Annotated in this window: 45 protein-coding genes (2 of these 45 running past the window's edge); 17 read left to right on the plus strand and 28 right to left on the minus strand. The window is 58.0% G+C overall.

The window, feature by feature from the left end; all coding sequences use genetic code 11:
• From ldtD to cmoM, 5 genes are all read right to left on the minus strand, one after another.
• On the minus strand, positions 1-1,137 hold the 5' portion of the coding sequence (ldtD, locus tag C1N84_RS12005) for a L,D-transpeptidase (protein WP_264441454.1). 666 nt of this gene lie to the left of the window's left edge; the window shows 1,137 of its 1,803 coding nt (coding positions 1-1,137); it begins with the start codon at positions 1,135-1,137; its stop codon lies beyond the left edge, outside the window.
• A 156-nt stretch (positions 1,138-1,293) separates the two neighbouring features.
• Positions 1,294-5,760: a chromosome partition protein MukB gene (mukB, locus tag C1N84_RS12010; protein ID WP_222985468.1), complete on the minus strand. Its 4,467-nt coding sequence runs from the start codon at positions 5,758-5,760 to the stop codon at positions 1,294-1,296.
• Positions 5,757-6,485, minus strand: a complete 729-nt coding sequence (mukE, locus tag C1N84_RS12015) for a chromosome partition protein MukE (RefSeq protein ID WP_031279857.1) — start codon at positions 6,483-6,485, stop codon at positions 5,757-5,759. Before mukE ends, mukB begins: the two co-directional genes overlap by 4 nt.
• Entirely contained in the window at positions 6,466-7,788 is a 1,323-nt protein-coding gene (gene mukF, locus C1N84_RS12020; protein ID WP_058757757.1) for a chromosome partition protein MukF, read from the minus strand. Before mukF ends, mukE begins: the two co-directional genes overlap by 20 nt.
• An 11-nt stretch (positions 7,789-7,799) precedes the next feature.
• Complete coding sequence (gene cmoM / locus C1N84_RS12025; RefSeq protein ID WP_058769552.1) at positions 7,800-8,570, minus strand: tRNA uridine 5-oxyacetic acid(34) methyltransferase CmoM; 771 nt, start codon at positions 8,568-8,570, stop codon at positions 7,800-7,802.
• 124 nt (positions 8,571-8,694) lie between these two features.
• Here cmoM and elyC point away from each other — a divergent pair, with 124 nt between their 5' ends.
• Complete coding sequence (gene elyC, locus C1N84_RS12030; RefSeq protein WP_021508338.1) at positions 8,695-9,480, plus strand: envelope biogenesis factor ElyC; 786 nt, start codon at positions 8,695-8,697, stop codon at positions 9,478-9,480.
• Here the strand turns inward: elyC and C1N84_RS12035 are convergent.
• The 12 genes from C1N84_RS12035 to serC form a co-directional block, all read right to left on the minus strand.
• Positions 9,460-10,353, minus strand: coding sequence for a YcbJ family phosphotransferase (locus C1N84_RS12035; protein ID WP_264441456.1), 894 nt, complete (start codon positions 10,351-10,353; stop codon positions 9,460-9,462). The genes elyC and C1N84_RS12035 overlap by 21 nt on opposite strands.
• A 109-nt stretch (positions 10,354-10,462) precedes the next feature.
• On the minus strand, positions 10,463-11,212 hold the full coding sequence (gene kdsB / locus C1N84_RS12040; RefSeq protein ID WP_058757760.1) for a 3-deoxy-manno-octulosonate cytidylyltransferase: 750 nt from the start codon (positions 11,210-11,212) through the stop codon (positions 10,463-10,465).
• Positions 11,209-11,391 carry a Trm112 family protein gene (locus C1N84_RS12045; protein WP_010618270.1) on the minus strand — a complete coding sequence of 61 codons (183 nt, stop codon included), beginning with the start codon at positions 11,389-11,391 and terminating at the stop codon, positions 11,209-11,211. The genes kdsB and C1N84_RS12045 overlap by 4 nt, the downstream gene beginning before the upstream one ends.
• A 78-nt stretch (positions 11,392-11,469) precedes the next feature.
• Complete coding sequence (locus C1N84_RS12050) at positions 11,470-12,687, minus strand: winged helix-turn-helix domain-containing protein (protein ID WP_264441458.1); 1,218 nt, start codon at positions 12,685-12,687, stop codon at positions 11,470-11,472.
• A 20-nt stretch (positions 12,688-12,707) separates the two neighbouring features.
• Positions 12,708-13,709: a tetraacyldisaccharide 4'-kinase gene (lpxK, locus tag C1N84_RS12055; RefSeq protein WP_264441459.1), complete on the minus strand. Its 1,002-nt coding sequence runs from the start codon at positions 13,707-13,709 to the stop codon at positions 12,708-12,710.
• Positions 13,706-15,454: a lipid A ABC transporter ATP-binding protein/permease MsbA gene (gene msbA, locus C1N84_RS12060; protein ID WP_021508343.1), complete on the minus strand. Its 1,749-nt coding sequence runs from the start codon at positions 15,452-15,454 to the stop codon at positions 13,706-13,708. Before msbA ends, lpxK begins: the two co-directional genes overlap by 4 nt.
• A 34-nt stretch (positions 15,455-15,488) precedes the next feature.
• Positions 15,489-17,717, minus strand: coding sequence for a DNA internalization-related competence protein ComEC/Rec2 (locus C1N84_RS12065; protein WP_264441460.1), 2,229 nt, complete (start codon positions 17,715-17,717; stop codon positions 15,489-15,491).
• A 232-nt stretch (positions 17,718-17,949) separates the two neighbouring features.
• Positions 17,950-18,234 carry an integration host factor subunit beta gene (gene ihfB / locus C1N84_RS12070; protein ID WP_010618275.1) on the minus strand — a complete coding sequence of 95 codons (285 nt, stop codon included), beginning with the start codon at positions 18,232-18,234 and terminating at the stop codon, positions 17,950-17,952.
• A gap of 86 nt (positions 18,235-18,320) precedes the next feature.
• Positions 18,321-19,994, minus strand: coding sequence for a 30S ribosomal protein S1 (rpsA, locus tag C1N84_RS12075; RefSeq protein ID WP_021508345.1), 1,674 nt, complete (start codon positions 19,992-19,994; stop codon positions 18,321-18,323).
• A 122-nt stretch (positions 19,995-20,116) separates the two neighbouring features.
• Complete coding sequence (gene cmk / locus C1N84_RS12080; RefSeq protein ID WP_394541632.1) at positions 20,117-20,797, minus strand: (d)CMP kinase; 681 nt, start codon at positions 20,795-20,797, stop codon at positions 20,117-20,119.
• Between the two features lie 198 nt (positions 20,798-20,995).
• Positions 20,996-22,282, minus strand: coding sequence for a 3-phosphoshikimate 1-carboxyvinyltransferase (aroA, locus tag C1N84_RS12085; protein ID WP_058769547.1), 1,287 nt, complete (start codon positions 22,280-22,282; stop codon positions 20,996-20,998).
• Between the two features lie 85 nt (positions 22,283-22,367).
• Entirely contained in the window at positions 22,368-23,453 is a 1,086-nt protein-coding gene (gene serC / locus C1N84_RS12090; RefSeq protein ID WP_021508348.1) for a 3-phosphoserine/phosphohydroxythreonine transaminase, read from the minus strand.
• A 311-nt stretch (positions 23,454-23,764) separates the two neighbouring features.
• Between serC and ycaO the strand changes: the two genes are divergently transcribed.
• The 4 genes from ycaO to pflA all read left to right on the plus strand — a co-directional run bounded on the left by ycaO (position 23,765) and on the right by pflA (position 29,997).
• Positions 23,765-25,528 carry a 30S ribosomal protein S12 methylthiotransferase accessory factor YcaO gene (ycaO, locus tag C1N84_RS12095; RefSeq protein ID WP_264441464.1) on the plus strand — a complete coding sequence of 588 codons (1,764 nt, stop codon included), beginning with the start codon at positions 23,765-23,767 and terminating at the stop codon, positions 25,526-25,528.
• A gap of 352 nt (positions 25,529-25,880) precedes the next feature.
• Positions 25,881-26,741: a formate transporter FocA gene (focA, locus tag C1N84_RS12100; RefSeq protein ID WP_021508350.1), complete on the plus strand. Its 861-nt coding sequence runs from the start codon at positions 25,881-25,883 to the stop codon at positions 26,739-26,741.
• A gap of 69 nt (positions 26,742-26,810) precedes the next feature.
• Positions 26,811-29,093: a formate C-acetyltransferase gene (pflB, locus tag C1N84_RS12105; protein ID WP_264441465.1), complete on the plus strand. Its 2,283-nt coding sequence runs from the start codon at positions 26,811-26,813 to the stop codon at positions 29,091-29,093.
• A gap of 163 nt (positions 29,094-29,256) precedes the next feature.
• Positions 29,257-29,997, plus strand: a complete 741-nt coding sequence (gene pflA / locus C1N84_RS12110) for a pyruvate formate lyase 1-activating protein (RefSeq protein WP_159378305.1) — start codon at positions 29,257-29,259, stop codon at positions 29,995-29,997.
• Positions 29,998-30,095: 98 nt separating this feature from the next.
• Here pflA and C1N84_RS12115 read toward each other — a convergent pair whose 3' ends face one another.
• The 6 genes from C1N84_RS12115 to lrp form a co-directional block, all read right to left on the minus strand.
• Complete coding sequence (locus C1N84_RS12115) at positions 30,096-31,247, minus strand: MFS transporter (protein WP_058769542.1); 1,152 nt, start codon at positions 31,245-31,247, stop codon at positions 30,096-30,098.
• Positions 31,248-31,560: 313 nt separating this feature from the next.
• Positions 31,561-32,853 carry a serine--tRNA ligase gene (gene serS, locus C1N84_RS12120; protein ID WP_058757768.1) on the minus strand — a complete coding sequence of 431 codons (1,293 nt, stop codon included), beginning with the start codon at positions 32,851-32,853 and terminating at the stop codon, positions 31,561-31,563.
• Positions 32,854-32,950: 97 nt separating this feature from the next.
• The gene (locus tag C1N84_RS12125) at positions 32,951-34,297 is read right to left on the minus strand and encodes a replication-associated recombination protein A (RefSeq protein ID WP_021508355.1); all 1,347 of its coding nucleotides are present in this window, start codon (positions 34,295-34,297) and stop codon (positions 32,951-32,953) included.
• A gap of 7 nt (positions 34,298-34,304) precedes the next feature.
• Entirely contained in the window at positions 34,305-34,916 is a 612-nt protein-coding gene (gene lolA, locus C1N84_RS12130; RefSeq protein ID WP_010618286.1) for an outer membrane lipoprotein chaperone LolA, read from the minus strand.
• Between the two features lie 173 nt (positions 34,917-35,089).
• Positions 35,090-38,509, minus strand: a complete 3,420-nt coding sequence (locus tag C1N84_RS12135) for a DNA translocase FtsK 4TM domain-containing protein (protein ID WP_264441466.1) — start codon at positions 38,507-38,509, stop codon at positions 35,090-35,092.
• Positions 38,510-38,628: 119 nt separating this feature from the next.
• Entirely contained in the window at positions 38,629-39,123 is a 495-nt protein-coding gene (gene lrp, locus C1N84_RS12140) for a leucine-responsive transcriptional regulator Lrp (RefSeq protein ID WP_006118610.1), read from the minus strand.
• 521 nt (positions 39,124-39,644) lie between these two features.
• Here lrp and trxB point away from each other — a divergent pair.
• The 5 genes from trxB to infA all read left to right on the plus strand — a co-directional run bounded on the left by trxB (position 39,645) and on the right by infA (position 45,548).
• Positions 39,645-40,610, plus strand: a complete 966-nt coding sequence (trxB, locus tag C1N84_RS12145; RefSeq protein ID WP_058775366.1) for a thioredoxin-disulfide reductase — start codon at positions 39,645-39,647, stop codon at positions 40,608-40,610.
• Positions 40,611-40,755: 145 nt separating this feature from the next.
• Positions 40,756-42,528 carry a heme ABC transporter permease/ATP-binding protein CydD gene (cydD, locus tag C1N84_RS12150; protein WP_264441467.1) on the plus strand — a complete coding sequence of 591 codons (1,773 nt, stop codon included), beginning with the start codon at positions 40,756-40,758 and terminating at the stop codon, positions 42,526-42,528.
• Positions 42,528-44,258: a heme ABC transporter ATP-binding protein/permease CydC gene (gene cydC / locus C1N84_RS12155; protein ID WP_264441468.1), complete on the plus strand. Its 1,731-nt coding sequence runs from the start codon at positions 42,528-42,530 to the stop codon at positions 44,256-44,258. The genes cydD and cydC overlap by 1 nt, the downstream gene beginning before the upstream one ends.
• Before the next feature lie 32 nt (positions 44,259-44,290).
• Positions 44,291-44,983 (plus strand): leucyl/phenylalanyl-tRNA--protein transferase, encoded by a 693-nt coding sequence (aat, locus tag C1N84_RS12160; RefSeq protein WP_031279861.1) that lies wholly within the window; start codon positions 44,291-44,293, stop codon positions 44,981-44,983.
• Positions 44,984-45,329: 346 nt separating this feature from the next.
• Positions 45,330-45,548: a translation initiation factor IF-1 gene (infA, locus tag C1N84_RS12165; protein WP_002211347.1), complete on the plus strand. Its 219-nt coding sequence runs from the start codon at positions 45,330-45,332 to the stop codon at positions 45,546-45,548.
• A gap of 93 nt (positions 45,549-45,641) precedes the next feature.
• Here infA and clpA read toward each other — a convergent pair whose 3' ends face one another.
• Both clpA and clpS read right to left on the minus strand, forming a co-directional pair.
• Positions 45,642-47,921 (minus strand): ATP-dependent Clp protease ATP-binding subunit ClpA, encoded by a 2,280-nt coding sequence (gene clpA / locus C1N84_RS12170; RefSeq protein ID WP_021508362.1) that lies wholly within the window; start codon positions 47,919-47,921, stop codon positions 45,642-45,644.
• Positions 47,922-47,976: 55 nt separating this feature from the next.
• Positions 47,977-48,297: an ATP-dependent Clp protease adapter ClpS gene (gene clpS, locus C1N84_RS12175; protein WP_021508363.1), complete on the minus strand. Its 321-nt coding sequence runs from the start codon at positions 48,295-48,297 to the stop codon at positions 47,977-47,979.
• A 323-nt stretch (positions 48,298-48,620) separates the two neighbouring features.
• Here clpS and cspD point away from each other — a divergent pair, with 323 nt between their 5' ends.
• Positions 48,621-48,842, plus strand: a complete 222-nt coding sequence (gene cspD / locus C1N84_RS12180) for a cold shock-like protein CspD (protein ID WP_058757774.1) — start codon at positions 48,621-48,623, stop codon at positions 48,840-48,842.
• A 90-nt stretch (positions 48,843-48,932) separates the two neighbouring features.
• Here the strand turns inward: cspD and C1N84_RS12185 are convergent, their stop codons facing one another.
• Complete coding sequence (locus C1N84_RS12185) at positions 48,933-50,573, minus strand: ATP-dependent nuclease (protein ID WP_264441470.1); 1,641 nt, start codon at positions 50,571-50,573, stop codon at positions 48,933-48,935.
• Positions 50,574-50,707: 134 nt separating this feature from the next.
• Here C1N84_RS12185 and C1N84_RS12190 point away from each other — a divergent pair, with 134 nt between their 5' ends.
• The 3 genes from C1N84_RS12190 to ltaE all read left to right on the plus strand — a co-directional run bounded on the left by C1N84_RS12190 (position 50,708) and on the right by ltaE (position 54,509).
• Positions 50,708-51,607 carry a lysine exporter LysO family protein gene (locus C1N84_RS12190; protein WP_058775361.1) on the plus strand — a complete coding sequence of 300 codons (900 nt, stop codon included), beginning with the start codon at positions 50,708-50,710 and terminating at the stop codon, positions 51,605-51,607.
• Positions 51,608-51,716: 109 nt separating this feature from the next.
• Positions 51,717-53,438 carry a ubiquinone-dependent pyruvate dehydrogenase gene (gene poxB, locus C1N84_RS12195; protein ID WP_394541633.1) on the plus strand — a complete coding sequence of 574 codons (1,722 nt, stop codon included), beginning with the start codon at positions 51,717-51,719 and terminating at the stop codon, positions 53,436-53,438.
• Positions 53,439-53,507: 69 nt separating this feature from the next.
• Positions 53,508-54,509 (plus strand): low-specificity L-threonine aldolase, encoded by a 1,002-nt coding sequence (gene ltaE / locus C1N84_RS12200; RefSeq protein ID WP_059008976.1) that lies wholly within the window; start codon positions 53,508-53,510, stop codon positions 54,507-54,509.
• A 15-nt stretch (positions 54,510-54,524) separates the two neighbouring features.
• Here the strand turns inward: ltaE and C1N84_RS12205 are convergent, their stop codons facing one another.
• Entirely contained in the window at positions 54,525-55,349 is an 825-nt protein-coding gene (locus tag C1N84_RS12205; protein ID WP_264441472.1) for an N-acetylmuramoyl-L-alanine amidase, read from the minus strand.
• Positions 55,349-55,669, minus strand: coding sequence for a heavy metal-binding domain-containing protein (locus tag C1N84_RS12210; protein ID WP_058757780.1), 321 nt, complete (start codon positions 55,667-55,669; stop codon positions 55,349-55,351). Before C1N84_RS12210 ends, C1N84_RS12205 begins: the two co-directional genes overlap by 1 nt.
• A 108-nt stretch (positions 55,670-55,777) precedes the next feature.
• On the opposite strand from C1N84_RS12210, the gene C1N84_RS12215 reads away from it, so the two are divergent.
• From C1N84_RS12215 to artJ, 3 genes are all read left to right on the plus strand, one after another.
• A complete protein-coding gene (locus C1N84_RS12215) occupies positions 55,778-56,317 on the plus strand; it encodes a lipoprotein (RefSeq protein WP_021508370.1) in 540 nt (179 codons plus the stop codon).
• A 239-nt stretch (positions 56,318-56,556) separates the two neighbouring features.
• Positions 56,557-57,285, plus strand: coding sequence for an arginine ABC transporter ATP-binding protein ArtP (artP, locus tag C1N84_RS12220; RefSeq protein ID WP_058775358.1), 729 nt, complete (start codon positions 56,557-56,559; stop codon positions 57,283-57,285).
• Positions 57,286-57,300: 15 nt separating this feature from the next.
• Positions 57,301-57,671 carry the 5' portion of an arginine ABC transporter substrate-binding protein gene (artJ, locus tag C1N84_RS12225; protein WP_021508372.1) on the plus strand. 361 nt of this gene lie beyond the right edge of the window, so only the first 371 of its 732 coding nucleotides appear in the window; it begins with the start codon at positions 57,301-57,303; its stop codon lies off the right edge, out of view.

Genomic DNA, 57,671 nt, shown 5'->3' on the forward strand with positions numbered 1-57,671 from the left:
AATGGTATTGCCGTTGTTGTAGTAGGTCAGGGAATAGTTGGGAATATTCACCATGATGCCGTTGTGCATGTCATCCGGCAGCAGACGCAGACGCTGGATATTCAGCGCCAGCAGCGCTGCACGCATCTGTGGGGAAACATTCAGCCACTCGCGGGTGCGCGGGCCTATGGCACCGTCGTCTGCCAGTCCCTGCCAGTGCTGGAAGCGTTTTACCCCCTCCACCAGCGTGTTGTCGTAGACATTATTGCTGGCAGCCGGGGCCACCGTGCTGATGTTGCCGCTAGCCTGCGGTACCTGCGCCGGCAGATCGCTGACGCTGGTGGCCGACGGGCTGACGGCCACGGGCTGATCGCTCTGGCTCACCGGCTGCGGCGCCGTCGGGACGGCATCGTCGGCTGGCGTGGGCGTCGCGCTGTGCGTGCCGGTCAGCATCCCGGTGCGCTGCAGAATCTCACGCAGCGCCGGCACATCATCGCTGATCTGACCCGGGCGCAGCGTGCCCTTATCGCGCAGCTGCGGCCACGGCCGGTTATCGGTCAGCAATGCTTTTAACGCGCTGTGCATCGGTGCGTACTGCGGATGCTGCGGTTGCAGCGACACCACAAAGGCGCGGCTGCCGCCGCCGTTCACCGCGTTTTGCCACTGATTGATGGCGGAGAGTGACGGCATGGTCAGTTTGTACGGCACATTGCTGTACAGCCAGGTTTCGCCCTGGGTCGGTACGTTAGCGACAAACTGCAGATAGCCAAGCATAGCGTCGCTCAGCACCACGTCCCGCGCGAAGCCTTTAATATCCGGATTGGTGAGCAACTCTACCCAGCGGGTAAACTGCGGCTGTACGCCGGAGAGCGCCACTTCTGCCAGCTGCTGCTGGAAAGCCTGCACGGCGTTGCGATCCTGCCACAGCGGTGCCATATTGCGTGCCGCATAGATGCCGGCGAGGCCGGGCAGATAAAAGGGTCGTTCGCTGGGGCTAAATGCCTGCTGAATTTGCTGCTGGCTGGCAGCCACTGACTGCGTGCTGTGCGGCAGCGCGCTGACGTCTGCCGCCTGGCTGATAGCCAGCGGTGCCGCCATCAGTGACAAACTGAGTGCTATTGCAGCACGATTAACTCTGCTCTTCTTGTTCAGCAACATCCCTGCCCCCTTCTTACCAAAGACACAGCATCCTGAAAACGCCGTGTACCGCCTGTACTCTTATGGTTGAGTATAAAATAAAAAACGGCATCCGCCTCGCAGGGCCGATGCCGTTTACAGATTAACCGCAGCCTGAATTTTTAACCAGATTTGCTGCTAGCTATTTTCAGTGGCCACGCCTGCGCCGGGATTTTCCTGTTTCACCGGCGTCGGATCGGCGGAGAAACCGCGCAGTCCGACCACGTGCACATGCTCCGTATTGTTAAAGACTTTACGTACCAGCTTATAAGTGGTGCCTTTTTCCGGACTGATATTCTCCGGCGCGGCAATCACCAGCTGCATTTCCAGACGCTCGCACAGTTCGAACAGCGTGGCGATGGAGCGCGCATCAAGACGCGCGGCTTCATCGAGGAACAGCAGGCGGCACGGTGAAATATCTTTACCACGCAGACGCCGTGACTCCTCTTCCCAGCTCTGCACCACCATCACCAGAATCGACATACCGGTACCGATCGCTTCACCGGTCGACAGCGCCCCGCTTTCGGCGCGCAGCCAGCCGTCTGAGCCGCGGTTCACTTCCACTTCCATCTCAAGGTAGTTGCGGTAGTCGAGCAGCTCTTCACCGATGGTCTGCGCCGTGCGCTGGCCCATATCAATCTGCGGATTGAGACGCTGATACAGCTTCGCCAGCGCTTCCGAGAACGTGAGGCGATTGCTGGTAAACAGATCCTGATGCTGTTCATGCTCTTCCGACAGCGTATCCAGCAGCATGGCGTGCGTTTCGCGTACGTTGACGTTCAGCCGCACGCTGCGCACCTGGCCAAAGCTCACCGCCTGCAGGCCCTGGTTCAACTGACGGATGCGGTTCTGCTCGCGCTGAATGGTTTTGCGGATGATATTGGCCGCACTGCGCGAGCTGATCGCCAGCGTCTGCTCACGCGCCGTCAGCTCTTCGGTCAGGCGGTTCAGCTCAATCTCCATCTGCTCGATGGCTTCAACCGGATCGTCGGTACGAATAATGTCCTGACGGATACGTTCACGCAGATGCTGATAGACGGCGATAAAGAACTGAATCTTGCGCTCCGGCCGTTTTGGATCTTCCGACATGCGCAGCACATCGCGCAGGTGTTCATTATCCGCAACCGCCAGGCGCAGTGCACCGAGGGCTTTATCCGACATCGAGCGCAGCTCGTCGCCGCTCAGGTAAGCCAGTTCGCGGCGATGCAGACGGCGCTCGACGCCGTTCTCTTTCACCAGACGCAGTACGGTGCACCAGCCCGCTTTGGCGCTGACAACCTGCTCACGCATCAGATGATAATCGCGCTCCAGCTTGCGCAGTTTCTTCTGCAGGCTATCCATTTCGGCTTCGCAGAAGGTGAGCTGTTTCTCCAGCTGATTGCGACGCGCACGGTTGTGGCTGAGCGCCGTGTAGAGTTCGTCACGCCGGCTGCGCGCGCGCTCCTCGGCGCTGGCATCGGCGTGCACGCCAATATCCTGCATCTCCTGCTGCAACTCTTTCAGCATGTCGCGCTTGGCGTCGTACGAACTCTTCAGCGATGCCAGCACCTGGGAATACTGCGTCAGCTGCGCCTGATGTTCGCGCAGGCGTTCGCGCGCGCGGCTGCGTTCGCCTTCTGCCTGCTCCAGACGCTGGCGCAGTTTTTCGTTGAGATCGCTGTTACCGGTCAGCATGCCAGCCGAATCTTCATAGCTGAAGTGCGCGCGGCGCTGCACCACTTCGGTCAGGGCAAATGCCTGCTGACGCGCTTCGCGCTGCTGCTGCTGCGCCTGCTGATAATCACGCGTCAGCTGTTCGTGCTGCTGCGGATCGCTCTGCAGCACCGCCACCAGCGGCTCCAGTTTGCTGAGTTTCGCGCCGTGCTGATGCAGGAAGCGCGCGGCTTCCTGGGCTTCTTCCACCCGCTCACGAATCTCTTCGCAGCGGTCGGCCAGCGAGTCGTCAAGCAACAGGTTAACGCGCGGCAGCAGGCGGTTGAGCTGCGCCACACCCTCTTTTGCCTGCTCGAACTGGGCACGCTGCTGCTGATTGTCATTCTCGTGCTGCGCCAGCGCACGCTCCAGCTCGCCACGACGGCTGTTGAGCTGACGCATCTGCGCTTCCGGATCTTCGTCGAAGGCCACCGCCAGGTGGCTGCCGATAAAGCGGCTAAACGACTGATGCAGACGCTGGGTTTTCTGCACGTCAAACGACAGCGTGGCGAAACGTTCGGCCAGCTGGTCGCGCTCATTGTTCAACAGCTCCAGCTGATTTTCCCGCGCCGCGCGACCAAACAGCGGCACTTTCGGGAAGCGCGAATAACGCCACTGGCGCTCCGCCACTTTGACAACGACCGCATTTTCCAGCTCGTCGACGCTAAAGACGCTGTCATCAAACGACTGCGGATCGCCTTCGATCAGATAGAGATCTTCCGGACACTCTTCCAGGCCGTCGAGCATCTCGCGCACCAGCGACAGGTCCGGTACCACAATGGCGTGACGCGATGGGCCATACAGCGCGGAGAAGTACGGCGCATCATCCAGCGTCACGTCATCGTAAATTTCTGACAGCAGCACGCCGCCAAACCGCTCCGCCAGCTGAGTCAGGCGCGCATCTTCCGCGCCGCCCGGCTGGCTGAGTCGCGCAATCTGCTGCTCAACTTCACGCTTGCGCGCCGCCACTTCATCACGCTCAACGGTGGTTTCACGCTCGCGCTCCAGCAGCTGCTGCATATATTCGGTGATCTGCTGGCTGCTGCTCAGCGTCTGGCCGGTCTGCTCGCTCAGCTGGGTGAGAATCTCCTGCGCCGCCAGCCAGTGCGGTGCCCGCGCGGTCAGCGCAGTGATGCGCTCGCGCAGCTGCTCCAGCTCCTGGCGCATCAGCATGCGGCGTTCACCGGCGTCGGCCACGCTTTCGTTCAGCTGCTCTATCTGCGCTTCCAGTTCACGCTGCAGGCCTTCCAGCGCGTCAGCGTCATACTGCTGGCCCTGACGTTTACAGAAGTCGGCTAGCAGACGTTCGGCGTCATGCTGCTCGCGCAGGCGGGTTTCCAGTTCGTTGAGACGCAGACGCAGCGAAGAGAGCTGTTCGGCATGATGGCGCTGATTAGCGGCATCGCGCAGCAATTCGCGCCCGACCTGCCACGCATCCTGCCGGCTGACCTCACCGGCAATGCTGGTGACCAGCGCCAGCGCCTGTTCAAACTGGCTGTGCGCCGCTTCCGCCACGCTCAGCTTCTGCTCCAGGCGCAGCAGCCGTTCGGTGGCTTCTTCTTCGCGCGCCTGGAAGGTTTCCTGCCACTCTGCGGCGTTGTCGATGGTGAGGTCCGGCAGCTGGCACTGCGCCCGCGCTTTTTCCAGCGCCTGCAGCGCCTGCTGATACTGAATGGCGCGGGTTTGCTGCACATCAAGCGCCTGCTGAAAATCGGCCAGCTGGCTTTTCAGCTCGTCGACTTCAATTTCCGCCGCTTCAGCGCGCGCTTCGTTCTCTTCCTGCACCTCACGCGCTTCGGCCACCACTTCATTCTGCTCTTCGAGGCGATAAGTCAGCTCTTCCAGATCGGCGTCGTAACGCGCGATCTTCTCCTGCTGACGCATCGCTGTCTGGACCAGATTAAGGTGATCGCTCGCCGCCTGATAATCAGCTTCCAGATCGCTCTCTGCGCCGTTGTGCTCAGAGAGTTCGCGCGCCATTTCGATGTGACGATACTGTTCTGACGCCAGCTGATTGCGGCTGGTGAACAGCTCGTTACGCAGCTGCAGCGCACCGTCGAGATGGATGCGACGCTCGTTGGCGTGGCGCATATAGTCGGCAGAAACGTAGCTTGTGGCTTCAGAGATCAGATGCTTAAACAGATCGCGGTCCGACTGCGTGACGCGAATCGCTTCCAGCGTCATGCGGTTTTCGCGCAGCGCCGCTTCCATATCCTGGAACGCTTTACGCACGCCGCCGTTTTCCGGCAGCAGGTAATCGCGCAGCGAGCGGGTAATGGCGCTGGAGATACCGCCATACAGCGAAGCTTCGATCAGACGATAGAATTTGCTGCGATCGCCAGCGGTGCGCAGACGACGCGGCACCACGCCGAGCTCAAACATCATGGCGTGGTAGTCCGTGACCGAGCTGAACTGGCGGAACTGCACACCCTCCTGCGCTTCCACCCGCTCCTTCACTTCTGCCAGCGGCAGCACGCGCGCCTGACGGCTGCCGAGAATTTCGGTCAGCATATCGGTTGGCAGCGTATCGGTCGGCAGGCCGTGAATACTGAACGGCTTGATGTCGACTTTCTTATCGCGTCCGGCCACCTGCTGCAGGCGCACGCCAGCCACCACGCGCTGATGGCGCGAGTTGACCACGTCCAGCACCGCATAGCAGACGCCCGCGCGCAGTTTGCCGTGCAGGCCCTTGTCGCGCGAGCCGGATGTGGCACCGGCTTCAGTGGTGTTACGGAAATGCAGCAGGGTTAAGTCCGGAATCAGTGCCGTAACAAACGCCGCCATGGTGGTCGATTTACCGGCACCGTTACCGCCGGACAGCGTGGTGACCAGCTCATCCAGATCAAAGGTGCGGGCAAAGAAACCGTTCCAGTTGATCAGCGTGAGCGATCGAAATTTACCGCGTTCAATCATGCCTGTTCATCCTCCGCGCGCTCGCTCGCGTCGTGTTCGCTGTCATTTTCTGCCTCGTCGCTCTCACTGGCGACCGGTGCGTTCTCCAGCGTCATCGCTTCACCGTCACGAATCAGGCGCAGCTGCGCTTCACGTGCGTCGTCACCACTGCGCACATCCGCACCAAAGCGGAAAACGGACTCCATAATGCGGAACTTGCTGCTGTCGTTGCCCATAAACCACACCATGCCGAGACGGCGCAGACGGCTGAGCGACGCACGCATCTTCTCCTGCAGTTTGGCGCGATCCAGGTCCGACCCGGTGGAGCGCTGGTTAACCAGCTTCAGCAACCTGCTTTCATCCGCCAGCGACAGCAGCTCGTCGTACAGCTCCTGCTGGGTGAAAATGCCCTCGTTGGCCAGCCGCTCCGGGCTCAGGTAGAGATAGCAGAGAATTTTACCCACCATCATGTCGAGCTCGGACAGCACCGAGCGCGGGATCAGCGTGGTTGAGCGCGGACGCAGATAGAAAAACCCTTCCGGTGCGCGGATCAGCTCAACGTTGTAGCGCGCATAAAACTCTTCTAAGAACGGCTGGTAATCCATCAGAAAAGCGTGATTATCCAGCTCTTCAATACCAATGTGGCGGCCGGCGCGTAACTGGCTATCAAGCGCGGGAAAAATCGGGTTTGCCAGTGCCAGCGCCAGTTTGACCGGCATCACTTGTTCAATATTTGTCGATGACATGTGCCTGCACCTTGGCTCCGTAATCATTGATGGTCTGCCATTCCGCAGGCAGACCGGCTAAATCGGCTTCGGCCACGCCGAGTCGCACCGCCTGATCGATGACGATGCGCGCGAGGTCGAAGTGGCGCGCGCGCGGGTACTGTGCCAGATAGTCGCGCATCACCGTGGCGAGATGCAGCGGCTTCTGCTGCTGCTTGTAAATCTGCAGCGCTTCTTCAATCATCGCCGCCAGCTGCTCGCGGATTTCGTTAAACTCTTCGTACTCCATCTCCGGTGGCAGCTCGCCCATCACTTCGTCGTTGCGCAGCGTCATCTCTTCATCGCGCATGTCATACAGACGGTCGGCGTTGGCGTAGGTCAGCGCCCACGGCTGATCGAAATAGTTCTGCACCGACTGGCGTAAACGCTGCGCGAACACGCGGTTTTTATCCATGTCGATGGCGGTACGAATAAATTTGTGCACGTGGCGGTCGTAACCGATCCACAGATCGATGGCCTGCTGGCCCCAGCTGATAATGCGATCGAGCTTGTTTTGCAGGTCAAACACCAGCTTGTCGACGAAGCCCAGATCCGGGCTGCTCAGCGTGGCGTCCTGAATCCGCAGCAGGTTAGCCTGCAGCTTGTCGCCTGCCGCTTCCAGCGTATCCTGCAGTTCGCGCAGCGTGCCGGAGGTCTCCGACAGCAGCAGCTCACAGCTGGAGATGGCCGCGCGCCAGTCTTTATTCAGCAGATCGGCGATATCGCTTTTCACCGCCTGCTGCTGTTCGTCCATCAGGCGCTGCGTCATGTCGATGCTGTCGAAGATTTCCGCGACCGAATATTTCAGCGGCGCAAAGACGTTGCGATGCCAGTGAAACTCGTCGCCATCTTCCTCGGCGGCGTCGGCGGCGCGCTTCAGCTCCTGCGCGACAATCGACAGCTGCATCGACAGGCGCAGCGTGGAAAATTCGCGCTGGCGGATATAATAGTCGGTGATGCCGATCGCCAGTGGCGTCAGACGATAGATGGCGTGACCTTCGGTCAGCTCGCTGGTAAAACGGTTAAGCAGGCGCTGACGCACCATGTCGTTGATGGCGTTGTTGGCACGGACCTGAACGGTTTCATGGGTTTGTTCAAACGCTTTGCTGACGTGACGAAAGGCGTCAATCAGCTCACCTTCACTCATCTCGCCGTCCATGCGCTCCCCGTTGAGGGTGGCGATGGCCAGCAAAAACGCCAGACGTTCTACCGGCAGCGCAAGGGAAAAGTCATTCTTGCGCGCCCATGCCACCAGTTCGGGGACCGTCTGGGAAAATTCGCTCATAGTTGATCCTTCTACCTGGGTTTGCGCGCAGTCACGTGGATATAGCGCCCTAAGCTCAAAAAGGGCTCCTGACGACAGTAGCGCCGTTCCATCTCAATAATTTCCTCAACGCTCTTCCCGGCGCCGGGCTGCGGCTTCATGTAGTCACTGAACACGCGGATACCGGCACGCTGCTCGGTGATAAATCCGCACTGCGTCAGCCAGCGCTGTACATCGTCAGGATCGCGGGGGAAATCCGGCGACAGCGTGCGTTTTTTGCGCTTGTTCATGTTGGCGCGCAGATAGCCGAAATTGCCGAGCGTCAGGGTGCGGAACGTCAGGCCGTGCGCGTTATAAAACATCAGCGACAGCACACCACCGGGTTTCAGCGTATGCCACAGCGCCTGCAGCACCGCCAGCGGATCCGCCACCCACTCAAGCACAGCGTGAAACAATACCAGATCCACCGGCTTATCCAAATGTTCGCCAACCTGCTGCGCGCTAATTTGTTTGAATTGCATGTTGTGGCTCACACCTGCGCTGTGCGCATGGGCGGCGGCCAGCTTAAGCATCTCGCCCGACAGGTCGCACAGCAATACCTGATGCCCCTGCGCAGCCAGACCGCTGGAGATCTGACCGACACCACCACCGGCATCCAGCACCGTCAGCGGGCCAGCGGGCAGCGTCGGCAGAATGGCGTTCAGCTCGTCCCAGATGATCGCCTGACGCACCTGGCCTTTACGGGTGCCATAAATATTTTGCGAGAATTTATCCGCCAGATCGTCAAAGTTACGATCCTGCATGGTGATGGCTCCGCTTTGATGCATTCAACTTGTGCTATTTTGTCACAGGCTCGACAAGAATGAACCTTTCATGCCGCAGTAACTGTCTGGCTGCTGTTTTTTCGGACAAAAGGAGACGTTTTCGATGTTTTTTGCCTTAAAAAAATGGATTGGCGCGATGCTACTGCCTTTGCCATTGCTGTTAACGCTTATGGCGGCAGGACTTTTACTGCTCTGGTTCAGCCGCTGGCAAAAAAGCGGCAAAATCCTTATCTCATTGAGCTGGCTGATGCTGTTACTGTTGAGTCTGCAACCGGTGGCCGATCGGCTGCTGGCCCCGCTGGAAAACCAGTATGCCACGTGGAATGGCAGCGAGCCGGTGGACTATATCGTGGTGCTGGGCGGGGGTTACACCTATAACCGGCAGTGGGCACCAAGCTCCAACCTGCTGAACAACAGCCTGCCGCGCGTGACCGAAGGCGTTCGCCAGTGGCGACGCTATCCTCAGGCCAAAATGATCTTCACCGGTGCCGCTGCGGGCTACAATCCGCGCAGTAACGCCAGCGTTGCCGCCGACGTGGCGCGCAGCCTTGGCGTGCCCGACGATGCCATCATCGTGCTGGATCAGCCGCATGACACCGGCGAAGAAGCGCTGGCGGTGAAGCAGACCATCGGGCAGCATCCGTTTCTGCTGGTGACGTCTGCCAACCATCTGCCACGCGCCATGCACTTTTTCCAGAGCGCCGGCCTGAATCCGCTACCGGCACCGGCTAACCAGCTGGCGATCACCTCACCGATCAGCGTCTGGGATCGCACGCTGCCCTCGCCGCTGTGGCTCAGCCATAGCCAGCGCGCGGTGTACGAAACGCTGGGGCTGATCTGGCAGCGGCTGCGCGGCAGTGGCGAACCTTCAGCCGAGCCAGGGGAGTAGCTGAGCGCGGGCATGGTCAAAGCGCGGCCGGTCAAACTGGCCGCTGCTGATCAGCGTGTCAACGCAATCCCACAGCTGATAGAGCCAGCGGCGCCAGACGAAACCTTCATCCACCGGCGCACGCTGTAAATAGTGCTGCAGCAGCGATGCTTCAGCACCGTTTTCCGCCAGGCGCATCAGCTCAAACTCACGCGGTGCCCACAAAATGGTGCCCGGCTGGGTCATCGCCACCAGCTGATCGCTGTGCGGGTCTTTCAGCATACTGGCGAGACGCAGATTGCCGTGCATTAGCACGCACGGGTCGTCAAAGCCGGCAAACAGCTGCGCCAGCTGTTCGCGACTGCGAAACAGAATCTGACGATCGGCGTGGGTAAATCCGGGGGGCGACAGATAGCCCAGCGTGGACCACAGCACCTCCACCCGCTGGCGATACCATGCCGGCCAGCGATTTTCCTGCACGCTGTCAACGCTGCCGACCAGGCCATGGCTGTCAATGCGGTGCCACGCCAGCAGCCCTTCGACAATCTGCTCACACAGCTGCTCCCAGCGCGCTGCCGTGCGCGCTGGCGCTTCGGCCGATACGCCATTTAAGCGCGCCAGCAGCAGCATTTCATGCGCCGGCGGTTGCTGACTCAAAACCAAGCCATACACCGTGGGCAGCGTAATCAGCCCTTCATGCGCCAGCATGGTGAGTTTTTTCGCTTCGAGCGCGGCGCGTCCCTGATGACGAAAATATTTGGCCACCAGCGGCATCGGCTTGCCGTGGTCATCATAGAGGGCGTAAAGCCGCGATTGTGCCTGTTCGCTGATGGTTTCCAGCCGGCTGACGCCTTCGCCCAGCACCAGTGCCAGTTCTGCACGGAGTTGTTCCATGGAAGAGTCCTCCGGAGTTAACTCATTGCACCATCCTGGAGGTCATGACGGCGCAAAACTTAGCGCCAGATCAAACTTTGCGGCCAGCCGGGTCGCTGGCCGCTGACGATTATGCCTGCATCGCTTCACGCACGCGCAGCAGATCGTCCGGCGTATCCACACCGACGCTCGGCACGGTGGCCGCTACCGCCACGTGGATCTTTTCGCCGTACCACAGCACGCGCAGCTGCTCCAGCAACTCGATCTGCTCCAGCGCACAGGGTTGCCATGCCACATAGCGACGGATGAAACCGGCGCGATAGGCATAGATACCGATGTGGCGCAGCAGCGTGTCGCCAATCTGCTCACGCGACTGCGCGTAACGTTCGCGATCCCACGGAATGGTCGCACGTGAAAAATAGAGTGCATAGCCGCTGGCATCGGTGACCACTTTTACCGCGTTGGGATTGAACGCCTCTTCTGCCTCGTGAATCGGTACCGCCAGCGTGGCCATGCCGGCATCCGCCTGGGCCAGATTGTCCGCGACCTGACGCACAATCTCCGCCGGAATCATCGGCTCGTCGCCCTGCACGTTCACGATGATGGTATCGTCAGCAAACTGATACTTTTCAATCACCTCGGCCAGGCGCTCGGTACCAGATTGGTGGTCGGCGCGCGTCATGCAGACTTCCCCGCCGGCAGCGGTCACTGCCGCCGCCACGTCAGGATGATCGGTGGCCACAATCACCCGCTCGGCGCCGGACTCGCGTGCACGCTCCATCACGTGCACCACCATCGGTTTACCGTGAATATCCAGCAGCGGTTTGCCCGGCAGGCGCGTGGAGGCGTAGCGTGCCGGAATAATCGCCACGAAACTCATGGATGAATCTCTTCAACGGACAGGGTGCGCGCTTCTACTTCCAGCAATACCGGAATACCGTCACGCACCGGGAACGCCAGGCCGTCGGGTTTGCAGATCAACTCCTGCTGCTCTTTGTTGTAATACAGTTTTCCGTTGCAGACCGGACAGGCCACAATCTCAAGTAAACGGTGATCCATACTTTTCTCCTTTCAGGACCGATACGTCAGAGGATTAGCATACCATAGCGCAATCAGGGACGGCGCGCCGCCATCGGCTTATATGCTGACGTGCCAGTGCGTGGACCAGGCTGCCCGCAGCGCATCAGGCGCGTTTTCCAGCACCACTTCGCTGGCGCCCTGCCAGGCGGCGAAGCGGTTAATGGCTTTATGCACATCGGCGAGAAACTGCTGGCTCACGCGCACGCCGGGCTCCAGCCAGAAGACCCGCAGAATCAGGCGCTGCGCCTGGCGATCCATTTTGGCATCGACGCGCCCTTTCAGTGCGCCGCGGTGCAGCAGCGGCAGGACAAAATAGCCGTATTTGCGTTTGTGCTCTGGCGTGTAGCACTCGATGCGGTAGTCAAAATTAAACAACTCAAGCGCGCGGCGGCGATCCCATACCACTGGATCAAACGGTGACAGCAGCGCGCTGTGTGTGGCGCCCTGCGGCTGCGCCAACTGCGGCAGCAGCGTATGGTGCAGCCACATCTCGCCCAGTTGCTCAACCTCAACGCGCTGAATCACTCCCTGCTCAGCGGCCTGCGCCAGCCAGAGTGCAATGGGCGCGCGTTTCAGCCGGTAGTAATCGGCCAGCCAGCTGGCGCGGAAAATGCCGAGGCTGCGCGCGCTGTGATCCAGCATCTGCATCACCGCCTCGTTCTCGCTCAGCGCATGCTGCTCGTCGCGCCAGTGCGGCATCACCCGGCTACGCAGATCGTAGACGCGCTGGAAGTTACGGCGCTCGACAACCATCAGCTCACCGGCGCTAAACAGGTTCTCCAGATGTCGCTTGTGCGGCTTCCACGCCCACCAGCCGGGTTTGGTGTGCTTGTCACTGGCAAAATCAGCGGCGCGAACCGGACCGGTGGCGGCGATATGTTGCAGCAGATCGGCGATCTCCTGCTGATGCTGATCCACCCATTGCTGATTGTATTTCCAGCCCAGGCGCTGCGGAGCCAGCATGCGGTGACGCAGCAGCGGATAATCTTCAAAAGGGATAAAACAGGCTTCATGCGCCCAGTATTCAAACAGCGCGCCCGCCGCCAGCGTTTGCTCCAGCCACTCAGCAGGAAAAGCGCCCAGGCGGCTGAACAGCACCAGATACGGACTGCGCGCGACCACATTAATGGTATCGATTTGCAGCAGCGACATCTGCCGCACACAGGCGTGAATATCGGCAAAACGCGCCTGACGGCGCGGCGGGCGTAGCAGGCCCTGGGCAGAGAGGTGCAGATTGCGGGCGGTTTGCAGAGAGAGGGAATGCGTGCTGGTCATTACGTCGTCCCTTTGAATGGTTAGCGCGACCGGGCGTCGCGCGCAGCCGTACAGAGTTGCGTCAGATCGGCCAGCAATGCGGCCAGCGGCGCGCCCGCCAGATGCGCATCCACCGGCAGATACCACCAGTTAGCGCGGGCAAAATGGCGGCATTTGACCGCGTCTTTTTCCGTCATCAGCAGGCACTGTGCATCCTGAGTCAGGCTGCGTAACTCTTCTTCGCTATAAGCGTGGTGATCGGCAAAGGCTATCTCTGCCACCGGCTGCACGCCCTGCTGCTGCAGCGTAGTGAAGAAACGCGGCGGATGACCGATGCCGGCCATCGCGACAATTGGCGGCAGCTGCGTCAGCGCAGTCTGTTCGCCGGTCAGCAGATTGACCGCCAGACCCGGCTGCAGCGTCATGGCGATCTCGCCAGCCTGTGCGCTGCCCCCATTGACCACCACGGCATCTACCTGCGCCAGCCGCGATGCGCGTTCACGCATCGGCCCGGCCGGTAACCACCAGCCGTTGCCAAAGCGACGCACGCCATCCACCACCACGATTTCGCGATCGCGCTCTAGCGCATAGTGCTGCAGGCCATCATCCGTCACAATCACATCCAGCGGATGCGCCGCCAGCAGGGCCTCGATTGCCAGCCGGCGCTGCGGTGCTACTGCGACCGGCACCTGAGTGCGCTGGGCGATCAGCACCGGTTCATCACCAGCCTGTTCCGTCGCGCTATCCTGATTGACCAGCAGCGGATAGCGTTCCGCCTTACCGCCGTAACCGCGCGACACCACACCCGGACGCAGCCCCTGCTGTTGCAGCGCCTGCACCAGCCAAATCACCAGCGGTGTTTTACCGTTGCCGCCTGCGGTCAGGTTGCCAACGACAATGACCGGACAGGGCGCGCGCCAGCGGGTACGCCAGCCGCGCTGATAGCTCAGGCGAATCAGCCAGGTGATAGCGCCATACAGCAGACTCAGCGGCCACAACAGCAGCCACAGCGGCGAGCGTCCGCTCCAGATACGTTCAATCATTGACCGAACTGCAGTTTGTGCAGCTGCGCATAAGCGCCCTTCTGCGCCAGCAGCACCTCATGGGTACCGCGTTCCACGATTCGCCCATCCTCGACCACCACGATTTCGTCGGCCTTTTCAATGGTGGAGAGACGGTGCGCAATCACCAGCGACGTGCGGTTCTTCTGCAGCTCGTCCAGCGCCGACTGGATGGCGCGTTCGGATTCGGTATCCAGCGCCGAAGTGGCTTCATCGAGAATCAAAATCGGGCAGTCACGCAGCAGCGCACGGGCAATGGCGATACGCTGACGCTGGCCACCAGACAGCAGCACGCCGTTTTCGCCAATGACCGTATCGAGACCGTTATCCATCTTGTTGATGAAGTCCATGGCGTGCGCCATGGTCGCCGCCTGCTCGATTTGCTCGCGGGTGTATTCACCGTTGCGCGCATAAGCGATGTTATTGGCGATGGTGTCGTTGAACAGATGGACATTCTGCGAGACCAGCGCCACCTGATTACGCAGCGAGCGCAGGGTGTATTCCCGCAGGTCGTGGCCATCCAGCAGAATCTCGCCCTCGTTAATATCGTAAAAACGCGTCAGCAGGCTGGCCATGGTGGATTTACCCGAGCCGGAACGGCCCACCAGCGCCACGGTTTTACCCGCGGGCAGCGTGAGATTAATATCACGCAGCGCCGGAATGTCGCGGCCCGGATAGGTAAAGGTCACGTTGCGGAATTCAACGTCCCCTTTCGCACGCGTGATTTCGCGCTTGCCATTGTCGATCTCCTGCTCGCTATCCAGAATAGTGAATAGCGTCTGACAGGCCGCCATGCCGCGCTGGAACTGGGCATTGACGTTGGTCAGCGATTTCAGCGGGCGCATCAGGGCGATCATCGACGAGAACACCACGGTGATGGTACCGGCAGTCAGGGTATCCATCACGCTCGGGAAGCTGGCAGCATACAGCACAAACGCCAGCGCCAGCGACGCGATCAGCTGGATTACCGGATCGGAAATCGAAGAGGCCGAAACCAGTTTCATGCCCTGCTGGCGCATTTTATTGCTCACCTGCGAGAAACGCTCAGCTTCTACTTCCTGTCCGCCAAAAATCAGTACTTCTTTGTGCCCTTTCAGCATCTGCTCAGCACTGGTGGTTACCTGCCCCATGGTGTTCTGCATATTTTTGCTGATGCTGCGGAAGCGTTTGGATACGGTGCGGATGGCAAAAGAGACCAGCGGCGCCAGCAGGATCAGAATCAGTGACAGCTGCCAGCTGTAGTAGAACATCATGATGAACAGGCCAATGATCGATGCGCCTTCGCGTACCACCGTCACCAGCGCGCTGGAGGAGGAAGAGGCCACCTGTTCAGAATCGTAGGTAATCCGCGACAGCAGCGTACCGGTAGACTGCTGGTCAAAGAATGCAACCGGCATGCCCATCATGTGGCCGAACAGGCGACGGCGCATGTTCATCACCACATTGCCGGAGACCCATGAGATGCAGTAACTGGAGATATAACTGGTTACGCCGCGGATCAGCATCAGGCCGATGACCGCCAGCGGCATCCACAGCAGAACGGATTTGTCGGCTTTGCCGAAACCATCATCCAGTAAAGGTTTCAACAGGGAGAGCATTAGGGTGTCGCCTGCCGCATTGAGTATCAGCGCCACGGCGGACACAATCAGGCCAGCCTTGTGCGGTGCAATCATCGGCCAGAGTCGGCGAAATGTCTGCCACGTTGAGAGGTCTTTGTCTTGATGCATTATTTATTCACGCTGTTTGAAATAGCCGCTCATTCTACCTGGAATCGCGTTTGACGCCAAACCACTGATGATACCAGCGGGGGATTATTTGCTCTCTTAACCCCTTAATCTGCCAGCGACCCTGCCGTATCGCGATGTGAATCTGGCCTGATTGCGCAGTGTCATACCAGCGATAGCCCTGCTCGCGGTAACGCTGGACCACGGCGATGGCGGGCATACGCCAGGCGTTATAGCGCGCCAGCGAAGCCAGCGCCGCCTGCCCGGCAACACTCCGTAACAGTAAAGGGCCGGAGGAGCTCCGGCTGCCATGATGGGGCACCTGGATAACCGTAGATTGTAAGCCGCCCTTTTCCAGGGCGACCAGCTTGCGCTCCGCCTCCAGCTCAATGTCCCCGGTCAGTAACAGGCTAAACTGACCATCATCCACGCGCACTACGCAGGAGTCGTTATTTTGCCCGGCGGTCTGCGCGTGCGGCGGCCATAGCGCGTGGAAGTGCAAACGCCCCCACTGCCACTGCTGGCCGCGATAGCACGGCAGATGCCCGGGCTCGCCGAGCGCGCTGCGAACCCGCAGACCAGGCTGCGCCTGTTGCAGCGCGGCTAATCCACCACGGTGATCGAGATGCTTGTGGCTCAGGATCACCCCTTGCAGTTGGCGCCCGGTGTAGTGCAGCCAGGGTAACAGAATGCGCCCGCCTGCATTGTCCTCTGCCCAGCCGGGTCCGCTGTCATACAGCATCACCTCATCTCCCTGGCTGATCGCCACCGCCAGACCATGTCCGACATCGATCATGTCAATCTGCCAGTCGTCCTGCTGGGCATTACTGCGCCAGAACCACAGCGAGAGCAACAGCGCGCAGCAGGGCATCAGCGCCTTCGCGAGCAAGCCGCTACGCCACAGCGCCAGCCCGGCCCAGAGCAGCAGCACCGCCGGCAGCGTATCGCTCCAGCGCCACCAGCCGGCGGGCAGCCACGCCAGCCCATGCATCACCAGGCTGACCGACAGATCGGCCAGCTGCCATAGCGGAACAGCGATTGCAGGCAGCGGCAACAGCATCGCCAGCAGAATCAGCGGCACGGTAATCAGCGACACCACCGGCACCGCCAGCAGGTTGGCCACTAGCGCGCTCAGGCTGAGCCCGTGGAACAGAAAGATCTGCAGCGGCGCCATCAGAATCATCATGCCCAATTGCAGGTGCAGCAGTCGCAGCATGAGCCAGCGACGCGACTGGCGGAAACGTGGCGGCAGAGGAAACCACTGAAACCACAGTATCAGCATCGCCACGGCCAGCGCCGACAGCCAGAAGCTTTCTGACAGCACCGTCAGCGGATCAAGCCATAACAAACTCCCCACGCAGAGCGCCCACACCTGCCAGTTGCTCAGCTGCCAGCCAGATATACGCGTCGCCAGCCACAGTGTTAACGCCAGCATCGCGCGCTGTGCCGGCGGATGACTGCCGGAGATCCAGCAATAAGCTGCCGCTGTTAACCCGCTGATCAGCAGCGGCATCAGATAGCCGATTTGCCTGGCAGGTAACACTAACTGGATGACGCGCGCCAGTAGCCAGCCTACGCTGGCCGCCAGCGCGATATGCATGCCGGAGATGGCCATCAGGTGCGCGGTACCGGTTTCGCGCAGCAAGGCTCGCTGGGCCGGGGTCATCGCATCACGCACGCCAAAGGCCAGTGCCTGTACTATCGCGGGCTGCGTTAACCCGCTGAAACGCGCCAGATGATGATCGATAAAACGCGTCCGCCAGCTGCAGCGCAGAGACTCAGCCTGCTGGCTGACAATACGCCCCTGCAGCGCGCTGTGGTTAGCAATGGCAAAACGCTGCAGATCAAATTCGCCCTCGTTGAGCCGGGCGTGCACCGCACGTAGCCGCAGCTGCATCTGCCAGCGCTGTCCGGCACACCAGGCGACCTCATCGCTGACATTACGCAGCGTGACAAACAACGGTGGAAAGACGTAGCGGTCACCTGCCCGGATTACCTGCGCCGTGAGCTGGTTCTTCGCGGGATTCACTGCAGTTATCTGAAGCGTGGCCGCCACCGGTGCCACGGTCAGTTGCTCAAGGTTATCGACCGTCTGACGCGCCTCGATCAGTGCCCAGCTCAACAGCAGCAAGCCCAGTCCGGCGTAGCGCAAAAACATTACTGACGTACACGCCAGCAACAGTGCGCTTATTAATAGCAGCACAATAGTGCTGTAAGCGGGGATGTGCGGCAGCATACCCAGCGGCAGCGCCGCGAGGAGCATCATTCTGGCTACCACTGTTATTGTCACGCGCACGCCCTCTTCTGTCATTGCCGCGCATTGTGCGCGCTGGCAGAGGCAAAAGCATGCGGCTAAATGTCGATTTCAGAGAGGCATTACGCGCAGTTTATGGTGGTTGCAGGAAATAAACAGCAATATGGAAGCAGGATCGCAAGCCTGAACGCGAGGCAAAAAAAAACGACACCTGCAGGTGTCGTTTTTATCGTTCGGTAACGGCTTAGCCGTAGATATTTGCACGGTCACGCAATTCTTTGCCTGGCTTGAAGTGGGGAACGTATTTACCTTCCAGTTCCACTTTGTCACCCGTTTTCGGGTTACGACCAGTGCGCGGTGCGCGGTAGTGCAAAGAAAAGCTGCCGAATCCCCGGATTTCAATGCGCTCGCCCTGGGCCAGCGTAGTGGCCATGTGCTCGAGCATCTCTTTGACCGCATCCTCAACGACTTTCGCCGGGATATGAGTATGCTGGCCAGCAAGTCTTTCAATCAGTTCTGACTTGGTCATGTAACCTCCGGTTAATCCCTGTTTGGAAAGGTATGACAGCTTTTACCGAAACCGGACGATTTTCACCGTCCGGTGCTTCGGGTCGATTACTCGCCTTTAGCCGCTTTGAACGCTTCAGCCATTGCGTTAGAGAAGTTGCCATCTTCCTGTTTGGTGTTAACAGTGTTGATAGCTTCTTTCTCGTCAGCCTGGTCTTTAGCACGAACAGACAGGCTCACAACGCGGTTCTTACGGTCAACGCCGGTGAATTTCGCTTCAACGTCGTCACCTACGCTCAGAACCTGAGTGGCGTCTTCGATGCGGTCCAGAGAAGCTTCAGAAGCGCGCAGGTAACCTTCTACGCCGTCAGCTAATTCTACTGTAGCACCTTTAGCGTCAACTGCAGTGACTTTACCCGTCACGATTGCGCCTTTCTTGTTCAGGGTGATGTAGTTGTTGAATGGATCTTCAGCCAGCTGCTTCACGCCCAGAGAAATACGCTCACGCTCTGCGTCAACCTGCAGTACAACGGCAGCGATTTCGTCGCCTTTCTTGTACTCACGAACGGCTTCTTCGCCAGTCGCGTTCCAGGAGATGTCAGACAGGTGAACCAGACCGTCGATGCCACCGTCCAGGCCGATGAAGATACCGAAGTCAGTGATTGACTTGATTTTACCTTCAACGCGATCGCCTTTGTTGTGGGTCTCTGCGAACTGCTGCCATGGGTTAGATTTGCACTGTTTCAGACCCAGGGAGATACGACGACGCTCTTCGTCGATGTCCAGAACCATAACTTCAACCACGTCACCTACGTTGACAACTTTAGATGGGTGGATGTTTTTGTTGGTCCAGTCCATTTCAGACACGTGCACCAGGCCTTCAACGCCTTCTTCGATTTCAACGAAGCAGCCGTAGTCAGTCAGGTTGGTCACGCGACCGGTCAGTTTGGTACCTTCCGGATAACGCTTAGCGATAGCAACCCATGGATCTTCGCCCAGCTGTTTCAGGCCCAGAGATACACGAGTACGCTCGCGGTCGAACTTCAGCACTTTAACAGTGATTTCGTCGCCCACGTTGACGATTTCGCTTGGATGCTTAACGCGCTTCCACGCCATATCGGTGATGTGCAGCAGGCCGTCAACGCCACCCAGGTCAACGAATGCGCCGTAGTCAGTGAGGTTCTTAACGATACCTTTGACTTCCATGCCTTCCTGCAGGTTTTCCAGCAGCTGATCGCGCTCAGCGCTGTTTTCAGATTCGATAACCGCGCGGCGAGAAACCACGACGTTGTTACGCTTCTGATCAAGCTTGATTACTTTGAATTCAAGCTCTTTGCCTTCCAGGTGCAGAGTGTCGCGGACCGGACGAACGTCAACCAGTGAACCTGGCAGGAACGCACGAATACCGTTCAGCTCAACTGTGAAGCCACCTTTAACTTTGCCGTTGATAACACCGGTAACAGTTTCAGCGTCTTCGTAAGCTTTTTCCAGCGTGATCCAAGCTTCGTGACGTTTAGCTTTCTCACGGGACAGCAGGGTTTCACCGAAGCCGTCTTCTACTGCATCCAGAGCAACGTCAACTTCGTCGCCCACCTGGATTTCCAGTTCGCCGGCTGCGTTCTTGAACTGTTCTGCAGGGATAGCAGATTCAGATTTCAGACCCGCATCAACCAGCACGACGTCTTTGTCGATAGCAACAACGACGCCACGAACGATGGAACCCGGACGGGTTTCGATTTCTTTCAGGGACTCTTCAAAGAGTTGAGCAAAAGATTCAGTCATATTGATAATCTTAGGATTCTTCAATTTAACGTCCACCTGACGTCATTGTCGGATGGGGTTGTTTCACATGCCCTGCACCGCTTCCCTGGCACAGGGTTACTACAATTCGGTCGCCGAAAAGATTAAATGCCCAGCTTCTGGCGGGCATAATCTAGTGCCTTTTCAATCACTTGCTCAATAGTCATGCTGGTTGAATCCAGCACCAGAGCATCAGCGGCTGGCACTAAAGGCGCGATGGCGCGGTTACGATCGCGGTCGTCACGTTCCTTTATCTCGGATAAAAGGCGATCAAAGTTAACACTAAAGCCCTTTTCCTGCAACTGTAGCATACGGCGATGCGCACGCTCTTCGGAGCTGGCATCGAGGAAAATTTTAACGGGCGCGTCCGGGAAAACTACGGTGCCCATATCACGTCCATCGGCGATTAAACCCGGCTCCTCGCGGAAAGCACGCTGTCGGCGCAGCAAGGCTTCACGCACGCGTGGAAATGCCGCCACGCGCGACGCCGTGTTGCTCACTTCCTGGGTGCGGATTTCGCCGGTGACATCCTCACCTTCCAGCACTACCTGCATTTCACCGTCTACCGACAGAAAACGCACGTCAAGGTGCGCCGCCATAGGCAGCAGCGCTTCTTCCGACTCGATATCCACCTGATGATGCAGCGCGGCCAGAGCCAGTACGCGATAAATAGCCCCTGAATCCAGCAGGTGCCACTGCAACGACTCCGCCATCGCTTTACATAAAGTCCCTTTACCCGCGCCGCTTGGGCCATCAATGGTAATTACCGGGGCGATTGCCGTCATTGTTCTCTCCTGTTGCTGCGTGCTGATGATCAGCCTTCTTGGCTGTCTGGATTGCGCGGCATTATACGCTGCCCGCGTCCGCTTGGTTACCCTTTAGCGTAGACAGCGCCAGAAATTTCGACAGTTTCAGAACAATTTCCCGCCAGTGAGGCCAGCAGAGGGTTCAGAAGCCCGGCACAGCGGTACCGGGCTGGCGGATTAGGATGCGTGGCTGATTTTTGCCAGCTGCTGGAAGTAATCCGGGAAGGTTTTCGCCGTACAGCCGGGATCGAGAATGGTTACCGGCGTGTCGGACAGCGCAACCAGCGAGAAACACATCGCCATACGGTGATCGTTGTACGTGCCGATATCGGCGTGCTGTAACTGCGCAGGCGGTGTGACGCGAATAAAATCGTGCCCCTCTTCCACTTCCGCACCAACTTTACGCAACTCGGTGGCCATGGCCGCCAGGCGATCGGTCTCCTTTACGCGCCAGTTATAGATGTTGCGCATCAGCGTGGTGCCTTCAGCAAACAGCGCGGTGGTAGCGATTGTCATTGCCGCATCCGGAATATGGTTCATGTCCATATCAATGGCGTTCAGCGCACCGCGCGTGCAGGCAATATAGTCATCGCCCCACTCAATCACTGCTCCCATCTTCTCCAGCACATCGGCAAAACGGATGTCGCCCTGCACACTGTTGCGGCCAATGCCGGTAACCCGGACCGTACCGCCGCGAATTGCCGCAGCGGCAAGGAAATAGGACGCTGACGACGCATCGCCTTCCACCAGATAATCACCCGGCGACTGATACTGCTGCTGACCTTTCACCACAAAGCGCTGATAGTGCTGATTATCAACGTCCACGCCAAAGCAACGCATCAGGTGCAGGGTGATATCAATGTAGGGTTTGGAAACCAGCTCGCCTTTGATGGTGATCGTGGTGTCGTTCTGTGCCAGCGGCGCGGTCATCAGCAGCGCCGTCAGGAACTGGCTGGAAACGCTGCCATCGACACTGACTTCGCCGCCGGTAAATCCGCCGTTCAGACGCAGCGGCGGATAGTCGGTTTGTTCGAGGTAATCAATGCGCGCGCCGCCCTGCCGTAACGCATCGACCAGATGGCCGATCGGACGCTCTTTCATGCGCGGTTCGCCGGTCAGCACCACCGACTGCTCGCCGAGGCACAGTGCGGCCGCCAGCGGACGCATCGCGGTTCCGGCATTGCCCAGGAACAATTCCAGCGGCTGTTCGGCACGCAGCGGTCCACCGTTGCCGACCACTTCACACACGGTGCGATCGGCTGACAGGGTATAGCTGACGCCCAGCGCCTGCAGCGCATTCAGCATGTGTTTAACATCATCGCTGTCAAGCAGGTTGGTCAGGCGCGTGGTGCCGTTCGCCAGCGCGGCCAGTAACAGGGCGCGGTTTGATACGCTTTTTGAGCCCGGTAAGTTTACCGTGCCGTCAACGCGGGCAATCGGCTGTAAAGTCAGGGAGTCCTGCATGTGAAACCAAATCTCCAGAAATACGAGACCCCGTCCAGTGACAGGGTCTGATGCCAGCCGGGCAGGCTGGCACTAAAGTAGATAATTAACCGTGACGACGTTCGAAGTCGACCATGAATTCGGTCAGCGCTTTAACGCCTTCCAGCGGCATCGCATTGTAGATCGAGGCACGCATACCGCCAACCACACGGTGCCCCTTCAGCGCATGCAGGCCCGCCTTCAGTGATTCTTCAAGGAACACCTTATCCAGCGCAGCATCGGCCAGCTGGAAAGGCACGTTCATCCGGGAACGGTTTTCACTGGCGACGTCGTTACGGTAGAAGCTGCTGCTATCAATCACGCCGTACAGCAGATCGGCTTTCGCCTGATTAACCTTGTCCATCTCTGCTACACCGCCCTTCTCTTTCAGCCATTTGAACACCAGGCCGGAGAGATACCAGGCAAACGTCGGCGGCGTGTTAAACATCGAATCGTTTTCGGCCAGCACTTTGTAGTCGAGAATGGAGGGCACCCAGCGCTGCGCTTTGCCCAGCAGGTCATCACGCACCACCACCAGCGTCAGGCCAGCGGGACCGATGTTTTTCTGCGCGCCGGCATAAATCACGCCGTAGCGGCTGATGTCGAGTGGGCGGGACAGGATGGTCGAAGAGAGATCGGCCACCACCACTTTATCGCCGAAGTCTGGCTCTTCATCGATGGCAATACCGTCGATGGTTTCATTCGGGCAGAAATGCACATAAGCAGCATCATCGCTGAGCTGCCATTCACGCATCGGTAACAGTGCGCGTTTACCCTCACGGGTGGTTTTGATGTCAATGGCGTTCGGCGAGCAGAATTTTTCTGCTTCTTTAATAGCACTGTGCGCCCAGTAGCCGCCGTCGATGTAATCCGCGCGGCTGGCATCGCCCAGCAGGTTGCCCGGGATTGCCGCGAACTGCGCACGCGCGCCGCCATGGCAGAATAATACTTTGTAGTTGGCCGGGATTTTCAGCAGATCGCGAAAATCCTGCTCCGCCGCTTCCGCGACTTCAATAAACTCTTTGCTGCGGTGACTGATTTCCATCACCGAGGTGCCTAAGCCATGCCAGTTTGTCAGTTCTTGTTCTGCACGACGAAGCACTTCCACCGGCAGCATTGCCGGTCCGGAGCTAAAATTATAAACCTGCGCCATTTCCCCTCACCATTGTCATATCGAACGGTTATGAATACCCCATCGGTTTTATCATTGCCTCCGGATGGCTGCAATCATTTATCCGGCAGCGATCACATTTCCAGATCCCGCTCCACCGCAGCTTATGTCACAAATGTAATAAGCCACGGAATTTTGTGAGGCAGCGCGGTGAAGTAAAATCAGACAGCTGCCAGAGCGCGAAAAAGCCGTAACAATGCGTTGAGAAATTTGGCGGAGCAATAGCGAAGCAGGCGCAAAACCCGTATTATTGCGCGCTTTACGCCCAACCATCGACTTGAGAGAGCGCCACCATGACGCAAACGTTTATTCCAGGTAAAGACGCCGCACTGGAAGACTCCATCGCACGCTTCCAGCAGAAACTGCAGGATCTGGGTTTCAACATTGAAGAAGCTTCCTGGCTGAACCCGGTGCCGCACGTCTGGTCTGTGCACATTCGCGACCGCGACTGCCCGCTCTGTTTTACTAACGGTAAAGGCGCCAGTAAAAAAGCGGCGCTGGCCTCAGCGCTGGGCGAATATTTTGAGCGCCTCTCAACCAACTACTTCTTTGCCGATTTCTGGCTGGGCGAAACCATCGCTAACGGCGACTTCGTGCACTACCCGAACGAGAAATGGTTCTCGCTAACCGACGATGACAGCCTGCCGGAAGGCATTCTGGATGCGCGCCTGCGTAAGTTTTACGATCCGGAACAGAGCCTGAGCGCGTCCGATCTGGTGGATCTGCAGTCTGGTAATGCCGATCGCGGTATCTGCGGCCTGCCATTTACCCGCCAGTCCGATCAGCAAACTGTTTATATTCCGATGAACATCATCGGCAACCTGTATGTGTCTAACGGCATGTCCGCTGGCAACACCGCCAATGAAGCGCGCGTACAGGGCTTATCCGAAGTGTTTGAGCGCCATATTAAAAACCGCATTATTGCGGAATCCATCAGCCTGCCGGAAATTCCTGAAGCGGTGATGCAGCGCTATCCTGGCGTGGTGGAGGCTATCAATCGTCTTGAAGCAGAAGGTTTCCCGATTTTCTCCTACGACGCTTCGCTGGGCGGCAACTATCCGGTGATCTGTGTGGTGCTGTTCAACCCGGCTAACGGCACCTGTTTTGCCTCTTTTGGCGCCCATCCGGACTTTGGTGTCGCGCTGGAACGTACCGTCACCGAACTGCTGCAGGGTCGCGGCCTGAAAGATCTCGACGTGTTTACCCCGCCCACCTTCGATGATGAAGAAGTGGCTGAACACGCTAACCTTGAAACCCACTTCATTGATTCCAGCGGTCTGATCTCCTGGGATATGTTCAAAGACGATGCCGACTATCCCTTTGTCGACTGGAGCTTCGCCGGCACCACCCATGAAGAGTTCGATACGCTTATGGCGATCTTCCGTGCGGAAGATAAAGAAGTGTATATCGCCGACTACGAACATCTGGGCGTTTACGCCTGCCGCATTATCGTACCGGGCATGTCTGATATTTACCCAGCCGAAGACCTGCTGCTGGCGAATAACAACATGGGTGCATCACTGCGTGAAACGCTGTTGTCCCTGCCGGCAACCCAGTGGCAACCCGAGGAGTATCTGGCTCTGATCGAACAGCTGGATGAAGAAGGTCATGATGACTTCACCCGCGTGCGTGAACTGCTGGGGCTGGCGACCGGCAAAGACAACGGCTGGTTCACGCTGCGTATTGGCGAGCTGAAAGCGATGCTGGCGCTGGCCGGTGGCGATCTGGATCAGGCGCTGATCTGGACGGAATGGACCATGGAGTTCAACCAGTCGATCTTCAGCCCTGAGCATGCCAATTACTACCGCTGCCTGCAGACTCTGCTGCTGCTGGCGATGGAAGAAGATCGCGATCCGCTGCAGTATCATCGCGCGTTTGTGCGCATGTATGGCGAAGCCGCCGTCGACGCCGCTTCGGCTGCCATCAGCGGTGAGGCACCGTTCTACGGTCTGCAGGTGGTTGACCGCGATCTGCACGCGTTCCCGGCGCATCAGGCACTGCTGGCCGCGTATGAAAAATTACAGGCGGCAAAACGTCGTTACTGGTCTGCGAAATAAATCGGCGCATTTTGTCTGTGTCGAATTAGACTGAAAATTAACGGGCACTGGCAGTATCCAGTGCCTTTTTTTATGCCGCTGAAAATTCATCGGGCGCAGAAAATAATAAATAACAATTCACTATCATTGATAAACAGCATTTAACAAAATAGCTCTTAAGCCAGCCGCACCTTCAACTTATTTTGCATAAATTAAAAATTATTTATTTATTAACTTTCAATGATTTAATTGATTTTTTGCTCGTTTTGCCGCTTTGCTTAACCCTGCCGTTTCGGCAAATATGATCCACATCAACTCCTGACCTATACTCCTTTGTTAGTATCTTTACAGACAATTTCTGGAGAGCGTTAGTGTGAAAGCTGACAACCCTTTTAATTCATTATTACCGGCGGCGATGGCAAAAGTCGCAGAAGATGCCGGTGTCTATAAAGCGACGAAACATCCCTTAACCACCTTCTTTCTGGCTATCACTGCTGGCGTCTTTATTTCCATTGCCTTTGTGTTTTATATCACCGCCACCACCGGCAGCGGCACTATGCCGTACGGCATGGCCAAATTGATCGGTGGCATCTGCTTCTCACTGGGTTTGATGCTGGTTGTGGTCTGCGGCGCTGATTTGTTTACTTCAACGGTGCTGATCGTGGTGGCAAAAGCCAGCGGACGCATTACCTGGCTGCAACTGGGTCGTCACTGGCTCAATGTCTACGTTGGCAACCTGTGCGGCGCGCTGTTTTTTGTGGCGCTGATTTGGCTGGCCGGTGAGCATATGGTTGCTAATGGCGCATGGGGATTGAATGTCTTACAGACCGCCGACCACAAAATGCATCATACGTTTATCGAAGCGGTAAGCCTCGGTACACTGGCTAACCTGATGGTGTGTCTGGCGGTGTGGATGAGCTACTCCGGCCGTAGCCTGCTCGACAAAATGGTAGCGATGATTTTACCGGTTGCGATGTTTGTAGCCAGCGGCTTTGAGCACAGCATCGCCAATATGTTCCTGATCCCGATGGCCATCATGATTCGCGATTTTGCCAGCCCGGAATTCTGGCAGATGACCGGTGCCAGCGCGGCGCAATTTCCTGCACTGGGCATTGGCGATTTTATTGTTAATAACCTGATTCCCGTAACCATCGGCAACATCATTGGCGGCGGTCTGTTAGTCGGGTTGACCTATTGGGTTATCTATCTGCGCGACGGTGAGTCCGCGCACTGAGTCATTAAGTACGGGCGTGCTGAGCAGCGCGCCATACGTTACAGTCTCCCTAAATAAGGCAGGTATATCATGTCCGAACTGAATGAAAAAATGGCGTCAGCCTGGGAAGGATTTAGCGCCGGTGAATGGCAGAACAGCGTCAACGTCCGTGACTTCATCCAAAAAAACTACACGCCGTATGAAGGTGACGAAGCATTCCTCGCCGGCGCGACGCCAGCCACCACCAAACTGTGGGACAGCGTGCTGGAAGGCATCAAAATTGAAAACCGTACCCATGCACCGGTTGATTTCGACACTGATTTAGCGTCTACCATCACCTCACACGATGCGGGCTATATTAACAAATCGCTGGAAACCATCGTTGGTCTGCAGACTGAAGCCCCGCTGAAACGCGCCATTATCCCGTTTGGCGGCATCAAAATGGTGGAAGGCTCCTGTAAAGTTTACGGCCGCGAGCTGGACCCAGCGCTTAAGAAAGTTTTCACCGATTACCGCAAAACCCACAACCAGGGCGTGTTTGACGTTTACACCCCGGATATCCTGCGCTGCCGTAAATCCGGCGTGCTGACCGGTCTGCCAGATGCGTATGGCCGCGGTCGTATTATCGGTGACTACCGTCGCGTCGCACTGTACGGCATCGACTACTTGATGAAAGACAAAGTGGCTCAGTTCAACTCACTGCAGAGTGACATGGAAAATGGCGTTGATCTCGAGGCCACCATTCGCCTGCGTGAAGAGATTTCTGAACAGCACCGCGCACTGGGCCAGATCAAAGAGATGGCAGCCAAATATGGCTTTGATATCTCTCTGCCAGCCACTACCGCGCAGGAAGCAGTACAGTGGACCTACTTCGGTTACCTCGCAGCAGTGAAATCACAGAACGGTGCCGCGATGTCGTTTGGTCGCGTGTCCACCTTCCTCGACGTTTACATCGAGCGCGATATCAAAGCCGGTAAACTGAGCGAAGAGCAGGCACAGGAACTGATTGACCATCTGGTGATGAAACTGCGTATGGTGCGCTTCCTGCGTACGCCGGAATACGATGAGCTGTTCTCTGGCGACCCAATCTGGGCCACTGAATCACTGGCTGGTATGGGCGTTGACGGTCGTACGCTGGTGACGAAAAGCACCTTCCGCTTCCTGAACACGCTGTACACCATGGGTCCATCACCGGAACCAAACATGACCATCCTGTGGTCTGAGAAACTGCCGGTTAACTTCAAAAAATATGCGGCAAAAGTCTCCATCGACACCTCATCGCTGCAGTATGAGAACGATGACCTGATGCGTCCGGACTTTGACAATGATGACTACGCCATCGCCTGCTGCGTGAGCCCGATGATTGTCGGTAAACAAATGCAGTTCTTCGGCGCACGTGCCAACCTGGCTAAAACACTGCTGTACGCAATCAACGGCGGTGTGGATGAGAAGCTGAAAATGCAGGTCGGCCCGAAAGAAGCGCCAATCACTGACGATGTGCTGGATTATGACACCGTGATGGCGCGTCTGGACCACTTCATGGACTGGCTGGCAAAACAGTACGTCACGTCACTCAACATCATTCACTACATGCATGATAAGTACAGTTATGAAGCTGCGCTGATGGCGCTGCACGATCGTGACGTTTATCGTACCATGGCGTGTGGTATCGCGGGCCTGTCTGTCGCCGCGGACTCACTTTCAGCGATTAAATATGCCAAAGTGAAACCTGTCCGTGATGCCGATGGTCTGGCAGTGGACTTCGAAATTGAAGGTGAGTATCCGCAGTTCGGTAACAACGACCCGCGCGTGGATGATCTGGCCTGTGACCTGGTTGAACGTTTCATGAAGAAAATTCAGAAACTGCAGACCTACCGTAATGCGGTGCCAACGCAGTCGGTACTGACCATCACCTCCAACGTGGTATACGGTAAGAAAACCGGTAACACGCCGGATGGTCGTCGCTCCGGTGCGCCATTTGGACCCGGTGCCAACCCAATGCATGGCCGTGACCAGAAAGGTGCTGTCGCTTCACTGACTTCCGTGGCCAAACTGCCATTTGCCTACGCCAAAGACGGTATCTCTTATACCTTCTCTATCGTACCGAATGCGCTGGGCAAAGATGATAACGTGCGTAAAACCAACCTTGCTGGCCTGATGGATGGTTACTTCCATCACGAAGCCAGTATTGAGGGCGGCCAGCACCTGAACGTTAACGTCATGAACCGTGAAATGCTGCTGGATGCCATGGAGCACCCTGAGAAATATCCTCAGCTGACCATCCGCGTTTCCGGTTATGCCGTACGTTTCAACTCGCTGACGAAAGAGCAGCAGCAGGATGTGATTACCCGTACCTTTACTCAGTCGCTGTAATCCTCCTCACTGTAATCGAAAGGCTCCTGCGGGAGCCTTTTCTCCACAAGCCAGTTTTGCCAGTCTGCTTTTGCAGGCAGTCTGGCAAAACCGACTTACATCCTCAGAGCACAACACAGATTGTGCCGCCTGCTCGCCAGGCTGAACCGGAGAATACATCGCAATGTCAACCATCGGTCGTATCCACTCGTTTGAATCATGCGGCACCGTTGACGGTCCCGGCATCCGTTTTATCACCTTCTTCCAGGGCTGCCTGATGCGCTGCCTGTACTGCCACAACCGCGATACCTGGGACACTCACGGCGGTAAGGAGATTACCGTCGATGAGCTGATGAAGGATGTGCTGTCGTATCGCCACTTTATGAATGCGTCTGGTGGCGGCGTGACGGCATCCGGCGGTGAAGCCATTCTGCAGGCTGAATTTGTGCGCGACTGGTTTCGCGCCTGCCAGGCCGAGGGCATCCATACCTGCCTCGACACCAACGGCTTTGTGCGCCGTTACGATCCGGTGATCGATGAACTGCTTGATGCAACTGACCTGGTGATGCTCGATCTCAAGCAGATCAATGATGATATCCATGAGATTCTGGTCGGCGTGTCAAACCACCGCACGCTGGATTTCGCCCGCTATCTGCAAAAGCACGGTAAAAGGACCTGGATTCGCTATGTGGTCGTGCCGGGTTATTCGGACGATGACGATTCGGTGCATCGCCTTGGTGAATTTACTAAAGACATGACTAACATAGAGAAAATCGAGCTGCTGCCTTATCACGAACTCGGCAAGCATAAATGGATTGCGATGGGTGAAGAGTACAAGCTGGAAGGCGTGAAGCCGCCAACGAAAGAGACCATGGAGCGGGTGAAAAATATTCTTGCCGGTTACGGCCACAACGTCATGTATTAAGACGGTTGGCCTGCAGCTGAAGCTTTACCGGTAAGAAACAGAGCGTTACCGCCGGGACATTTGCGACAGGTTGCGAATGTCCCGTTTAAGCACTGCCATCAGGCATGCGCCACCGGTGTTGCATGCTGATCGGCTTTACGCAGCAGCATCACCAGATAGACCAGCGCCACCACCGCAATCATCACAAACAGCAGGCGATCGGAATAGTTCTGCATCAGCATTGCGGTCATCCCCGGCCCGACCAGACTGCCAACGGTATAACTGAACAGCAGCGCCTGATTCATCGCCACCAGTTCATGATGCGCTACCGTTTCACACGCCCAGGACATCGCTACCGGATAAAGCGTAAAGCCAGCCAGCCCCAGCACAAACAGTGCCGGCGCCATTGCCGTTCCGCTCAGCATAGCAATCGCACCCAGAATCACCACGAACACCTGCACGCGCAGCACCATCAGGCGACCAAAGCGGTCGGCCAGACGCCCTACCGGCCACTGACCGACAATCCCGGCACTGACCAGCAGCGCCATCCAGTAACCCACGGTGGCATCGCTCATGCCCTGATGCGAAAGATAAAGCGGCATCAGGCCGTAGAGCGAACCGAGCACGATACCGGAGATAATGCAGCCGTTGATACCTAACCGCGAGCTGCGGCGGCGCAGCATGCTCCAGATACGCCCGGTTGAGGCTTCTTCAGTAGCCGCACCGGCGTTGACCTGCACAAACACCACGGGCAGCACGGCACAGACGATCAGCGCGCTCACCCAGGGAATGACGTGCAGCAGTTCTGTCGAGACACGGCTCACCAGCAGCTGACCGGCAACGGTGCCAAGATAGTAGATGATCATGTAAGCGGCCAGCAGCTGACCGCGATTGCGCACGGTACCGCTGCACAATAGTGCACTCTCAACCACCACCCAAATCAGTGCACAGCCTACGCCCGCGGTGAAGCGCAGCAGCGTCCAGCTGTAAAAGCCGTCCAGCAGCACCATGCCCATGGTTGCCAGCGCAAACAGTACGCTGGCAAGGTAAAAGCAGCGATTAAAGCCATAGCGATTAATCAACCAGCCCGCCAGCAAGGTGCCCAGTAAGTTGCCGGTGTAATAAGCAGAGCTCGCCATGCCCACCTGCCAGGTCGGCAGTTGATCGTGAGTGAGCCACAGCGGCACCAGCGTATTAAGCACAGCAATAGACACCGTCATCAGCATTAAGCCGCAAAGCAGCAGCAGGACGGGGCGCGACCAGGTTGACATAGGGAATAAAACCAAAAGAAATGAACAGATTTGCGCGCAGTTTGCCATTGACGATGGCAAAGTCAATGTGCAAAAAAACAGCGCCGCACATTTTGCTGCTGAACAATTTATTATTTTTATCTTCAGCGGGTTACAGGGCTTGAGAAAGGTCTTATATCTGAATCTATCTACATGAATTTATACATTTTTGATGGTTTGACGCGCAACGATGACGATAACGTTTATTTCTGATTAATTCCGGTTAAAAAATAATGGCTGACGCGCTTAAGAAATAAAAAACCCGGCCTGAGCCGGGTTTGTGCATGAATGCCTGTTAGCCGATATATTCCAGCCCGCCCATATACGGGCGCAGCACGTCCGGCACTGTAATGCGACCATCCGCCTGCTGATAGTTTTCCAGCACGGCCACCAGCGTACGCCCCACCGCCAGGCCTGAACCATTCAGCGTGTGCACCAGACGCGGTTTTTTGTCCGTTTTGCTGCGGCAGCGAGCCTGCATGCGGCGCGCCTGGAAATCCCACATATTCGAGCAGGAGGAGATTTCACGGTAGGTGTCCTGCGCCGGCAGCCAGACTTCCAGGTCATAGGTTTTGGCTGAGCCGAAGCCCATGTCACCCGTGCACAGCAGCACTTTACGGTACGGCAGGTTCAGCAACTGCAGGACTTTCTCCGCATGGCCGACCAGCTCTTCCAGCGCGTCCATGGAGGTTTCCGGTGCGACGATCTGCACCATCTCCACTTTGTCGAACTGGTGCATACGGATCAAACCGCGCGTGTCGCGGCCGTAAGAACCGGCTTCGGAACGGAAGCAAGGCGTGTGGGCAGTGAGTTTGATCGGCAGAGATTCCTCTTCAACGATCTCATCGCGCACCAGGTTAGTCAGCGGCACTTCGGCGGTCGGGATCAGCGCATAGTTACTGCTGCCTGCTTCCTCGCCCAGCGGTTTGGTATGGAACAGATCCTCACCAAATTTTGGTAACTGACCGGTACCGTACAGCGTCTCGTGGTTCACCAGATATGGCACGTAAGTTTCCAGATAACCGTGCTGCTGGCTGTGCAGATCGATCATGAACTGGCTCAGTGCGCGATGCAGACGGGCAATCTGGCCCTGCATCACGATAAAGCGCGAACCGGTCAGTTTCACCGCCGAGGCGAAATCCAGCCCTTTGACCGCTTCACCCAGCTCCACATGGTCTTTCACCGGGAAATCGAACTGGCGCGGCTGGCCCCAGCGGCTCACTTCCTGGTTTTCGCTGTCATCTTTACCCAGCGGCACTTCATCGGCCGGCAGGTTCGGCAGCGCGAGCGCAAAGTCACGAATTTCGTTCTGCAGGGTATCCAGCTCTGCTTTCGCCGCATCCAGGCGTTCGCCCAGCGCGTTCACTTCCTGACGCAGCGGCTCGATATCTTCCCCACGTGCTTTGGCCTGACCGATGGATTTGGAGCGGGAGTTACGCTCAGCCTGCAGGTTTTCAGTTTCTACCTGCAAAACCTTACGACGCTCTTCGAGGGAGCGCAGCGTATCCACATCCAGTTTAAATCCCCGGCGTGCCAGTTTTTCTGCGACTGCGTCTGGCTCATTACGCAGCAGATTGGGATCGAGCATGCTTATCCTGTGTAATAAAAGGTTGATTGAACGAATGGAGGGATGCATTCCACCGGAATGCATTGAAATCCTTGCTCACCTTACCGTAACGCGTTTATCAGCGGTAGCGTTTTATCGGGCTATTTTGATCCTGTTCAGCAAGCCAGGCGAGTTTTTCACCGATCTTGCTTTCAAGGCCACGATTGGTGGGTTGATAGTAGCGCGTCTGCGCCATTTCCGGCGGGAAAAACACCTCGCCGGCCGCATAGGCATTGGGTTCGTCATGCGCGTAACGGTACTCTTTGCCGAGGCCCATCTCTTTCATCAGCTTCGTCGGTGCATTACGCAGATGTTCCGGCACATCGTAATCCGGGAACTCACGCGCATCACGCATCGCCGCTTTGAAGGCGGTATAAACAGCATTGCTTTTTGGCGCACAGGCCAGATAAACAATTGCCTGGGCAATTGCACGTTCCCCTTCCGCAGGCCCGACGCGGGTAAAACAGTCCCACGCGGCAATTGCTACCTGCATGGCGCGCGGATCAGCATTACCGACATCTTCCGAAGCAATCGCCAGCAGCCGCCGCGCCACGTACAGCGGATCGCCACCGGCAGTGATGATGCGCGCGTACCAGTAAAGCGCCGCATCCGGGGCTGAACCACGAACCGATTTGTGCAGTGCCGAGATGAGATCGTAAAAGCGGTCGCCTTTGTTATCGAAACGCGCCGCGCGTTCACCCGACACTTCATTCAGCAGCTGTGGCGTTAGCTCCCGCTGTCCCTGCGCATTGAGCTCAGCCATATCGGCCATCATTTCCAGCGTATTCAGTGCGCGTCGTGCATCACCATTGACCAGTTCAGCGATCATGCGCCGGGTATTGTCCGGTAACAGAATATCGCTGTCGCCGTAACCGCGCGTTTTATCCTGCATCGCCTGATCCAGCACCTGTTCAATATCCGCGCTGGTCAGCGATTTAAGCAGATAAACGCGGGCGCGCGACAGCAGTGCCGAGTTCAGTTCAAAAGAAGGATTTTCCGTGGTTGCGCCAATGAAGGTGATGGTGCCGTCTTCAATGTGTGGCAAAAACGCATCCTGCTGGCTCTTATTGAAGCGATGCACCTCATCAACAAACAGAATAGTGCGACGCCCCACCTGGCGATTCTGCCGCGCGCGCTCAATGGCCTCGCGGATCTCTTTAACGCCGGAAGTCACCGCTGAAATGCGTTCGACATCGGCTTTGCCGTAATGCGCGATGATCTCCGCCAGCGTGGTTTTACCGGTACCCGGCGGTCCCCATAAGATCATGGAGTGCAGCTGACCCGCTTCAATAGCGCGCGGCAACGGCTTACCGGCCGCGAGCAGATGCTGCTGACCAATATATTGCTGCAGCGTCGCTGGCCGCATACGCGCAGCCAGCGGTCTGAACTCATTTGACGGTGCAAAATCCAGCGACAGGTTACTCACCCTCACCTCACTGACGTTGATCGTCCACCGTTACCCCTTTTGGCGGCGTAAAGGTGAATTTATCCGGGCTGATAGCGCCGTTTTTCTGGCTCTTCAGCTGATAGCTGCTGCGCTGTCCATCCTGCTCGATCGCGCTGAACTGATTGATGGTGCCTGCGGAAGTGACATTGATGGTGAACTGTTTCAGGTTGCCATCGCTGCTTTTAGGCGTCAGCTCAAAATTATCCCCCTGCTGCTTAATGTTGTACTGCTGCCAGTCAGAGGGCTGGTTACGCGCAATCAGCATAAACGGCGTGTTGCTGGTGGCATTCTGCAGCAGGCTAACGCTCGCCTGTTCCACAAAAGGATTATAGAACCACAGATTTTTACCGTCGGAGATAATCACGCTTTCGTCCGGTGCAGTCATGTGCCAGTTAAACAGGCTCGGACGTTTTACCCACAGTTCGCCTTCGCCGTCCTGCACATTTGCGCCGCTACCGTCAGTCACCTTCTGACTGAAGCTGGCATGGAAGCTGTTCACTTTATTAAGGCGCTGCTGCAGATCGCTGGAAGCATCCGCCAGGGCAGAAGAAGCAACAAAACCGGCCAGCAGGCCACAGGCAATAACGCGAAATTTCATCTGATACGATTCCTTATTCATGGTTTCCTGACACTTACTGCATTAACCGTAGTCGCCGCTCCGTCAGTTCGACAGGAGAAAAAGCCGAAAGCTCCCAATGATATGGGGATCGGACCACAGATAAACAACGGGCCAGTTTACACTGGCCCGGCATAACACTGCGGAGAAAAGTCTTACATTTCGTGAGGTGGCGGTGACAGCACTTCACGGTTACCGTTGTGGCCTGGCTCCGAGACAATGCCCTGCGCCTCCATCTGTTCGATAATCCGCGCCGCGCGGTTGTAGCCAATACGGAACTGGCGCTGCACGCCGGAGATCGACGCGCGGCGTTTCTCCACCACGAACGCCACCGCCTGGTCAAACAGCGGATCCAGCTCTTCATCGCCGTCCAGGCCGCCAGCACCGCTTTCACTCTCTTCACCGGCGGTAATGCTGTCGATGTACTGCGGTCGCCCACGCGCTTTCCAGTCCTGCACGACTGCATGCACTTCCTGGTCACGCACAAAGGCGCCGTGAACACGTACCGGCATGGAGGAGTTAGGTGGCATGTAAAGCATGTCACCCATACCCAGCAGGGATTCCGCACCGCCCTGATCGAGAATGGTACGCGAGTCAATTTTACTGGATACGGTAAAGGCGATGCGCGTCGGAATGTTGGCTTTAATCAGGCCGGTAATCACATCCACCGATGGACGCTGGGTAGCCAGCACCAGGTGAATACCTGCCGCACGGGCTTTCTGTGCCAGGCGGGCAATCAGCTCTTCGACCTTTTTGCCCACCGCCATCATCAGGTCAGCGAACTCATCAACCAGCACCACAATGTACGGCAGTTTTTCCAGCACCGGCGGCGTGGTGTCCATGCTGTCGCCCGGTTTCCAGAACGGATCCGGAATTGGCCGGCCCATTGCGGCCGCCTGCTCGATCTTCTCGTTATAGCCGGCCAGATTACGCACGCCCAGCGCAGACATCAGCTTATAGCGGCGCTCCATTTCGACCACACTCCAGCGCAGCGCGTTAGCCGCGTCTTTCATGTCGGTGACCACTTCCGTCAGCAGATGGGGAATGCCCTCATACACTGACAGCTCGAGCATTTTCGGGTCGATCATGATAAAGCGCACTTCTTCCGGCGTGGCTTTATACAGCATGCTGATGATCATGGTGTTGACGCCAACCGACTTACCTGAACCGGTGGTACCGGCCACCAGCAGGTGCGGCATCTTCGCCAGATCGGCCACCACGGGTTGACCAGAAATATCTTTACCCAGCACCACCGACAGCGGCGAAGGGTTATCGCGGAACTTATCGCAGTCCAGCACCTCACGCAGGTAGACGGTCTGACGATGTTTATTGGGGAGCTCCAGGCCGACATAAGGCTTGCCCGGAATCACCTCAACCACACGCACCGCAACGGCAGAGAGCGAACGTGCCAGGTCACGCGACAGGTTAGAAATACGTGCGGCCTTGACGCCCGGTGCCAGATCCAGTTCAAAGCGGGTGATTACCGGCCCCGGAGAGATGCCCACCACTTCGGCTTTCACGCGGTAATCCGCCAGACGCGCTTCAACCAGACGCGCGGTCTGTTCCAGTGCGAACATATCCACCGGCTCCTCTTCCGCCGGCGGCGACGTCAGCAGATCCAGCGTCGGCAGCGGCGTGGAAGGTTTCTCCAGCGGCTGTTCGTGACGTACCAGGAAGGGGTGGAACAGGCTGTCCTGCGCAGGGGCGACAGGCTTCGGCGTTTCAGCCGGCGCGGCGTAAACCTCGTCGTCTGGCGTTGACCACGGGCTGGTTTCCTCACTCAGCGATGCGGGTACCGCCGGCTCAGGTGCCGCTGGCTGCTGCCACTGGGCCGGGGCGTCCGGCTCTGGCGTGGCGGCAATGGTAAACAGCGGTTCGCTCGGCGTGTCATCAACCAGATCTTTCATCGGAGAGAAATCAAACGCGGCTGAGGTATCCAGATTAAATACCGGCGCGCTCTCCTGCTCAGGCTGGCTGTAACGCTGTTGCTGCTGCTGAGCAAACTGCTGCGCCAGCTGGGCCTGCTGCAGCGCCTCTTCATCTTCTTCCTCTGCCGGCTGCTGCTGCCAGCTGTCGCCGTACCGCTGCTGCTGCTGCGAATGGAACGCTTCGCGCAACTGGGCTTCCTGCAGCGCAGCATTATCATCATCGTGCGGCTGTGGCACTTGCCAGCTGGCGCTGATTTCCGGCTGCTGCTGGTCGGCCTCTTCACGTGCCTTCTCTTCTGCCATGCGTTGCGATGGCAGTTTGATACCGTATGAGGCCAGCTCACGCCGGGTTGGCAGCTTAACCTTGTTAGGACGCGGCAGTTCCGGACCAATACCCTGTTTCACCTGCGGATTGTAATCGCGCTCCGGCACCACATCAAAGGCTGGCGTGTAAGCCGCAGAGCGGGCAGCAGCGGCGGCCGTCGCTGAACCGAGTGCGGCAGCGGCTGCCGTATTCAGCGGTGTGGCGGCCTGATCGGCACTCTGCCAGTTACCCATGCGCGGGCCATCGTCTTCTTCAGCGAGCGAGAAGGCGTCGGCGGCCGGTGAAGCAGGCACTTCGAAGCGGTATAACGGAGGAGCCGCTGTCGCGGGCTCTGCTGGCGGAATAGCTGGCGCCGCAGGCGCGCTGGCAACAGATATCGATGCCGGAGCAGCCGCAGCCAGCTGTGACGGCGCAGGTTGTGGAGCTACGTTTACCGCCGGTGCGGATGGCTCAGGTGCCGCGACGGACGGCACCTGACGTGCGGCGTCACTGGTGGCGGCCAGCGCAGCCGCGGTAGCCGCACTGGCTTTCGCCAGCAGGGGATCGTCGCTGGCGACTTCAGCCACAGGTTCCGCTACCTGTCGGGGCTTAGCCAGCAGTACGTCATCTTCGTCGTCCTGAGCCGGCGCAGCGCGCAGTGGCGGAACCGCGTCGTCGGGGTGCGCCTCGTCGTAGTCGTCTTCTTCCTGCCAGGGTTCATCATGGCGCGAGCGGTTGCTGGCAAAGGTCAGCACGCCCATCACCACGCTGCCGATCTTCTCGGCAATCGCCAGCCAGGACCAGCCGGTATAAAGCGTGATACCCGCCGCCCAGACGCACAGCAGCGTCAGCGTGCCACCGGCACCGCTGAACCACGGCGCCATCGCATTGCTCACCAGGCTGCCAATTACGCCGCCAGAGGCAAAATACCAGATATCGTCCACGTTCAGCGCAGCCAGTCCGCAGGTAGTCACTACCAGCGCCAGCACGCCAATCAGCCGCAGGCCCACCGCAAAATAGTCGATGTAATCCTGACGATCGCGCTGACGGAAGGTAATCCAGCACAGACCAATAATCACTGGCGGAATGGCGTAGGCCATCACACCAAAAATAAACAGCAGGGTATCGGCCAGCCATGCGCCCACGCTGCCGCCCAGATTGTGGATCGGCTCGTGCCAGGCGGTTTGTGACCAGCTGGGATCGGAGGGATTAAAGCTAACCAGCGACACCATCAGATAGATGGCAAACAAGGCCACCAGGATGAGCAACGCTTCCAGCAGCCGACGTCCGCTGCTCAGTGGTTGTAATGAAACGTCTTTATCTTCTGTATATTCCTGGCTCAAGAGAACTCTCCAGGTGCCTGTAAATTAAGAAGGCAACAGCGCCAGGCTTGCCTGACGCTGGTCCTGTATGAATTCACAGGAGTGTACCGAAATCCTGCAAGCTTTGCACCTGCCCTGCGTTACCGGGTCTTAATCACCAGACGATTGCTCTGTTTGACCTCTTCCATCACCACATAGGTACGGGTGTCGTTGACGCCCGGCAGGCGCAGCAAGGTCTCACCCAGCAGTTTACGGTAGGCGGACATATCCGGCACGCGGGTTTTCAACAGGTAGTCAAAGTCACCGGAAACGAGGTGACATTCTTGAGTTTCCTCAAGTTTTTGTACGGCGGCGTTAAATTGTTCAAACACATCCGGCGCGCCGCGATTCAGAGTAATCTCAACGAATACCAGCAGTGAAGCATCGAGATAGTGCGGGTTCAGCTGCGCGGTGTAGCCCAGAATGAAACCCTGACGTTCCAGGCGACGTACGCGTTCAAGACAAGGTGTTGGCGAGAGGCCGACACGTTTTGAAAGCTCAACGTTGGAAATACGACCGTCTTTCTGCAGTTCATTCAGAATATTTCTGTCGATCCGATCCAGATCTTTTCCGGGGCGTTTCTTGTTGTCTACCATTATTATTGTCTCTCTTAATTCCTTCCCTTTACCTGCCAAACCCTGAAAACGTTCAATGTTCAGGGCCTTACTGAAGTGAAGTCTTTAAGCCTGTGCAGTAACGCGACCATCCGTATGACGCATGCTGTCTGTCCACATCATGCGTCATTACCAATGTCAGGCTGAGTTTATTTGGCGAAATTGCGCAAAACAGAGCTGAAATTCTGTTTCGAACCGCTAAATTTTCTCTGCTTCTGACAATGTTTTCGCAAAAGCGCAGGCGATTGTCAAAGTAAAACATCCAAATTCAGTACAAGATGCCAGACAGCGTACTGGGTTGCTGTTTTTAAATGAGAATTTTTATACAGCTGCACCACAAATTGCCGAGCAATGCCCCCTTTTGGCGCAGCGCGCGTGCAGAATTGCCATTCATCGTCTACGCCGCTTGCAGTGATTGTTAACAAAATTGCTGAAACCTTTTTTTGCGACAGTAATTTCCCTACAATCGAAAACTATGTTGTCAGACACACACTGAGGAACGCATGAGTACGGCCAAACACAGTAAGCTGCTCATTCTGGGCTCCGGCCCTGCCGGTTACACCGCAGCGGTTTATGCCGCCCGCGCTAACCTGAACCCGGTATTGATTACCGGACTGGAAAAAGGCGGCCAGCTCACCACCACGACTGAAGTCGAAAACTGGCCGGGCGACCCGCACGATCTGACCGGCCCTGCGCTGATGGAACGCATGCAGGAGCATGCTGAGAAGTTCAACACCGAAATCATCTTTGACCATATTCACACGGTTGATTTGCAGAACCGTCCGTTCCGCCTGACCGGCGACAGCGGCGAATACACGGCGGATGCGCTGATCATCGCGACCGGTGCCTCAGCGCGCTACCTTGGCCTGCCGTCAGAAGAGGCATTCAAAGGCAAAGGGGTATCGGCCTGCGCCACCTGTGATGGTTTCTTCTATCGCAACCAAAAAGTCGCGGTTATTGGCGGCGGTAACACGGCCGTTGAAGAGGCGCTCTATCTGGCGAACATCGCTTCTGAAGTGCACCTGATTCACCGTCGTGACAGCTTCCGCGCTGAGAAAATCCTGATTGACCGCCTGATGGAGAAAGTGCGTAACGGCAACATCGTGCTGCACACTGACCGCGCGCTGGACGAGGTGGTAGGCGATCAGATGGGCGTCACCGGGTTGAAACTTTCGTCAACCAAAGGTGAAGCTCCGCTCTCGCTGGAAGTGGCGGGCCTGTTTGTCGCCATCGGTCATAGTCCGAACACGGCGATTTTCGATGGCCAGCTGGATCTGGAAAACGGCTATATCAAAGTGCAGTCCGGCCTGCAGGGCAATGCGACGCAGACCAGCGTGCCGGGCGTGTTCGCTGCCGGTGACGTAATGGACCACATCTATCGTCAGGCCATTACCTCTGCCGGTACCGGCTGTATGGCCGCGCTGGATGCGGAACGTTATTTGGATGGTCTGGTTAAAAACGATAAGTAAGTTGTTAATTATCTGATCATAATTGCACTGAGGCGGCCACTTTTGGTCGCCTTTTTTATCGCCTGCGTGCTACAGTTCTGCCACCCGTCTGTCCGGCATTTAGCGTCGGATTTTGCCTCTCGTTACGGTGATCAAACAGCTTCGCATGAACAAATCACGGCAACACGAACTGCTGCGCTGGTTACGCCAGCAACGTCATCATGGCGCACGCAGCCTGCGACTGGCCTCGCTGGCAGGTTTTGCTGCGGCGTTAATTCTCATCGCCCAGGCCTGGCTACTGGCCTCCCTGCTGCAAAAACTGCTGGTGGAACAGCAACCCCGCGCTGAACTGGTGAGTGATTTCCTGTTACTACTGCTGTGCTTCGCACTGCGCGCCGCGCTGCACTATGGTCGTGAGATGGCCGGTTTCAGGGCTGGCGTGGCGATTCGCCGTGCACTGCGGCAACAGGTGCTGGACCGGCTGAACGCGCTCGGTCCGGCCTGGATTCAGGGCAAACCGGCCGGGAGCTGGGCAACGCTGCTGCTGGAACAGATTGAAGAGATGCAGGAGTATTACGCGCGCTATCTGCCGCAGATGTCGCTGGCGGTGTTTGTGCCCTGCGCCATCCTGATCGCCATTTTCCCTATAAACTGGGCTGCCGGACTGATTCTGCTGGCGACCGCGCCGCTGATTCCGCTGTTTATGGCGCTGGTCGGCATGGGTGCGGCCGATGCCAACCGGCGTAATTTTCTTGCGCTGGCGCGTCTGAGCGGCGATTTCTATGACCGTCTGCGCGGACGCGAAACGCTGCGCCTGTTTCACCGCGCGGACGCTGAGCAGCAGGCGATTGCCGCCAGTACTCAGGATTTTCGTCAGCGCACCATGGAAGTGCTGCGCCTCGCCTTTCTCTCCTCTGCGGTGCTGGAGTTTTTCGCCTCGCTGGCGATTGCCGTGGTCGCGGTCTATTTCGGCTTCTCGTACCTGGGTGAACTCAATTTTGGCCACTACGGCACCGGCGTGACGCTGTTTGCCGGTTTCCTCGCGCTGATTCTTGCCCCCGAATTTTTCCAGCCGCTGCGCGATCATGGCACCTTTTACCATGCCAAAGCGCAGGCGGTGGGCGGCGCAGACGCGCTGGATACCTTCCTGCGCGAAACGCCCCAGCGCGCGCCGCAGGCGGCCACACAAACGCTGGATGCTGACGCGCCACTCTCCCTCCGGGCGCAGGATCTGGTGATCATGACCGCCACCGGCGAGGCGCTGTCACAGCCGCTGAATTTCAGCCTTACTCCCGGTCAGCGCGTGGCGCTGGTCGGACAAAGCGGGGCCGGAAAAAGTGCGCTGATGAATGTCCTGCTCGGTTTTCTGCCCTATCAGGGTTCACTGTGCATTAACGGCCAGGAACTGCGCGACATCAGCCGCAGCAGCTGGCAGCAGCAGCTGGCCTGGGTAGGACAAAATCCGCAGCTGCCGGCGGCGACGCTGCGTGACAATCTCCAGCTCACTGACACGCCGGTGGACGAGGCCACGCTGACCGCCGTGCTGCAGCGCGCTGGCGTCAGCGAATTTTTGTCGCGTCTGCCGCAGGGGCTGGATACGCCAGTTGGCGATGGCGGCATCGGCCTGTCCGTTGGGCAGGCACAGCGCATCGCCGTTGCGCGGGCGCTGCTGAAACCGGCCCGCCTGCTGCTGCTGGACGAACCGGGATCCGGGCTCGACAGCCAGAGCGAGCAGCATGTGATGGGCGCGCTACAGCAGGCCGCACAGCAGCAAACTACGTTAATGATTACCCATCAGCTGCACGCTCTCGACCAGTGGGATGAAGTGTGGGTGATGCAGGCCGGACAACTGGTGCAGCAGGGCCACTGGCAACAGCTGATCGCTGAAGCGGGCCCGCTACGCGAGCTGGCGCAGCATCGTCAGAAGGAGATTGCCTGATGCGCACGTTACTGCCTTTCCTGCGCCTGTATCGCCGCCATCCGTGGCGTTTAGGTCTTGGCGTGGTGCTGGCGATTGTCACGCTGCTCGCCAGCATCGGCTTGCTGACGCTGTCCGGCTGGTTTCTTGCTGCCTCCTCGCTGGCTGGCGTCGCCGGCCTGTACAGCTTCAATTACATGCTGCCCGCAGCCGGTGTGCGTGGCGCGGCAATCACCCGCACCGCCGCGCGCTATTTTGAAAGGCTGGTCAGCCACGACGCCACTTTCCGCGTGCTGCAACATCTGCGCGTCTTTACCTTTAGCCGGCTGATGGCGCTGGCACCGGCGCAGCTGGCGCGCTTTCGCAACGGTGAACTGCTGAACCGCTTTGTCAGCGATGTCGATACCCTCGACCATCTCTATTTACGCGTTATTTCTCCGCTACTGGGTGCGGCGGTGGTGATTGTGGTGGTGACCTGTGGACTGGCGCTACTCGATATGCAACTGGCGCTGCTGCTCGGGGCGATCATGTTGCTGACGCTGCTGCTGATGCCGCCGCTATTCTGGCGGCTCGGCGCGCGCACCGGCGCGCAGATTGCCCGTTACCAGGCTCGCTGGCGCCTGCAACTGACGCACTGGCTCAGCGGACTGGCCGAGCTGCAGATTTACGGCGCGGTGGCGCTGTGGCGACAGCGGCTGGATCAGGAAGAACGTGCGTGGCAACAGGCGCAGCAGCAGCAGCACCGGCTGCAGGCGCTGGCGCAGAGCCTGCTCACGTTGATCGCCGGCAGTACCGTTACGCTGCTGCTGTGGCTGGCCGCCAGCGGCGTCGGCGCTAATAGCACACCGGGTGCACTGATTGCCCTGTTTGTGTTTTGCGCGCTGGCCGCGTTTGAAGCGCTGGCACCGGTGGCTGGCGCATTTCTGCCACTGGCGCAGGTGACGCACGCGGCGCAGCGCGTGCAGGAGATCATCGATCAACCGCCAGCCATTCACTTCCCGACACAACCGGTTGCGACGCCGCGCGGCCTCAGCCTGACGCTGGAACAGATCGATTTCAGCTATCCGCAGCGGCCAGAAGCGGTGCTGCACAACTTCTCCCTGACGTTAGCAGCCGGTGAACATCTGGCGCTGCTGGGCCCGACCGGCTGCGGAAAATCCAGCCTGCTGGCGCTGATCACGCGCGGCTGGGAAGCTCAGCGCGGCACGATTCGCCTGAACGGGATTGATCTGGCGGCGTGGGACGAAGCCAGCCTGCGTCAACGCATCAGCGTTGTCACACAGCGCGTCCATCTGTTCAGCCAGACGCTACGCGCTAATCTGCTGCTGGCAGCACCACACGCCAGCGATGCACAGCTGATTGACGTATTGCAGCGGGTTGGGCTGGCGCATCTGACGCAGCACAGCGAAGGGCTAAATGCATGGATGGGTGAAGGCGGCCGGCCGCTGTCCGGTGGTGAATTGCGCCGGCTGGCGATTGCCCGTGCGCTGCTGCACGATGGCGACCTGTGGCTGCTGGATGAGCCGACCGAAGGTCTGGATGCCGCGACCGAGCAGCAGATTCTCACGTTGCTACAGCAGGTTAGTCAGGGAAAAACGCTGATCATGGTGACGCATCGCCTGAGCGGAATGGAAAAAATGGATCGCATCTGTGTGCTTGACGGTGGGCAGATTATCGAATCCGGCAGCCATGACGAATTAATCTCAAAAGCGGGACGCTACTGGCGTTTCCAGCAGCGCTTTGCGCTATAGTCTATGCGTTTAGCCTGAGGGTGACCGACGCCATGAGACTGGTACAACTTTCCCGGGATTCGCTCAATTTCCCGCCGCCGGAGATGGCGCTGCGTGAGCCAAACGGCCTGCTGGCCATGGGCGGCGATCTCTCCCCTGCCCGCCTGATGAATGCTTATCAGCGCGGTATTTTTCCGTGGTTTTCGCCCGGCGATCCGATTTTATGGTGGTCGCCAGATCCACGTGCGGTCCTGCTGCCGGAGTCGTTTCATCTCAGCCGCAGCATGGCGCGCTTCCATCGCCGTTCGCCCTATCGCGTCACCATGAATCACGCTTTTGCACAAGTTGTGGAAGGTTGCGCCAGCGGGCGTCAGGAAGGCACCTGGATCACCTTTGAAGTGAAACGCGCCTGGCTGCGCCTGTATGAGCTGGGCCATGCGCACTCAATCGAAGTCTGGCAGGATCAACGCCTGGTTGGCGGCATGTATGGCCTGGCGCTCGGACAGATTTTTTGCGGCGAGTCGATGTTCAGCCGGGCGGAAAATGCCTCTAAAACCGCGCTGTGGGTTTTCTCACAGCACTTTATTGCGCATCAGGGACGGCTGATTGATTGTCAGGTGCTGAATCCGCATACCGCCTCGCTGGGCGCAGTTGAAATTCCGCGCGTCGATTATCTGCAATACGTGCAAACGCTGGCCTGGCAACCGGTGCAGGCCGGCTGCTGGCAAACACAAACCCTTTTTTGACTGTCCCCGCAGATGTTTTGCACACAATTCCCGACAAAAGTGATACAATAAGCGAGTTTGGTATGTCGTCCGCGCTTCGCTGTGGCGAGCCGGAATTGCCAGGCTGGGAATCTCACCCTGTTCCCGAAGCTGTTTCAGTTGCGCACCCGATGCCGATTGCTGCAGATTCTTAGCCCGCTAATCCCCCGCAGACGTCAAAAACACCCGAATTTATCCGTAATGCACGCGCAGCGGCGCGACGCACGGCGAAGCGTTGGCAAAAACAGCCAACGTTTCTTTACATAAATCATGGAATTCGGCATTATCTTGCCGGTTCAACAGTTTGGTAGTTCACCCAGAGGATTCGATGGCCAAAGAAGACAATATTGAAATGCAAGGTACCGTACTGGATACGTTACCTAACACCATGTTCCGCGTAGAGCTTGAAAACGGGCACGTGGTTACCGCTCATATCTCCGGTAAAATGCGTAAAAACTACATCCGCATCCTGACGGGCGACAAAGTGACTGTCGAGTTGACCCCGTACGACCTGAGCAAAGGCCGCATTGTCTTCCGTAGTCGCTAAGTTGTTGCACTCGCCTCGCGTTTGCTGATGTAAACTAAGCGCGAAAAAAAAGGCCGGATTTTAATCCGGCCTTTTTCTTATCTGCGCACCCGCTTAATGCACGGTGCCCTCGGTTTTACGTTTTTCCGCACTCATGAAGTGGTAGGTGAGCTGGTTTTTCTCTTTATCCAGTCCAACCGACACCGATCCGCCATCCACCAGCGAGCCAAACAGCAGCTCGTTAGCCAGCGGTTTCTTCAGGTTTTCCTGCACGGTACGCGCCATCGGACGCGCGCCCATCGCTTTGTCGTAACCTTTTTCGGCCAGCCAGTCGCGCGCATCATCGCTGACTTCCAGCGACACACCTTTCGCATCCAGCTGTGCCTGCAGCTCAACAATAAATTTATCCACCACCTGATGGATCACCTGAGTGTCGAGGTGACGGAACCAGATAATGTTGTCGAGACGGTTACGGAACTCCGGCGTAAAGATCTTTTTGATCTCTTCCATCGCGTCGGTGCTGTTGTCCTGCTGAATCAGGCCGATGGATTTACGCTCGGTCTCGCGCACCCCGGCGTTGGTGGTCATCACCAGCACCACGTTGCGGAAGTCCGCTTTGCGACCGTTGTTATCGGTCAGCATTCCGTTATCCATCACCTGCAGCAGCAGGTTGAAGACATCCGGATGGGCTTTCTCGATCTCATCCAGCAGCACCACCGCGTGCGGATGCTTGATCACCGCATCGGTCAGCAGACCGCCCTGATCAAAGCCGACGTAGCCCGGAGGCGCACCAATCAAACGACTGACGGTGTGACGCTCCATATACTCGGACATATCAAAGCGCAGCAGCTCAATGCCCAGCGCCTTCGCCAGCTGCACGGTGACCTCGGTTTTACCGACCCCGGTCGGACCCGCAAACAGGAACGATCCGACTGGCTTACGCTCCTGCCCCAGACCCGCACGGCTCATCTTGATGGCTTCAGTCAGCGCTTCAATCGCGTTGTCTTGTCCAAACACCAGCATTTTCAGACGGTCGCCGAGATTTTTCAGCGTATCGCGATCGGTGGCCGAAACGCTCTGCTCCGGAATACGCGCGATGCGCGCCACCACGGATTCGATGTCCGACACGTTGACGGTTTTCTTGCGCTTGCTGACCGGCACCAGACGCGCACGCGCGCCAGCCTCATCGATCACGTCAATCGCCTTGTCCGGCAGATGACGGTCATTGATGTATTTCACCGCCAGCTCAACCGCCGCACGTACCGCTTTGGCGGTGTAGCGCACATCGTGATGCGCTTCGTACTTCGGCTTCAGCCCGTTAAGAATTTGTACCGTCTCTTCAACCGATGGCTCAGTAATATCAATTTTCTGGAAACGGCGCGCCAGCGCACGATCCTTCTCAAAGATATTGCTGAACTCCTGATAGGTCGTGGAACCCATCACGCGGATTTTACCGCTGGAGAGCAGCGGCTTAATAAGATTCGCCGCATCCACCTGGCCGCCCGATGCCGCACCGGCACCGATAATGGTGTGGATCTCGTCGATGAACAGAATGCTGTTGTTATCCTGTTCCAGCTGTTTCAGCAGCGCTTTAAAACGTTTTTCAAAATCACCGCGGTATTTGGTACCGGCCAGCAGCGAACCGATATCCAGCGAGTAGATGGTGCACTCTTTCATCACTTCCGGCACGTCGCCCTGCACAATGCGCCAGGCGAGCCCTTCCGCAATCGCGGTTTTACCGACGCCCGATTCGCCCACCAGCAGCGGGTTATTCTTGCGACGACGGCACAGCACCTGAATGGCCCGTTCCAGCTCTTTATCGCGGCCGATCAGCGGGTCAATTCCGCCGACGCGAGCAAGCTGATTAAGATTGGTGGTGAAGTTTTCCATACGTTCCTCCCCGCCTGCTTGCTCTTCGTTAACCGGATTTTCCGCGCTGTTCTGCGGCTGGCCCGGTTCGTCTTTACGCGTACCATGGGAGATGAAGTTCACCACATCAAGGCGGCTCACTTCGTGTTTGCGCAGCAGGTAAGCCGCTTGCGACTCCTGCTCGCTGAAAATGGCGACCAGCACGTTCGCACCGGAAACTTCACTGCGACCGGATGACTGGACATGGAAGACCGCACGCTGCAGCACGCGCTGGAAGCTGAGCGTCGGCTGAGTGTCGCGCTCCTCTTCGCTGGCAGGCAGCACCGGCGTGGTTTGTTCGATGAAGGCTTCGAGTTCCTGACGCAGAGCCGCAATATCCACCGTACAGGCTTCCAGTGCCTCTCTGGCCGACGGGTTGCTGAGCAGCGCCAGCAACAGATGTTCGACGGTCATAAACTCGTGACGGTGCTCGCGCGCTCTGGCGAAAGCCATGTTTAAACTGAGTTCCAGTTCTTGATTGAGCATTTGGCACCTCCCCCAATTATCGCTCTGACGGACTGAATCCTATATGGAGACAGCTTCAGGCTTTTTCCAGCGTACACAGCAACGGATGTTGATTTTCCCGCGCGTAATTGTTCACCTGGGCGACTTTGGTCTCCGCCACTTCTGCAGTGAATACACCACAGATTGCCTTTCCATGGTAGTGAACTTTCAGCATCAGTTGCGTTGCACGTTCAACATCATAAGAAAAGAACTTTTGCAGAACGTCAATAACAAATTCCATAGGTGTATAATCGTCATTATTCAGAATGACTTTATACATTGAAGGCGGCTTTAACCCTTCGCGTACTTTGTCTTCGGCCAGATGTTCAAAGTTAAGCCAGTCGTTTGTGTTTGCCATAATGTTCCGTTGAAATTCTGCGTTACGGTAGCGCACATTTCTGTGCTCTCACCTCAAGTTTAACACGCCTGTCAAGCCGCTTTTCCTGTGGCAAAAATCGGTCCTGAAAGCGCATGCGCGACCTGTATCACAAAATTTGCAATAGCGTTAACTGCCTCAAATTTTGATGAATTTCTCCCCGTGCGCCAGGGCCGTTTGCTTGACGATAAGGTCCGTTTCTCTACATTCTACTTACACAAGCTGATTGAGTTTTAAACAAACTCGACTCACAGCTTCAATGACCTCACCTACTTATCAAAATGTCTTGCGAGGGAAGTAAAAGCATGGAGACGGGTACTGTTAAATGGTTCAACAACGCCAAAGGCTTCGGCTTTATCTGTCCGATTGGCGGCGGCGACGATATCTTCGCACACTACTCCACGATTCAGATGGAGGGATACAGAACGCTGAAAGCGGGCCAGCACGTTCAGTTCGATGTCCATGAAGGGCCGAAAGGCAACCATGCCAGTCTGATTGTGCCCTGTGAAGCATCGTCACTCTCCTGACGGGCGCGCGTCTGCTCTCATTCTGACCACTCCCGAAAAAAAATGCCAGCCGCAGACGCTGGCATTTTTCTTTGGCGTCCCGCGTCAGTTTTACTCTGCCCGACCGCGCGCCAGCCACATGACGCGGCCAAACAGCTGATCGAGCAACGGCGGAATCGCCTGCGGCCCGCGTTCGGCCGCTGCCATCGCCACCGCAATCGCCAGTTCCGGCTTCGAGCTGTGATGAATGGCTTTGGTAATAATACGCCGTGCGTTCATTGGCACGTTTAACGGCAGGTGCGCCATCTGGTGATAGACATCACTAAAGCCCTGCTTATAAAGGAAGTGTTCGATGTCGGGCGCCGGGAACTGCGTGAGATGGTCGCTCTCCTGCTCATGCGGCTGTAGCTGGCTGCGCGCAGTGGCGGCATATTTTTTCCCGGCCTCGTCGCCGTCAGTCAGCACGTGCCAGGCAATGCCCATGCGGCGCGCATATTTCAGCAGCGGCTTAAGCCCGGACTGCGCAAACTCAATCACCTTCACGCCTTCCGCGGCAAAATGGTAGCCGCGCTGCCGCGCCAGCTCATTGATGATCCACACTTCGGTTTCACCCTCAACCAGCAACCAGCAGCGGGCAAACAGCGCCGACGGACGGTTGACGCGGATGTGAAAGCCGATACGGCGCGCCTCTTCGGCACTTAATCCTTCCGGCCCGATACGCCACGCCGCCACGCGGTCGGGCTCGCGCACCAGTCGGCAGATTTGCTCCAGCGCCACCTGTGACAGCAGCTCACCGGAGTTAGTGGTGGCGATTTTTTGCAGCGGCATCAGCGCCAGCAGATTCCACGCCACCGACAGCATGATGGGATGCAGCCGCGTTTCCGGATCCTCCACCAGCAGCAAGGGGCGCGCGCCCGCGGGCAGCGCATCGCTGCCGTGCGCCTGCAGCAGGAGCGAGAACATGCGCAGCAGAATCACCTGACGACTGCGCGATTCGGTACCGGCGATCAGCTGATTGAGCTGATCGAGCGAACGCCAGCCCTGACTGCCGTCACGCAACTCCGGCGCAACCCGCGCGGCGCCTGTGTCCGGTTGCTGTACCAGAAAATAGTGCGCCATCAGCTGCTGCATGGTGTGTAATCCCTGGCGCAACAGCTCGTCGCTCAGGGTTTGTGGCCGCGCCACCAGATCGCGCGTCAGGCTATGCATCTCCTGCGCCAGCGCGCTCAGCGTATCAGCGCGTCGCTGCGTGTCGTTGTCGCTATGGCGCGACCGCCGGCCAAAGCGCGCATCACGCAGGCGCAACACCGGATAGTACGCGCGCAACTGCGCCAGCGCGACGTCGGTGCCCGCCAGCGGCAGCACCTCGCCACGCGCGTCAATAAAGCGCCAGCGGGTTTTGGCTTCGCTGCCCTGGCGCGTCGCCAGCGTACTGAAGCGCAGATAGCGCCCCGCGTCATCCTGCTGCCAGAACGGCGCAAACAGCGCTTCATGCTCATCGCCCTGCGCGCGAAAGCGAAACACCAGCTGCAACTTATGCCGCCGGGCTTCCACCTCACCGGGCGGAAAATGGAAGTCCTGTTCGGTGAACATATAGGGCTCAGCGGCCGGTGCCAGCAGCAGCGTTAGCGCATCCAGCAAACTGGATTTACCCCACGCGTTTTCCCCAATCAGCAGATTGGTGTCGGTCAGCGGCAGCGACAACCGGTTAATGCCGCGAAAGCCGTGTATATCGATATGTTCCAGAATCATCGCGCAGTCCCTCCGTGCTTTGCCAGAGCATGGTCCGCCGCGCTGCGTTGGTCAAGTCGGCAGCGGGAGAAAAGGTTTACACTTCAGGCATTTTCCATTAGCGTGGCGTCTCGTAAAAAAGGACGTCATTTTTCATGTATACCGGACTGCTTATCATTCTGGTGCCGCTGATGGTGGGCTATTTGCTGCCGTGGCATCAGCCTGCGCTGTTGCAGCGCGTTAACCGCCTGCTGAGTTTGCTGATTTACGCCATTCTGTTTTTTATGGGTACCAGCCTCGCCTTTCTCGACAATCTCGGCACCAACTTGCTGATCGTGTTTAAAACCGCGCTGATTGCTGCAGGTGCCATTCTCAGCTGCTCACTGCTGGCGCTGTGGCTGCTGGATCGCCGCTGGCCGTGGCGTCAGCAGCATCGCCAGCAGGATCTGCCATCGCGCTGGCACATGGTGCTGGAATCGCTCAAGCTGTGCGTGGCGGTGCTGGCCGGTTTCCTGCTGGGATTAACCCAGTGGGCGCCGCTGCGCCATGCATCGACCCTCAGCGAAATCGCGCTCATCGTGCTGCTGTTCCTGGTTGGCGTGCAGCTGCGCGGCAGCGGCATGACGCTACGCCAGATCACCCTGAACCGGCGTGGCATGACGGTAGCGCTGGTATCCCTGTGCGGCTCGCTGGGCGGCGGCGTGCTGGCGGCGTGGCTGCTCGGCGTTTCGCTGTCAACCGGACTGGCGCTGGCCAGCGGCTTCGGCTGGTATTCGCTGTCCGGCATTCTGATGACCGAAGCGTACGGCCCGGTGATCGGCAGCGCCGCCTTCTTTAACGATCTGCTGCGAGAGCTGGCTGCGGTGCTGCTGATTCCGGTGCTGGTCAACCGCTACCGCAGTATGGCACTTGGGCTGAGCGGTGCCACGTCGATGGATTTCACCCTGCCGATTCTGCAGCGTGCCGGCGGAATGGAGATTGTGCCTGCGGCCATCGTGCACGGTTTTATCATGAACCTGCTGGCACCTATCCTCATCGCCCTGTTTTCCGCCTGACGCGCAGCGCATTTTTTCACGCCCGCTGCGCTGCGGCTTCGTCTACGCTTTCTCTCTGACACGTTTTTTGCCATCCGACTGGATGGCCGACACCAGAAAGGAGCGAACGATGAAGCAAACAGTGGCGGCCCTGCTGGCCAAAACGCTGGAGAGCGCCGGCGTAAAACGCATTTGGGGCGTAACCGGTGACTCCCTCAACGGGCTGAACTACAGCCTCAACCGCATGGGCACCATTGAATGGATGCCAACGCGCCATGAAGAAGTGGCCGCTTTTGCCGCCGGGGCGGAAGCACAAATCAGCGGTGAGCTGGCGGTGTGCGCCGGCTCCTGCGGCCCTGGCAACCTGCATCTGATCAACGGCCTGTTTGACTGCCATCGCAACCATGTTCCGGTGCTGGCGATTGCCGCGCACATTCCTTCCAGCGAAATCGGCAGCGGCTATTTTCAGGAAACCCATCCGCAGGAGTTATTCCGCGAGTGCAGCCATTACTGCGAGCTGGTCTCCAATCCGGAACAGCTGCCGCAGGTGCTCGGCATTGCGATGCGTAAAGCCATCCTCAATCGCGGCGTGTCGGTGATTGTGCTGCCGGGTGACGTGGCGCTGCAGGCGGCGCCGGAGAATGCGCGCAGCGAATGGTATCCGCCGCAGCTGCCGCAGGTGGTGCCGTCGGTCAGTGAACTGACGCGCCTCGCAGAAACGCTCAATGAAGCGAAAAATATCACCCTGATGTGCGGCAGCGGCTGCGCCGGTGCCCATGCGGAAGTGGTAAAGCTGGCCGAAACGCTGAAAGCACCCGTGGTACACGCCATGCGCGGCAAAGAGCACCTCGAGTACGACAACCCGTATGATGTCGGCATGACCGGGCTGATCGGCTTCTCATCCGGCTATCACGCCATGATGAACGCCGACACGCTGGTGCTGCTCGGCACCCAGTTCCCTTATCGCCCGTTCTACCCGGCGGACGCGCGCATTATTCAGATTGATATCAATCCGGCCAGCCTCGGCGCGCACAGTCACGTCGACATGGCGCTGGTGGGTGACATCAAAGCCACGCTGCAGGCGCTGCAGCCGCAGCTCACCAGCCACAGCGACCGTCATCACCTCGATCGCGCACTGGAGCACTACGCGGATGCGCGCAAAGGGCTGGACGATCTGGCGACCGCCAACGATAAGCAGGCGATTCACCCGCAGTATCTGGCCCAGCAGATCAGCCACTATGCGGCCGATGACGCTATCTTTACCTGTGATGTCGGCACGCCAACGGTGTGGGCAGCGCGCTATCTGAAAATGAACGGCAAGCGCCGTCTGCTCGGCTCGTTTAACCACGGTTCGATGGCCAACGCCATGCCGCAGGCGCTTGGCGCACAGGCCATTGATAAACAGCGTCAGGTGGTTGCGCTGTGCGGCGATGGCGGCTTCAGCATGCTGATGGGCGATTTCATCTCGCTGGCGCAGCTTAAGCTGCCGGTGAAGCTGGTGATCTTCAATAACAGCGTGCTGGGCTTTGTGGCAATGGAGATGAAAGCCGGTGGCTATCTCACCGACGGCACCGATCTGGAGAACCCGGACTTCGCCGCCATCGCCACCGCCTGCGGCATCAAAGGGATCCGCGTGGAAAAAGCCTCGGAGCTGGATGGCGCGCTGCAACAGGCGTTCGCCCATGACGGTCCGGTGCTGGTAGACGTGATCACCGCCAAGGAAGAGTTGTCGATGCCACCGCAAATCAAAGCCGAGCAGGCTAAAGGTTTCAGCCTGTACATGCTGCGCGCGATCCTGAATGGTCGCGGTGATGAAATCGTCGAGCTGGCGAAAACCAACTGGCTGCGGTAAAACGAAGAGACTTGCCGGATTAATCATCATGCGGGCGCTTAGCCCGCTTTTTTATGTCAGGAGAGCAACGTGATCGATTTACGCAGTGATACCGTGACCCGCCCGAGTGCCGCGATGCTGGATGCGATGATGGCGGCCGAAACCGGCGATGATGTCTATCGCGATGATCCCACCGTCAATGCGCTGGAGGCTGAAGCGGCGCGCCTGAGCGGTAAAGCGGCTGCGCTGTTCTTCCCTACCGGCACCCAGGCCAACCTGGTGGCGCTGCTGTGCCACTGCCAGCGCGGCGATGAGTACATCGTCGGCCAGCAGGCGCATAACTACAAATATGAGGCTGGCGGTGCCGCGGTGCTCGGCAGCATCCAGCCGCAGCCGATCCTCGCGGCTGCCGACGGCACGCTGCCGCTGCACGACGTGGCGGCCGCCATCAAGCCGGACGACATGCATTTTGCCCGCACCCGCCTGCTGAGCCTGGAAAATACCCATCACGGCAAAGTGCTGCCGCTGAGCTACCTTGAACAGGCGTGGCAATTTACCCGCGAGCGCCAGCTGGCGCTGCACATTGACGGCGCGCGCATCTTTAATGCCGTGGTGGCGCAGGGTGTGCAGCTGATCGATATCGCCCGCTACTGCGATAGCCTGACCATCTGCCTGTCGAAAGGACTGGGTACACCGGTCGGCTCCCTGCTGTGTGGTGATGAAGCTTATATCGAGCAGGCGCGGCGCTGGCGCAAAATGACCGGCGGCGGCATGCGCCAGGCCGGCATTCTGGCGGCTGCCGGTCTCTACGCGCTGCAGCACAACGTGGCGCGTCTGCAGGAGGATCATGACAACGCCGCATGGCTCGGCGCGCAGCTCAGCGCTCTTGGTGTGGAAGTGGTGAGCCAGCACACTAACATGCTGTTCGTGAAAGTGCCGGCGGAGCAGGTCGCACCGCTACAGCGCTGGATGCAGGCGGGCGACGTGCTGCTCAGCGTAGGTCCGCAGACCCGCATCGTCACCCATCTGGATGTCAGCCGCCAGCAATTACAGCAGCTGGTGGCGCGCTGGCAGGCCTTTCTCCAGCCGTAACGCCGCTACGCGCGGCTACTGTGCCGCGCCGTATTTCGCCAGCAGCGCACGGGCGATGGCCAGCGTCTCGGCATCGGCTTCGCCACGGTAATCACGCGGGCGGAAATGCATCTGAAACGCCGCAATCAGGTTGCGCTGCATCTGCGGCGTTGGCGCAGCGGCAACGTCATAACCATAGCGCTGCAGCGCAGTCAGTAGCGCTGCATACTCCACCGGCGCATCCGGCGGCTGGTTAGCCAGATAGCGCTGCACCGTGGCGGCATCCGGCCACGCTCCCAGCCCCTGCCGGGCCAGCTGTTGCCACGGAAACAGCGGACCGGGATCCTGCTTGCGCTGCGGCGCGATATCACTGTGCCCGACAATATTTTCCGGACTGATGCCGTAACGCTGGCTGATATCGCGCACCAGCGCGGTCAGGGCCGTGATTTGCGCGGCGGTGAACGGCTGCCACTGCCGGCCGGTCAGCGTGCGGCGATAGCCGTCATTGACGATTTCGATGCCAATTGAGGTGTCATTAATGCGCGTTGCGCCGCGCCAGAAGCTCGGTCCGGCATGCCACGCCAGCTGGTTTTCAGGCACCAGCTGCCAGATCACCCCGGTGCCGTTTTTCTGCGGCGGCTGCTGCGGAATCAGATAGTGTGCGCTGACGTTGCGGTCCGTCAGGGTCGCCAGCGACGAGGGAAAGTCCTCCGCCGTGTAGTGGATTACCACCACTTTGATGCGTGGTCTTGCCCCCTGCGCCGGATGCGCGCTATCGACCCAATAGCCGTTGCGCGCTTCCAGCGTCGACTGGCAGGCGCTGAGCAGCAGCGCCATCGCCAGCAGTAACACCGCGCGCATTAGCGCACGATCACCGCAGTACCGGTAACGCTCACCATCAGCATGCTGCTGTCTTTGCCCACGGTTTCGTAGTCAATATCAATGCCAACCACTGCATTGGCGCCCAGCGCTTTCGCCTGTTCTTCCAGCTCTTCAAAGGCGATCTGCCGCGCTTTGCGCAGCTCTTTCTCATAGGCACCGGAGCGGCCGCCGACGATATCGCGGATGCCGGCAAAGAAGTCGCGGAAAATGTTGGCACCGAGAATCGCTTCGCCGGTCACAACGCCGCAATATTCAGTGATGCTGTGCCCTTCCAGGGTTGGCGTAGTCGAAAATTTCATCGTTCTCTCCTGTGGTGATTCATGAGGCGATAGCTCGTACGGCGTAAAAGCACGGCTATACTCTATGCTAAAAATGGCGCTTTGCCAGTGAACAATAAGGAAATCGAGATGAGAAACAAAGCCTTTGCGCTGCTTGTTCCCGCTGCATTGCTGCTGAGTGCCTGCACCACCGTTGAGCCGGTGATCAAGGACAACGGGCCGCGTACCGCCCCCTGCGTTGACGGCGGTCCGGACAGCGTGGCGCAGCAGTTCTACGATTTACGTGTCAGCCAGCCAACTCAGGGATTGCCGGACAGCACCACGCTGGCAAAATATCGCCCATACCTGAGCGACAACCTGTATCAGAAACTGCTGCATGCCAGCAGCCAGAGCAACCCACCGGCAGCGTGGCGCCAGGGCGATCTGTTCTCCAGCCTGGCACAGGGACCCACCGCCGCTGACGTGGCCAGCGCCTCCAGCATTCCTAACCGCGACGCGCGTAACATCCCGCTGCGCGTGACGCTGAGCCGCGGCGATAAAAGCTGGCGCGATGAAGTGCTGATGATCCACGAAGGCACCTGCTGGGTGGTGGATGATGTGCGCTACGTCGGCGACTGGCCACACGCCGGTGGCGGCTCGCTCAGCCAGCTGCTGGAAGAGAAAAAATAGTCGCGCATTTTTTCCGCACTCAGCCGCAACCATTAGCGCGCCGCACCATTGCGGCGCCGCTAAGCTTCCGCGCAACAGCCGACGCTTACCCGTCAGCCCCTTTCCCCGCTGCCCTGCCCGATTTTGTGCTACGCTTTTGCTGTTTAATTGCTCTTTAATAAATTTTAACCCACCTCAATTGCATAACTATTCTGGTGACGTTAAGATTTGCGACACTAATTGCTATTCATTTTTTGCGCATGAGTATTCAACTAAACGCCATCAACTGTTTTTACGGTGCCCATCAGGCGCTGTTCGATATCAACCTGGCCTGCCCGCAGGGCGAAACGCTGGTGTTGCTCGGCCCGAGTGGCGCGGGTAAAAGTTCACTCCTGCGCGTACTCAACCTGCTGGAGCTGCCGCGTTCCGGTAGCCTGCAGATTGCCGGCAACCACTTCGATTTCAGCCAGACGCCGTCCGACAACGCGATTCGCGAACTGCGCCAGAATGTCGGCATGGTGTTCCAGCAGTACAACCTGTGGCCGCACCTCAGCGTGATGCAGAACCTGATTGAAGCACCCTGTCGTGTGCTCGGGCTCAGCAAAGATGCGGCGCGCGCGCGCGCCGATAAACTACTGGAACGCCTGCGTCTGACGCCGTACGCCGATCGTTTTCCCCTGCACCTTTCCGGTGGCCAGCAGCAGCGCGTGGCAATTGCGCGCGCGCTGATGATGGAGCCGCAGGTGTTGCTGTTTGATGAACCGACCGCGGCGCTCGACCCGGAAATCACCGCACAGATCGTCAGCATCATTCGTGAGCTGGCGCAGACGCAGATCACCCAGGTGATTGTGACCCACGAAGTCGAGGTGGCGCGCAAAACCGCCAGCCGCGTGGTCTACATGGAGAACGGTCGCATCATTGAACAGGGCGATGCCAGCCACTTTACACAGCCGCAAACCGACGCGTTTGCTCATTATCTTTCGCACTAAGTCAGGATGCTTCTAATGAAAAAAGTTGTACTTGCTGCACTGCTTGCCAGCCTGAGCCTGAGCGCTTCTGCCGCGCAGACCCTGCGTTTCGCGACCGAGGCGTCTTATCCGCCGTTTGAATTTGTCGACTCCGACAACAAAATCCAGGGCTTTGACGTCGATCTGGCCAATGCGCTGTGCAAAGAGATCGATGCGACCTGCACCTTTACTAACCAGGCCTTCGACAGCCTGATCCCCAGCCTGAAATTCCGCCGTTTTGACGCGGTGATGGCCGGCATGGATATCACGCCAGAGCGTGAAAAGCAGGTGCTGTTCACCAAACCTTACTACGACAACTCTGCGACCTTCATCGCGCAGAAAGGCAAGCTGGCGGACGTTGCGGCGCT

This window comes from Pantoea sp. SGAir0418 (assembly GCF_043529865.1).

Bases quoted from the DNA above. Each gene is read 5' to 3' on its own strand.
- mukB (WP_222985468.1), bottom strand. From the start codon at position 5,760: ATGATTGAACGCGGTAAATTTCGATCGCTCACGCTGATCAACTGGAAC.
- mukE (WP_031279857.1), bottom strand. From the start codon at position 6,485: ATGTCATCGACAAATATTGAACAAGTGATGCCGGTCAAACTGGCGCTG.
- mukF (WP_058757757.1), bottom strand. From the start codon at position 7,788: ATGAGCGAATTTTCCCAGACGGTCCCCGAACTGGTGGCATGGGCGCGC.
- cmoM (WP_058769552.1), bottom strand. From the start codon at position 8,570: ATGCAGGATCGTAACTTTGACGATCTGGCGGATAAATTCTCGCAAAAT.
- elyC (WP_021508338.1), top strand. From the start codon at position 8,695: ATGTTTTTTGCCTTAAAAAAATGGATTGGCGCGATGCTACTGCCTTTG.
- C1N84_RS12035 (WP_264441456.1), bottom strand. From the start codon at position 10,353: ATGGAACAACTCCGTGCAGAACTGGCACTGGTGCTGGGCGAAGGCGTC.
- kdsB (WP_058757760.1), bottom strand. From the start codon at position 11,212: ATGAGTTTCGTGGCGATTATTCCGGCACGCTACGCCTCCACGCGCCTG.
- C1N84_RS12045 (WP_010618270.1), bottom strand. From the start codon at position 11,391: ATGGATCACCGTTTACTTGAGATTGTGGCCTGTCCGGTCTGCAACGGA.
- C1N84_RS12050 (WP_264441458.1), bottom strand. From the start codon at position 12,687: ATGACCAGCACGCATTCCCTCTCTCTGCAAACCGCCCGCAATCTGCAC.
- lpxK (WP_264441459.1), bottom strand. From the start codon at position 13,709: ATGATTGAACGTATCTGGAGCGGACGCTCGCCGCTGTGGCTGCTGTTG.
- msbA (WP_021508343.1), bottom strand. From the start codon at position 15,454: ATGCATCAAGACAAAGACCTCTCAACGTGGCAGACATTTCGCCGACTC.
- C1N84_RS12065 (WP_264441460.1), bottom strand. From the start codon at position 17,717: ATGATGCTCCTCGCGGCGCTGCCGCTGGGTATGCTGCCGCACATCCCC.
- ihfB (WP_010618275.1), bottom strand. From the start codon at position 18,234: ATGACCAAGTCAGAACTGATTGAAAGACTTGCTGGCCAGCATACTCAT.
- rpsA (WP_021508345.1), bottom strand. From the start codon at position 19,994: ATGACTGAATCTTTTGCTCAACTCTTTGAAGAGTCCCTGAAAGAAATC.
- cmk (WP_394541632.1), bottom strand. From the start codon at position 20,797: ATGACGGCAATCGCCCCGGTAATTACCATTGATGGCCCAAGCGGCGCG.
- aroA (WP_058769547.1), bottom strand. From the start codon at position 22,282: ATGCAGGACTCCCTGACTTTACAGCCGATTGCCCGCGTTGACGGCACG.
- serC (WP_021508348.1), bottom strand. From the start codon at position 23,453: ATGGCGCAGGTTTATAATTTTAGCTCCGGACCGGCAATGCTGCCGGTG.
- ycaO (WP_264441464.1), top strand. From the start codon at position 23,765: ATGACGCAAACGTTTATTCCAGGTAAAGACGCCGCACTGGAAGACTCC.
- pflB (WP_264441465.1), top strand. From the start codon at position 26,811: ATGTCCGAACTGAATGAAAAAATGGCGTCAGCCTGGGAAGGATTTAGC.
- pflA (WP_159378305.1), top strand. From the start codon at position 29,257: ATGTCAACCATCGGTCGTATCCACTCGTTTGAATCATGCGGCACCGTT.
- C1N84_RS12115 (WP_058769542.1), bottom strand. From the start codon at position 31,247: ATGTCAACCTGGTCGCGCCCCGTCCTGCTGCTGCTTTGCGGCTTAATG.
- serS (WP_058757768.1), bottom strand. From the start codon at position 32,853: ATGCTCGATCCCAATCTGCTGCGTAATGAGCCAGACGCAGTCGCAGAA.
- lolA (WP_010618286.1), bottom strand. From the start codon at position 34,916: ATGAAATTTCGCGTTATTGCCTGTGGCCTGCTGGCCGGTTTTGTTGCT.
- lrp (WP_006118610.1), bottom strand. From the start codon at position 39,123: ATGGTAGACAACAAGAAACGCCCCGGAAAAGATCTGGATCGGATCGAC.
- trxB (WP_058775366.1), top strand. From the start codon at position 39,645: ATGAGTACGGCCAAACACAGTAAGCTGCTCATTCTGGGCTCCGGCCCT.
- cydD (WP_264441467.1), top strand. From the start codon at position 40,756: ATGAACAAATCACGGCAACACGAACTGCTGCGCTGGTTACGCCAGCAA.
- cydC (WP_264441468.1), top strand. From the start codon at position 42,528: ATGCGCACGTTACTGCCTTTCCTGCGCCTGTATCGCCGCCATCCGTGG.
- aat (WP_031279861.1), top strand. From the start codon at position 44,291: ATGAGACTGGTACAACTTTCCCGGGATTCGCTCAATTTCCCGCCGCCG.
- infA (WP_002211347.1), top strand. From the start codon at position 45,330: ATGGCCAAAGAAGACAATATTGAAATGCAAGGTACCGTACTGGATACG.
- clpA (WP_021508362.1), bottom strand. From the start codon at position 47,921: ATGCTCAATCAAGAACTGGAACTCAGTTTAAACATGGCTTTCGCCAGA.
- clpS (WP_021508363.1), bottom strand. From the start codon at position 48,297: ATGGCAAACACAAACGACTGGCTTAACTTTGAACATCTGGCCGAAGAC.
- cspD (WP_058757774.1), top strand. From the start codon at position 48,621: ATGGAGACGGGTACTGTTAAATGGTTCAACAACGCCAAAGGCTTCGGC.
- C1N84_RS12185 (WP_264441470.1), bottom strand. From the start codon at position 50,573: ATGATTCTGGAACATATCGATATACACGGCTTTCGCGGCATTAACCGG.
- C1N84_RS12190 (WP_058775361.1), top strand. From the start codon at position 50,708: ATGTATACCGGACTGCTTATCATTCTGGTGCCGCTGATGGTGGGCTAT.
- poxB (WP_394541633.1), top strand. From the start codon at position 51,717: ATGAAGCAAACAGTGGCGGCCCTGCTGGCCAAAACGCTGGAGAGCGCC.
- C1N84_RS12205 (WP_264441472.1), bottom strand. From the start codon at position 55,349: ATGCGCGCGGTGTTACTGCTGGCGATGGCGCTGCTGCTCAGCGCCTGC.
- C1N84_RS12210 (WP_058757780.1), bottom strand. From the start codon at position 55,669: ATGAAATTTTCGACTACGCCAACCCTGGAAGGGCACAGCATCACTGAA.
- C1N84_RS12215 (WP_021508370.1), top strand. From the start codon at position 55,778: ATGAGAAACAAAGCCTTTGCGCTGCTTGTTCCCGCTGCATTGCTGCTG.
- artP (WP_058775358.1), top strand. From the start codon at position 56,557: ATGAGTATTCAACTAAACGCCATCAACTGTTTTTACGGTGCCCATCAG.